Genomic DNA, 41315 nt, shown 5'->3' with positions numbered 1-41315 from the left:
GCACCATGTTGATGCTCTCCAGGAAGATCGCGTTGCGGTTCTTCTGGTAGTTGCCGAAGACCTCGGCATCCGACATCAGGCCGCCCGGGCTGATGCCCATGATGAAGCGGCCCTTGAGGATGTGATCGAGCATCGACACCTGCGCGGCGATGGCCGCCGGATGGCCATTGGGCATGTTGATGGTGCCCGTGCCCAGCACGATGTCCTTGGTCTCGTGGGCCAGGGAGGCCAGGAACATCAGGCTGGAGGTGACGTTCTCGGCAATGTCGGTGACGTGCTCGCCGACGAAGCCCTCCACGTAGCCCAGGCGGTCGGCCAGCAGGAAGGCTTCGCGGTCTTCGGCCAGCGTTTGCGTTGCGTTGCGCCCCGGGGGGTGCAGCGGCATCATGAACATGCCGAGTTTCATCATGCGTTCTCCTGGGGATCGTTGGAGGCCAGTGCGGCCGGACTGCGGCCACCGAGCCGTTGCGACAGCCGGGCCGCGCACTGCCGCAGCCCGCGCACCAGCGGCGAGGCTTCATCGAGATCCAGCCGCTGCGCGCTGCCGATGGCGGTGAGCGCCAGCACCATGGCCCCCGACTGGTCGAACACCGGCACGCTGGCGGCACTGATGCTGGTGCCATAGAGATCGGAGAAGGCATCGGTGCCCACCAGGCGGACGATGCCGTTGGCGCGGATCAGCGCCAGCTGCTCCGCCAGTTGCGCATTGGGCAGGCCCTCGCCCACCGGAGCGCCCTCGGCGATCTCCGCATCGATGAAGGGCGCGGTGGTTTCGCGTGGCAGCCAGGCGGCGAAGGCAAGCCCGGTGCCGGACGTCAGCACCGGCAGCACGAGCCCCGTGCGCAGGTTGTCGCTCACCGGCTCGCTGGACTCTTCCCAGCGCACGATGGTCGGCCCCTTGTTGCCCCACACGCCCAGGCCGAGCGTCTCGTCGAGTTCGTCCGAGAGATCGACCAGCGCGCGCGTGGCAAGCCGCACCGCCTGCAGACGCGCGATGTTGGCCACCGCGGTCGGTTCGCCCAGGTCGTGCGGCTGCGCGACCAGGTAGCGCCCGCTGCCGAACACCAGCGGCTGCCGCCCGGTGCGCTCGATGCGATCGACCTGCCCGAGAAAGACGACGTGGTCGCCCCCGGGGAAGCTGTCCATGCGGCGGCACTCCAGATACGCGGCGCAGCCCTCGATCAGGGGCACGCCGCCCAGCCCCGGTACCGTGGGGCAGCCGGCGAACTTGTCGCTGCTGCCGCGGGCAAAGCGGTTCGAGACCTCCACCTGGTCGTCGGCCAGGATGTTCACCACGAAGCGCTCGGCAACGCGAAACACCGGATGGCTGGGCGCGGTGAGCGACTGGCTCCACAGGATCAGCGGCGGGTCGAGCGAGACCGAGCTGAAGGAATTGGCCGTCAGGCCATGCGGCCGGCCTTGCTCGTCGAGCGTCGTGATCACCGTCACGCCGGTCACGAACGCGCCGAGCACCTGTCGCAGCGCGCGGGCATCGAATCCGGGGTCGCTGGTGGCCATGAATCAGCCCGCAGAAGGCGCTAAAACTTCAGCTTGAGAAGCTTCGCCGCATTCCCGCCCGCGATCAGCTCGCGGTCGGCCTTGGGCAGGCGCTTGACCTGCGCGATCAGGCCCAGCGGGTCTTCCTCGCCCATGTCGTAGGGGTAGTCGGTGCCCAGCACCACGTGGTCGGCGCCGAAGCGGTCGATCAGGTGCTTCAACATCAGCGGGTCGAAGGTGATGCTGTCGAAGTAGAACTTCTCCAGGTACTTCGAAGGCGGCCGCTTGATCACGGTGCGGCAGTCGGGCCGCGCGCGCCACGCGTGGTCCATGCGCGCCCAGTAGTGGGCCACGAAGCCGCCGCCGTGCGCCACCACGATCTTCAGCTTGGGATGCCGCGCCATCACGCCGTCGAAGATCAGGTGCGACACCGCCACCGTCGACTCCAGCGGATTGCCGATCACGTTGTTGAAGTAGTGGTGCGTGAGCCGGTCCGCCTGGGTGTAGCCCAGGGGATGCATGAAGATCACGATGCCCAGCTCCTCGCAGCGGGCGAAGAACTTTTCCAGCCCCAGCTCGGGATCGGTGAGGTTCTTGCCATTGACGTTGGTGCAGATCTCCACGCCGCGCAGGCCCAGGTTCTTCACCGCGTAATCGAGCTCGCGCACGGCGAGCTCCGCATTCTGCAGCGGCACCGAGCCGAGGCCGACGAAGCGGTCGGGCGTGTCGGCCACGATCTTGGCGATGCCCTCGTTCACCTGGCGCGCGAGTTCGGCGCCATAGTCGGCTTCGGTGAAGTAGAAGAAGTGGTAGGGCGCGGGGCAGACCGCCTGCACGTCGACGCCCATGCGGTCCATGTCCTTCAGGCGCTGGTCCACGCCGGTGAGCTTGACCGCGCGCGTCTTCATCTGCTTGACGTTGGTCTCGCGCGTGAGATCGTCGGCGAAGATCACCGTGGGGTCGTACTGCGCCGCATTGAGGTGCGCCGTCTTGGCGTTCACCTCGGGGTTGAGATAGTGGCAATGGAGGTCGACCACCTTGGTCTTGCCGCTGCGACTGCGCGCGATCGTCTTGGTGGCCGTGGCACGCGCGACGGGCGCCGCCTTCAGGTGGGCGGAGCGGCGTGCGCCGTGCTGGTGAAGCGGATCGGTGCAGTCGGGGGAACAGGTGTAGAACAAGGCGTCTCCTACGTTATTGTTGATCCGATGATAACTACGGGCCCCGGGGCGGCGTCAATGGGGGTTCGCCACCCGGGCCACCGCCTCGAGCAGCGCGCGGATGGTGTCGGCCTCGATGCGGCGCGTGATGAAGACCAGGCGCGTGCCCTGGTCGTCGCTCGGCCAGCGGTCCAGCGGCACGGGCGGGTGGAAGATGTGCTGCACGCCTTGCACCACCACCGGGCGGCCGTCGACGTTGACGATGCCCTTGACGCGCAGCAGGTCGGGCCCGCGCAGCGTGGCGAGCAACTCCAGCGCAGACGAGAAGCTGCTCCAGCTGAACGGCTCCTCGAAGCGCATCGAGAGCGTGCGGATGGAAGCGTCGTGCAAGGGCGAGCGGCGCCCTAGCCGCGCCTGCCCGCCCGAGCCCTCGCCTTGCAGCGGCTCGCCGAGGAAACGCAGCGTCGCCGTGCCGGCGCGCGCGCTCGCGAGCCCCAGGTTCGTGAGCTGTGCCGGATCGACCTCGCCGTCGACCAGCAGCGAGACGGCCGCGCCGGGGTTGATCTCCGCAACGGCCTGCCGCAATTCCTCGACCTGCGCCGGTGTCGCCAGGTCGCTCTTGGTGATGAACACGCGGTCGGCCAGCGCGATCTGCTTGGCCGGCTCGGCATGCGCTTGCAACTGGCCGGCGCCATTCACGGCATCGACCAGCGTCACCACGCCGTCGAGGCGGAAGTGCGCGGCAATCAGCGTGTCGCTGGCCAGCGTCTGCACGACCGGTGCGGGATCGGCCAGGCCCGTGGTCTCGATGATGACGCGGTCGAAGTCGGCGATCTCGCCCACGCGGCGGCGCGCGAACAGGTCGCGCAAGGTCTCCTGCAGGTCCGTGCGCACCGAGCAGCAGATGCAGCCGTTGGCCAGCAGTGCGATGTTCTCGGAGGACATCGCCACGATGTCGTGATCGATGCCGATCTCGCCGACCTCGTTGATCACCACCGCCACCCGGTCCATGCCGGGGTGGCGCAGCAGCCTGGCGACCAGCGTCGTCTTGCCGGCCCCGAGGAAGCCGGTGATCAGCGTCACCGGCAGCTTGCCGGCGAGCGGGTCGCGTTCGGCGGTCACCACGCCGGCCTCGAAGGCGCTGCGCCACCGATTTGCGGGATCGCTGGTGGGTCAGAAATTTGAACGCGGAAGTCGCAGAAGACAACGGCCAAACACGCAGAACAACAGCTGCCATGAGGCGTAGATGACATCTTCTTGTGAAGCATTTCTGCGTGTTCGGTTTTCCTTCTGCGACTTCTGCGTTCAAAGATGCCGCAAACGCCGCACCCCCGATTTCGGCGCAGAGTCTCAGATGTTCAACTCCAGGATGTACAGCCCGCCGGTGAAGCGGTCGACCGTGTAGACGATGCGACGCTCGTCGACGTACACGTCATTGAGCTGGACGGCGCCCGCCGGCGAGAGCTTGGGCGCGCCCGGCACGAAGTACGCGATCTCTTCCACGCGGTAGGGATTGCTGGTGTCGTACACCCGCACGCCGGCGTTGAAGAAGGTGCCGATCACGATCGTGTCCGAGCGGAAGGAGGCCGGCCCCGGCAGGTTCTCGTGCATGTTGTGCGCGCCGAAGCGGCCACCGCGCTTGGCAAACGCCTCGAAGGGCGGCGCCGGGAAGGTGCCGATCGGCACCGGGTTCTGCTCGTTGCGCGCATCGATCATCCACACCAGCTTGGGCCAGTCGGCGCCCTCGTCCAGCACGCACTCGTCGCTCACCACCCAGAGATTGCGCTCGAACAGCGGCAGCACCGTGTGGGTGAAGCCGTTGAAGGGCGGCGAGGGATTCCAGTGCGACACCACCTTGATGTTCGAGGGATCGGCGATATCGAGCACGAAGGCGCCGCCGTCGATGTAGCCCACGTACGCGCGGTCCGGCCGCTCGGGGAACACGTTGGTGTTGTGGGCGCGAAAGCCCATGTCGAATTTCTTCGCCAGCCGCTGCGGTGCGGGGGCCTCGTCGCCTTCGCGCGTGCCCGGGTACCACCAGCGGCCGGTCTCCACCGGCCTGGCCGGATTCGACACGTCGAGGATGCGATAGAACTGGTCGTCCAGCGGATTGCGCGGCTGGAAGTCGGCCGCGCCGGCCGCCATGTGGATGGTCTTGCCGTCGACGAACCACAGCGCATGCACGCCGCGCGAGTGCGGGCCCGAGCAGTCGAAATGCGAGATCAGCTTCGGCCGTTCCGGCGTGCTGACGTCGAACAGGTCGACGCCCGCCGGCGTGATGCCGACGGTGCTGGCCTGGTAGGCCACGGCCAGCGTGTCGCCCACCAGGTCGAGCGAGTTGGAGCGCAGCTTCATGTGCGGCAGCTCGGTCTGCACGACCAGCTTCGGGTTGCGCGGATCGGTGACGTCGACGCCGGAGAAGTTCTTGGGCGCGGCCTCGTGCGCCAGCCACAGGATGCGGCGGCCGTCGTGCGTCACCTGCATCGCCATGCCTTCGCCCAGGCCACCGTAGCCGGCCAGCTCGTGCTGCGCGAGCAGCTTCATGTTCAGCGACAGTGTCTGGTCGGCGCGCGCGGCAGAGGTGGTGTGGAACATGGGGAAAGTACGGGAGTGCTTGTTTAGCAAACGATAATAGATTGGATCGGGACGCGGCGCCACGCGGTGTTTTCCCGGGCGGGCAGCACGCGTCACCGCCAAAGGAGCGACCCGATGAATCTCCACCTGCCCTCGCGCCGGCACGTGCAGCAGTGCCTGTTCGCGCTCGCTGGCGCCTGCGCCGTACCCCTGGCCGTGCACGCGCAGGCCTTCCCCAACCGGCCGGTCCACCTCGTCGTCACCTACCCGGCCGGGGGCAGCTCGGACCTGATGGCGCGCATCATGGGCGAGAAGCTGCAGCAGCTCTGGGGCCAGCCGGTGATCATCGACAACAAGCCCGGCGCGGCCGGCTCCATCGGCATGGAGTACGCGGCGCGGCAGGCCGCCGACGGCTACAGCTTCGTGGTGGGCAACCTCGGCCCGGTGGCGGTGAACCCGCTGATCACCAAGGTGCCGTACAACATGGAAAAGGACTTCCTGCCGGTGGCGCTGACGGCCACGGGCGCGAACATCCTGGTCGTCAACGCCAACTCGCCGTACCGGAACCTGCACGACATCCTGGCCGCTGCGCGCGCCAAGCCGGGCACCATCAGCTTCGGCACCAGCGGCCCCGGCAGCATGGCGCACCTGGGCGGCGAGATGATCATGCGCGAGGGCAAGGTCAAGATGAACGGCATCAACTACAAGGGCGGCGGCCAGGCCGTGAACGACCTCGTGGCCGGCCACATCGACCTGATGGTGGCCGACCCGCTGCCGGTCTCGCAATTCATCAAGACCAAGCGGCTGCGGCCGATTGCCATGACGGGCGGTGTGCGATCGAAGACCTTCCCCGAGATCCCCACTTTCGCCGAGGCGGGCTTGCCGGGGCTGGTGGCGGAAAACTGGTGGGGCGTGTTCCTGCCGGCGGGCGCGCCCAAGGCCATCGTCGACAGCTACCATAGCGCCCTCGTGAAGGTGATGACCGATCCCGACCTGAAGGCGAAGTTCGCCGACCTCGGGGTCGAGGCGCAGGCCAGCACGCAGGAGGAGTTCCGCGCGTTCCTCGCCGCGGAGATCTCCAGGTACGCCCGCCTGGTCGCCGACAACGGCATCAAGGGCGAGTGAGCACACAGCACATCGGAATGCCATCCAGCAGGACCCCCAAGCGGCCCCCGACTTCGCCCGCGCGCGCCACGCCCAAGCTGCGGCTCGCGCCCGGCGACCGCGAACGCCAGATCCTCGAGGGCGCGATCGCCTATTTCTCCGAGGTCGGCTTTTCGGGCCAGACCCGAGAACTGGCCAAGCGCCTGGGCATCACCCAGCCGCTGCTCTATCGCTATTTCCCCAACAAGCAGGCGCTGGTCGAACGCGTCTACCAGACGGTGTTCGAGGGCCGCTGGAATCCCTCATGGATCCCGCTGCTGCAGGACCGCTCCACGCCCTTGCGCGAGCGGCTGGTGGAGTTCTATCGCCAGTACGCCGCGGCGACCTACCGGCCCGAGTGGATCCGCATCTACATGTACGCGGGCCTGTCGGACCCGGTGCTGAATCGCCGCTACATCCAGCTCGTTCGCAAGCAGCTGATGCCGGTGTACTGCCGCGAGGTGCGGCATGCCTGCGGGCTGCCCGACAGCGACACCGAGGTGGTCGAGGAGGAGATCGAGTTCGTGTGGAACCTGCACGGCGGCGTCTTCTACATGGCCATGCGCGAGCACGTGTACAAGACCAAGATCAACGTCGATTTCCTGACGCAGGTCGGCTTCGCGGTCGACAACTTCCTGGCCGGTGCCAGGACCATCTACCCGCAGCTGCTGGCGCGCTTCGCGCCCGAGGCTTTGGGTCGCCCGCCGGTGCCGCGCGCTGCGGCCCGGCGCTGACACGAAAGATCACACACCATGGCACAGAGACAGGGCAAGCAGGCGAAGGCAAGCGCGGTGGGCGTGATCGGCCTGGGCATCATGGGTTCGGCCATGTCGGCGAACCTGGCGAAGGCGGGCTTCGCGGTGTTCGGCTACGACCCCGTCGCGAAAGCGCGCGCGGCGTTGACCAAGGCCGGCGGCACCGCCTGCGAGAGCGTTGCCGAAGTCGCCCGTAACGCGCGCTTCCTGGTGCTGTCGCTGCCCAGCGAGGAGGCGCTCGATCAGGTGTGCGAAGAACTCGCTCGCGCACGCCCCAAGGGGCTGATCGCCGCCGAGACCAGCACGCTGCCCGAGTCGGCGAAGACCCGCGCCTTCGAGCGCCTGGCCAAGGCCAACATCACGCTGCTCGATTGCCCGCTCTCCGGCACCGGCGCGCAGGCGGTCAATCGCGACCTCGCGGTCTACGCCAGCGGCGATTCGGCGGCGATAGCGGCGTTCGCGCCGGTGTTCGAGGGCTTTGCCCGCGCACGCTACGACGTCGGCGGCTTCGGCAACGGCACACGCATGAAGCTGGTGGCCAACCTGCTCGTTGCGATCCACAACCTGTCGACGGCGGAGGCGATCCTGATGGGCGCGCGCTCCGGGCTCGATCCGGCCCTGGTGGTGAAGGTGGTGGCCGACGGCGCCGGCGGCTCGCGCATGTTCCAGGTGCGCGGCCCGGTGATGGTGGACCGCTCCTGGGACAAGGCGACCATGAAGGTGTCGACCTGGCAGAAGGACATGCGCCTGATCAACGACATGCTGCAGAAGACCGACACGCCCGCGCCCCTGTTCGCCGCCTGCATGCCGATCTACAACGCGGCGATGGCGCTGGGGCACGGTGGCGACGACACGGCCGCGGTGTACTCCGTGCTGGAGCACATGATGGGCGTCGCGCCGGCGAAGAAGAAGCCGCGAGAGAGCAGGCGCAGCTGAATGCGGACAACCGGACGCAGAAGACGCAAAGGTTTCGCAAAAGACGCAAAAAGGACAAGGAAAACCTTGAAGTTTTCTTTTGCGACTTCTGCGCAGTTTTTGCGTCTTCTGCGTCCGGATCTTCGGGTGTCCGGATGCCCGGCTGCCCTCAGCCGCTGACCAGCCCCGCTGCGGCCACCCCGGCGCGGCAGATTTCCTCGTCCTGGTCGCCGGTGCCGCCGCTGGCGCCCACCGCGCCGAGCACCTGGCCCTGCGCGTTCTTGATCACCACGGCGCCCGGTTGCGGCAGAAACTTGCCTTCGGAAGTCGCGGCCAGGGCGACGAAGAAATTCGGATTGTCCTTGGCGCGTTCGGCCAGCGTGCGGCTCGACACGCCCATGCCCACCGCGCCCCACGCCTTGGCGCGCGCGATGTCGAAGCGGAACATGCTCGCCCCGTCCTCGCTGGCAAAGGCCTTGAGGTGGCCGGAGCCATCGAGCACGGCCACGCCCATCGGCTGGAAGCCGGCGGCTTGCGATTTCTTCAGCGCCTCGCTGATGATCAGGTTGGCTTGTTCGAGGGTGAGCGTCTGCATGCGGGTTCCTTGCGGAGTCAGGGGGAATAAGCGGCCAGCAGGACCTGCGCCGCGTCGATGGTGAATTCGTCGCGCTCGAGCCGCTGCGTGACCTCCGGCGCATCCATGCGGCAGAACTCGGCGACCTCGCCGTCCTGGTTGCGCGGCTCCACGCCCGCGGGCAGCGTGCAGGTGAACCAGTCCAGCCATTCGACCACGTAGCCATGCGCGACATCGGCGGGCCGCTGCGTGCGCACGCGGCCGCCATGCCGCAGGTCGCGCACTTGCGCGAGCCGCAGGCCGGCCTCCTCCCAGGTCTCGCGGGCGAGCGCCTGCTCCAGCGTATCGCTCGCGGGGATCGCGCCGCCGACCAGGGTGTCCCAGAGGCCGGGGTCGGTGGGCTTGTCGAGGGCGCGCCGTTGCACCCAGTGGCGGCCGTCCTCGGCGACGGCGGCAAGGTGCACTGCATCGGTCGCGACGCCCAGTACGCGCGTGGCCGCGCGTTCGACGGCGCCGAGCATCCGGCCAGCCTCGTCGCGCACGGCCAGCAGTTCGTCGCGCCACACATGGCAGAGGTCGCGTTCCCGCAGGGCGGCGGCGACGGCAGCCAGCGTGGCCGAGAGATCGTCGCCGTGCAGTCGCCAGCCAAGTTCGCCCTGCCGCTGGTGCGGCAGCAGCGCCCAGCCGGCCAGCCCGGAGCGCTCGACGAGTTCAGGTTCGACCGAACCGATGCAGCCGGCGCCCCACCACAGTGGGACCCGCGGGCGCAGCGGCGGCCGCACGGCCCGCTGGCCGTGATGCGCCTGCCAGGACAGCGCAGGGCGCAGCAGCGTCACAGGGTCAGGATCGAGCAGCCCGTGGTCTTGCGCGCTTCCAGCGCCTGGTGCGCCGCGCGCACCTGCGCCAGCGGGAAGGTCTGGTCGATGCGGATCTGCACCTTGCCGCTGGTGACGGCGGCGAACAGGTCGTCGGCCATTTCCTGGTTGGCCTCGCGGGTGGCGATGTGGGTGAACAGCGTCTGGCGCGTCACGAACAGCGATCCCTTGGCGCCCAGGATGCCGGGCGCGAAGGGCTGCACCGGGCCCGACGAATTGCCGAAGCTGGCCATCAGGCCGAAGGGCTGCAGGCAATCGAGCGACTTGTCCCAGGTGTCCTTGCCGACCGAGTCGTACACCACCTTGACGCCCTTGCCGCCGGTGATCTCCTTGACGCGTTCCTTGAAGTCGTCCTTGCTGTAGTTCACCATGAACTCGGCGCCCAGGGACCTGGCCAGCGCGCACTTCTCGTCGCTGCCGGCCGTGCCGATCAGGCGCAGCCCGAGGGCCTTGGCCCACTGCACCGCGATCAGGCCGACGCCACCGGCGGCCGCGTGGAACAGCACGAAGTCACCGGCCTTCAGGCCGCCTTGGGGCAGCGTGCGCTTGAGCAGGTATTGCGCGGTGAGGCCCTTGAGCATCATGGCCGCACCGGTCTCGAAGCTGATCGCATCCGGCAGCTTGCAGACATTGCGCGCGGGCATCACGCGCTGCTCGGAATAGGAGCCGGGCGGATTGCTGGCATAGGCCGCGCGGTCGCCCACCTTGAGGTGCGTGACGCCGGCGTCGACCGCCTCAACGATGCCCGAGCCTTCCATGCCGAGGTTGAGCGGCATCGGCATCGGGTACAGGCCGCTGCGCTGGTAGACGTCGATGAAGTTCAGGCCGATGGCCTTGTGCCGGATCCGGATCTCGCCGGGGCCGGGTTCGCCCACCTGCACGTCGACCAGTTCCATCTGCTCGGGGCCGCCATGCTGGCGGATCTGGACCGCTTTGCTCACATGAGTCTCCTTGTCGCTGCGCAAGGCGCGCATCGTGCCACGAATCCGCCGGCGCCGCCTCAGCGGCTGCCAGTGCGGCTCGGCTAAAGTGCGCGGCTGCCATGCACCAGCGCCTGACCTATTCCACCGTGCTCATGCTCACCTTGCCACCGCTGTTGTGGGCCGGCAATGCGGTGGTCGGCCGGATGGTGGCGCCGCTGGTGCCGCCGCTGACGCTGAACTTCCTGCGCTGGGCGCTGGCGTTCGTGCTGCTGCTGCCCTTTGCCTGGTCGCTGCTGCGTGCGGAGAGTCCGCTGTGGCCGCGCTTTCCGCGCTTCGCGGTGCTGGGCCTGCTGGGGGTGGGCTGCTACAACGCGTTCCAGTACCTGGCACTGAAGACCTCGACGCCCATCAACGTGACGCTGGTCGGCTCGAGCATCCCCGCATTCATGCTTGGTCTGGGCGCGCTGTTTTTCCACCAGCGCATCACGCGGCGGCAGGTGCTGGGTGCGGTACTGTCGATTGCCGGCGTGCTGCTGGTGCTCGCGCGCGGCGAACTGCAGCACCTCGGACAGGTGCGCTTCGTGAGGGGCGATCTGTACATGCTGGTCGCCACGTGCTCGTGGGCGCTCTATAGCTGGCTGCTCGCGCGGCCGGGCGACCCGCCGGAGATCCGCTCGAACTGGGCCGGTTTCCTGATGGCGCAGATGGTGCCGGGCCTGTTGTGGTCGGGCCTGTTCGCCGCCACCGAGACCGTGGTGGGGCGGCAATCCATTCAATGGGGCTGGCCGCTGGCGGCGGCACTGGCCTTCGTCGCCACCGGTCCGGCGCTGCTTGCCTATCGCTTGTGGGGCGTGGGCGTGCAACGCGTCGGCCCCAACATCGCGGGCTTCTTCTCCAACCTCACGCCGCTGTTCGCGGCGCTGTTCTCGGCGGCGTTCCTGGGCGAGGCGCCGCATGCGTACCACGCGCTGGCGTTTGCGCTGATCGTGGGCGGGATCGTGGTGTCGTCGCGGCGCAATTGAGGGAAGACGCATCCGGGGTGAAGGGATGATCCTGGGCCTGAAAAAGGTCTTGATTTCCGCACGACGCGCGACCGGGGCGGCAAAGCCGCATGCGGGCGGGCTGCGACGCGTCTTTGCTTCCAGTGCCGTGATGGCGCAGCCACGGGCAGACGCGGTTGCCCGTACCTGACGCGTTCGGCGGCTCACTGAACGCCACCCCGCGGGCCCGCACCGCGCAGCGTCTTGCGCGACCGCCCTGCTACTCGACTACCCCGCATGGATTGCGGGTCAAGCCCGCAATGACATCCAAAAGCTCGCAATGTGCCCAACGCGCGCATGACCTCCGGGAGTCCAATGCGTTCAAAGGCCCGCGATGACATCCAGATCGTCAGTAAGTGCCCGGGTATGCCCCGCCGTCGATCAGCACGTTCTGTCCCGTGATGTAGCTGGCCTGCGCGCTGCACAGGAAGGCGCAGGCGGTGCCGAATTCGTCGGGGGTGCCGAAGCGCTTGGCGGGGATCCCGTTCATGCGCTGCTGGCGCAGTTCCTCGACGGTCTTGCCGGTCTTCTTCGCGCTGCCTTCCATCGTGATCTTGATGCGGTCGGTATCGAACACACCCGGCAGCAGGTTGTTGATGGTGACGTTGGCCGAGGCCAGCTTCGACGTGCGCGCCACCCCCGCGACGAAGCCGGTCAGCCCGCTGCGCGCACCATTCGACAGCCCCAGGACGTCGATCGGCGACTTGACGGAGCTGGAGGTGATGTTGACGATGCGCCCGAAGCCGCGGGCGGCCATGCCGTCCACCGTCGCCTTGATCAGTTCGATCGGCGTCAACATGTTGGCGTCCACCGCCTTGATCCAGGCATCGCGGTCCCAGTCGCGGAAGTCACCGGGCGGCGGGCCGCCGGCATTGGTGACGACGATGTCGAAGTCCTTGCGGAAGGCAAAGACCTTGGCGCGGCCTTCGGGTGTGGTGATGTCGGCGGGGATCGCTTCCACCTGCGTGCCCTGCGGCACGCCGGCGTCCGCCCGCAGCCGCTCGGCCGTTGCCTGCAGCGCCTCGGCGCCCCGCGCCACGATGACCACGTGCGCCCCCTCGCGCGCGAGCGCCTGCGCACAGCCGAAGCCCAGTCCCTTGCTGGCGCCGCACACCAGCGCCCACTTGCCCGTGATTCCCAGGTTCATACATGCCCGCCTTGGTTTGAAATGAGCCACGAATGATACGCATCGCGCCGGTGGCCTTCGCGTTCGTCGTCGTGCTGGCCAGCGCCGCCTTGGCCGATGAAGCGGCTGCCACGCGTCGCGCCACGCAAGTGCGCGACGCGCCAGCCGAGAGCGGTGGCAGCATCGCCTCGCTGCCACCGCAAGCGGGCGTCACGCGCACCGGCGAGCGGCGCGGTCCCTGGGTGCAGGTGCGCACGGCCAGCGGCGTGACCGGCTGGGTCCACCTGTTCGACCTCGGCCCCGCCGCTGCGACCGGGACCGCGACCGCGACGCAGGGCGCCAGCGCCATCGGTGATGCCTTGCGCGGCGTCACGAGCCTGTTGGTTGGCGGTCGCCCGGCGCAGGCCGGCACCACCGCCGGCATTCGCGGGCTCGAAGCCCAGGACCTGGCGCGGTCCCAACCCAATCCCTACGAGGTCACGCAGATGGAAAAGCTGCGGCAAGGCGATGGGGAGGCCCGCAACTTTGCCGTGGCAGCCGGCCTGCACGCCGTGGCGGTTGCGCCCCTGCCCGCCCCGGTGCCTCTCGTGCCCGCGCCGGGTGGCGCACCCGGCCAGCCGCAGTTGCCGTGAAAAAGCAGCTCTGCGTCCTCGCATGGGCCGCCGCCGGCCTGTGGCCCTGCGCGCAGGCGCAGGATCCCGCGCGTGCTCTCGGCGAGCTGCTGCGCCAGATCAAGCCCGGCACGCAATCCGCACCGGCCACGACGCGCCTGCCTGCCGCCAACGAGCTGCTGCAACTGCTGTCCGAATCGCTCGAGCGGGTCGACCAGCCGAAGGAAATCGAGATCGGCCGGCAGCTCGCCGCGGTGCTGCTGGGCAGCAAGCTGCTGCATCGCGACCTCGCGCTGCAGACGTACGTCAACCGGCTGGGCCGCTGGATTTCGCTGCAATCGTCGCGGCCGCAACTGCCCTGGACTTTTGCGGTGCTCGACGATCCAGGCTTCAATGCCTTTGCCGCGCCAGGCGGCTATGTGTTCGTCACCCAGGGGCTGGTGCAGCGCGTCGACGAGGCGGAGCTGGCCGGCATCCTGGCGCAAGAGATCACGCACGTCACCGCCCGGCACCACCTGCAGGCGCTCGCTGCCAAGGCCCGCTCCGGCATGCTCACGCGCCTGCTCGCGGCGCAGGTGCGCCCGAACAACGCGGCGGCCGCCACGATCTCGGCGCAGGTGCTGGCGCTGGGCCGGGATCTGTACGCGAGCGGCCTGGGCCAGGCCGACGAGTTCGAGGCCGATCGCGAAGGCGTGACCCTGGCGGCACGCGCCGGCTTCGACCCCTATGGCCTGCCTTCGGTGCTGCAGCAATTGCGCGCCGCGGCACCGGACAACCCGCTGTTCACGCTGACGCTCGGGACGCACCCGCCGCCGCAGCAGCGGCTGGACCAGTTGGAAGCGGCGATGGGATCGCGGCTCGATGCGCTCTCGGGACAGGCCAGCGTTGCGATCGCGCAGCGCCTGCGCATGCATTGACGCTCGCGTCGTGCGTTGGCAAAGCCAGCCACCGTGAATTAGCGTGCCACACGCGTGAACACGAAGATTCCCGCGATCACCAATACCGTCCCCGCCGCCACGAAAGCGGTGAACGGCTCACCGAGCAGCCACACGCCCAGCAGGATCGTCGAGACCGGACCGACCATGCCGGTCTGCGCCGTCACCGACGCGCCCACCCGCTCGATGGCCATCATTACCAGCAGCACCGGCACGGCGGTGCACACCACCGCATTCAGCAGCGACAGCCAGATCACCTCCGGCGCCACCGTGAACGCGCTCGCAATCGGGCGCAGCAGCACGAACTGCGCGATGCACAGCACGCAGGCAACGCTGGTGGCCAAGCCCACCAGGCGCAGCGAGCCAAGCCGCTTGACCATTTCGCCGCTGTAGACCAGGTACACCGCATAGCTCACGGCGCTGGCGAACACCAGCAGCGCACCCAGCACCACGTTGCTGCCCTCGATGCGCAGCTCGTGCCCGAACACCAGCAGCACGCCCGCATAGCTGATCGCCATGCCGACCCCTTGCCGCCTGCTCCACGACTTGCGATACAGCAGCCATCCCAGCAGCAGCACCAGCGTCGGATTGAGATAGAGGATCAGCCGCTCGAGCGAGGCCGTGACGTACTGCAGCCCCAGGAAGTCGAGGAAGCTCGCGAGGTAATAGCCGCTGGTGCCGAGGCCCAGCACGCCAAGCCACTCGCTGCGCGTGAGCGCCGGCTTGCCGCGGCTGGCCCACCACGCCATCGCCACGAAGATCGGCAGCGCGAACAGCATGCGAAGCATGATCACCGTCACTGCGTCCACGCCATGGCGGTAGGCCAGCTTGACGATGATCGCCTTGCCGCTGAAGGTCATCGCTCCGGCCAGTGCGAGCAGCACGCCGGACAGCGGGGCGCCGGTGCGTTCAGTGCCCGAGAAGCCTGGCATGCAGACGGCGCAGGGAGAGCCATACGGCCAGCGCCACCACGGGGATGGCGCAGGCGGCGGTGCCCTCGGCGGTGAAGGGCCAGCCGATCGCGTGCGCGCCCTTGGCAAGGTAGCTCACGAGACCGACGATGTAGTAGGTGATGGCCGCGACCGACAGGCCTTCGACGGTGGCCTGCAGCTTCAATTGCAGGTCCTGCCGCCGGTTCATGGTGGCCAGCAGCTCCTGGCTGCTTTGCTGCTGCTCGATCTCCACGCGCGTGCGCAGCAGGTTGCTGATGCGCGAGACGCGCTGCGACAGCGCATCCTGCCGCCGCACCGACCACGCGCAGGTGGCGCGCGCGGGCGAGAGCCGGCGGTCGATGAATTCGCCCAGCGACTGCAGGCCGGGCAGCTTGGCTTCCTTGATGTCCTGCAGCCTCTGGTCGATCAGTTCGAAGTAGGCCGCGCTGGCGGAGAAGCGCGAGTGCGTCGCCGCGTAATGGCTCTCTACCTGGCCGGCCAGGCGCGTGAGGCGATCCAGCAACTGCGGCTCCTCGTCGCGGCCGGCCACGCGGATCGCCTCCGCGAGCGCCGCGAGTTCTTCCTCGGCGACGCCCAGCAGCGCCGACGACTCGCGCGCGGCCGGCAGGCCCAGGAGGGCGGCCATGCGATAGGTGTCGATCTCCAGCAGCCGCTGCACCAGCCGGCCGAGGCGGCGCGGCGACAGGTCACCGGCCAGCAGCACCATGCGCGAGCAGCCGTCGGCATGCAGCGCGAAGTCGGTGTAGACGGTGCCGTGCGCGTCGGCGACGGTGGCGCCTACCAGCGTGTCTTCATGCAGCAGCGCGCGCGCCAGCACCGCAGGGGGCAACTCGCGCCCGGGCAGCACCCACACGTGCAGCGCGGCCAGGCAGCGTCCCGGCAAGGCTGCCAGCCACTCTTGCGGCACGGCCGCAAGCGCGGTGGGTGGCTCCTGCTGCCCGAAGCCCTCGGCGGGAAACGGACGCGAGAAGGTCCAGCTCACGAATTCGGTGTGCAGCTCCCAGCGGATACGAAAGCCCGCCAGCTCCAGGCGGATGTGCGTGCCCTGCGCATCGGGCAGCGGCAGGTGGTGGTCGCGCAGCAGCGCGGCGAGGTGCGCGCGGCTGGCCTCGCGCTCGGCGGCGTCGCCCGCCATGACGATGTGCGACAGCGCCAGCGGCGCGGCCATGGCCTCGGGCGGACGCGCATGGATTTCGTTGTGCAGCGCCACCCGGAGCGGGTGCGCATGGGGCTGGACCATGCGCCGATTGTGGCGGAAAGCAGCAGGGTGGCCGCGCTGCGCGCCCTCTCATGCGGCGATGGCCGCCTTCAGTAATCGGCCGAGTGACCGCCGTAGAGACCCCAGTCCAGCAGCAGCCAGCGCCACTTCTGCACGCCGTGGAAGGGCCGCGCGTGCCCCGTGGTGTCGTGCACCGCGCGGCCGTGGTCCATCGCGAGCGTGATGCTGCGGGGCGTGTCGGCGCTGCCCGGGCAGATCCAGTTGCGGCCGTCGGTGATGCGGCATTCGCCGAAGCGGCCCGAGGGCTCGGGCTCGCGCGGCCGCCAGAACAGCACCTCGCTGCGCAGGCGCAGCGCGCGGAAGCGATAGCGGTCGGATGCCACCAGCTTCCCGGTGCAGCGATCCCCCTCCCAGACGCCGCCCTGGCAGGCGACGGTGTAGATGGTGCGCTCCCCTTGCACCGTGATGAAGTCCGTGAACCACCCCCACGCGACGAGCAGCAGCGCCACCACGAGGAAGGCGGCAGGGGTCGAAACCAGGAGGCTGCGGGTACGTAGGGTCATGATGCGTGCGGGGTCCAACGAAAACGGCCCCAGCGGGGCCGTATCCAATTGTATGCACAGGGCGATCAGTCTTCGACGAAAGCTTCCTGCCGCTTGGCCTTGATCGAAGGCAAGGCCACGATCACCACCAGCAGCACCGCCGCCGCCAGCAGGCCGGCCGAGAGCGGCCGCGTGACCAGCACGCCCCAGTCGCCCCGCGACAGCAGCAGGGCCCGCCGCAGGTTCTCCTCCATCATCGGCCCGAGGATGAAGCCAAGCAGCAGCGGCGCCGGTTCCATGCCCAGCTTGATGAAGCCGTAGCCCACCACGCCGAAGATCGCGACCATCCAGATGTCGAACACGTTGTTGTTCGTGGAGTAGACGCCGATGGCGCAGAACAGCACGATCGACGGAAACAGCCAGCGATAGGGCACGGTCAGCAGCTTGATCCACATGCCGATCAGGGGCAGGTTGAGGACCACCAGCATCGCGTTGCCGATCCACATCGAGGCGATCAGGCCCCAGAACAGTTCCGGGTTGCCGGTCATCACCTGCGGGCCGGGCTGGATGTTGTGGATGGTCATCGCACCCACCATCAGCGCCATCACCGCGTTGGGCGGGATGCCCAGCGTCAGCAGCGGGATGAAGGAGGTCTGCGCGCCGGCGTTGTTGGCCGACTCGGGCGCCGCCACGCCGCGGATGTTGCCCTTGCCGAAGGGCACTTCGCCCGGGCGCAGCCTGGTCTTCTTCTCCACGGTGTAGGCCGCGAAGGCCGCCAGCAGCGCACCGCCACCGGGCAGGATGCCGAGCGCGGAGCCGAGGGCGGTGCCGCGCAGCACCGCGGGAATCATGTTGCGGAAGTCCTCCTTGGTGGGGAACAGGCCCGTCACCTTGGCGGTGAAGACCTCGCGGTGTTCGTCGCTCTGGCCCAGGTTGGAGATGATCTCGCCGTAGCCGAACACGCCCATCGCGATGGTGATGAAGCCGATGCCGTCGGTGAGTTCGGGGATGTCGAAGGAAAAGCGCGCCACGCCGGAGTTCACGTCCGTGCCCACGATTCCCAGCAGCAGGCCCAGCACGATCATGCCGATCGCCTTGATCAGCGAACCCGAGGCCAGCACCACGGCGCCTATCAGCCCCAGCACCATCAGCGAGAAGTATTCGGCCGGACCGAACTTGAAGGCGACCTCGGTCAGCGGCGCGGCAAACGCGGCCAGGATCAGCGTGCCGACGCAGCCGGCGAAGAACGATCCCAGGCCCGCGGCCGCCAGGGCCGGCCCGGCCCGGCCCTGCCTTGCCATCTGGTAGCCATCGATCACCGTCACCACCGAGGACGATTCCCCCGGCAGGTTGACCAGGATGGCGGTGGTGGAGCCGCCGTACTGCGCGCCGTAGTAGATGCCCGCCAGCATGATCAGAGCCGACACCGGAGGCAGCGCATACGTGGCGGGCAGCAGCATGGCGATGGTCGCCACCGGGCCGATGCCGGGGAGCACGCCGATCAGCGTGCCGAGCAGGCAGCCGATGAAGGCGTACATCAGGTTGATCGGCGTGAAGGCGACGCCAAAGCCGATCGAGAGATTGCTGATCAGGTCCATGCTCTTTCTTTCCTTGCTCTCAGCTGCCGACGAAGCTGGGCCACACCGGGAACTGCAACTTCAGCAGGACGATGAAGGCCAGGTAGCTGCCCACCGCAAGCGCGACGGCGAGGATCGCCACTTCCTTCAACTTGAATTCCTTGCCGGCGAGGGCGGCGATGAAGGTCAGGGCGAAGATCGCGAGGACCAGCCCCATCGCGGGAATGCCGAACTTCGGCAGGCCCCCCAGCAGCACCCCGAACACGACGTTGGCGCCGATGATGAACAGCAGCGGCTTCCACGCGGCGCCGCCGATCTTCTCGCCGTCCTCGGTCTCGACCACCAGCGCCTGGAAGGTGACGAACAAGCCGATGGCGGTGAGCAGCACGCCGAGCATCAGCGGGAAATAGCCGGGGCCCATGCGGTCGCTCCGGCCGACCGTGTAGCTGGTGGCTCCCCACGCGAACGCGATGCCGGCGGCCATGAAGATGAGCCCCGAGAAGAAGTCCTTCTGGCTCTTGATTTTCAATGCGGTCTCCTGGGACGGAAGCTGGAATCGGCGGATTGTGCGGGAACAACCCGGCCGTATCGATGTGGCTTCCACCTACACCCGATCACCCGACCAGAGCCTGACTTCGGAGATCTTTTTTTAATCGAGCGGTGGAGTCGCGCTCAAGACCTCTTCCACCGTCGTATGTCCTTCCGCCACCCGCAGTGCCCCGGCCAGCCGCAGCGGACGCATGCCATCCGTCATGGCCTGGCGCCGCAGCGGGGCCATCGCCGGCTCGCGGGTGACCTGCTCCTTGAATGGCTCGCTGATGGTGAGCAGCTCGTACAAACCCATGCGCCCGAGGAAGCCGGTCATGCGGCAGTCGACGCAGCCCACCGGCCGATAGGGCTGCCAGGTGCCGCTGATCTTCCAGGGCTTGACCACCTCGTCCAGGGCGGCGCGCGCGGTTTCGGCGTCGGGCTCCTTGCATTGGCGGCACAGCGTGCGCACCAGGCGCTGGGCCAGCACGCCAATCACCGTGGCGTTGATCAGGTAGGCCGGCACGCCCAGCTCCATCAGGCGGGTGATGGCGGAGGGGGCGTCGTTGGTGTGCAGCGTGGAGAACACCAAGTGGCCGGTCAGTGCCGCCTGCACTGCCATCTCCGCGGTGGCGAGGTCGCGGATTTCCCCGACCATGATGATGTCGGGGTCCTGCCGCATCAGCGCGCGCAGGCCCTCGGCGAAACCGAAATCGAGCTGCACCTGCACCTGCGTCTGGTTGAAGGCCGGCTCGATCATTTCGATCGGGTCTTCGACGGTGCTGACGTTCACCTCCTCCGTCGCGATGCGCTTGAGCGTGGAATACAGCGTCGTCGTCTTGCCGGAGCCGGTCGGCCCGGTGACCAGCACGATCCCGTAGGGCCGCTTGACCAGCGCTTCCCAGCGTTGCGCGTCATGGGGCGAGAAGCCCAATGCGTCGAGGTCCTTCACCGCCGTGTCGGGATCGAAGATCCGCATCACCATCTTCTCGCCGAAGGCGGTGGGCAATGTCGACAGGCGCATCTCGACCTCGTCGCCGCGCGGATTGCGGGTCTTGATGCGGCCGTCCTGCGGCCGGCGTTTCTCCACCACGTCCATGCGACCGAGCAGCTTGATGCGCGCTGTCATGGCGGTGAGCACCGTGATGGGCATCTGGTAGACCGGATGCAGCACGCCGTCGATGCGAAAGCGGATCACCCCCTGCTCGCGCCGCGGCTCCAGGTGGATGTCGCTCGCGCGCTGGTCGAAGGCGTATTGCCAAAGCCAGTCGACCACCTGCACCACGCCCTGGTCGTTGGCATCGAGCTGCTTGTTGCTGCGGCCCAGTTCGACCAGCTGTTCGAAGCTGGCGGCGCTGCTGTTGCCGCCGGACTTCTGGGCGGCGCGGACCGACTTGGCCAGGGCGAAGAATTCGGCGGTGTAGCGGTGGATGTCCTGCGGGTTGGAGACCACGCGCCGCACGCTGCGCTTGGCCTGCCGCTCGACTTCGTCCATCCAGTCGCCCACGAAGGGCTCGGCGGTCGCGACCACCACCTCGCTGGCCGTCACCTGCACGGGCAGCACGCGATGGCGCTCGGCATAGGCCGCGCTCATGGTGTCGGCGACCTTGGCCACGTCCACCTTCAGCGGGTCGATGCGCAGGTAGTCCATGCCGGCCCGGGCGGCCAGGTATTGCGTGAGGGCCTCGATGTCGAGCGGCTTGCCGTCGGAGGCACGGGTCATGGCGACGGCCGCGAGGCGCACCAGCGGATGCTGCGCACTCTCTGCCTGCGCGCAACGGGCGATCGTGCGGCGCGCCTCCTCGGGCGAAATGACCCCGTCCTCGCTGAGCCACTCCACCAGCTGCCGCCAATGCAGCGGACCGCGGGGCACCGTACGGGCGGAAATCTTGGGTTGGGCGCTCATGGGGGCATGGTACTCAAGACGGGGAGAGCGCAAGGCGGAGAAGCAGAACGTCCGGATTCAGCCAGCCAGCTTCAAGCCCCGCAACCACTTGCGCGCCGGCAGGCCCCATTTCGATTCGATCACCGCCGCGCGTTCGGCCAGTTCGCCGCGCAGCGGGTGCACGGGCTCGCGCAACGCAAGCACCACCGTGTTGCCTTCGCGCGTGGGACGGAAGGCCCACACGGCATCGGCACCGAAGGCGATCCTGATGCGCGCCAGGCTGCGCTCGTAACTCGAGGAGCGGCCGAACAGGTTGACCGTCATGCAGCCGTCTTCGGTCAGCAGGCTGCGGCAATCGCGGTAGAAGGCTTCGCTGTCCAGGACCGGCGCGGCCGCCTCGTGGTCGTACAGGTCCACCTGCAGCGCATCCACCTGCTCGCGCCAGTGCTCGTGCGCGACCACCTCTTGCGCGTCGCCCAGGATCACCGAGAGGCGGCTGTCGTCCTTGGGCAGCTTGAACCAGATGCGGCACGCCGCCACCACCTGCGGATTGAGCTCGATGGCCGTGGTCTTCATCCGCAGCTTGCGATGGCAGAACTTGGTCAGCGTGCCAGCACCGAGTCCGAGTTGCATGGCGTGGCGGCGACTCACGGTCTGCGGCTGCATGAACAGCAGCCAGGCCATCATGCGCTGCACGTATTCGAGCTCGATCTCGAACGGCGCATCCAGGCGCATCGAGCCCTGGATCCATTCGGTGCCGAGGTGCAGGTAGCGGATGTCGCCGTGGTCGGAGAAATTGACTTCGGGAAGCGAGGGGGCGGCGGCTTTCACTCGTGCGGATTATCCCTGTGTGCAGTGCGCGCTTCGGGACCAGCACATCTTGGCGAGACTGACGGCCTGGCGGCCGCCGCGCCGCTTGCCGTGACGCAGTTCACGGTGGGCTGCGGGCGAGACGCGCCACTCGTTACAGAATGTTTGTCATGCTCATCCTTACCCGCGGCCGTCCATGACCGAGTACTTGCCGGAATCGTCCTGGTCGGAGTCGGCGCATTCCTCCAGCCACGACTTCTGGGAATCCACGCGTCCCGCGCCCTTCCAGGAACAGCGGCTGACGCGGCCTTCGAGTCGCGCGCAGCGGCGGCCCGCGGCGGCGCTGGCCGCGGACGTGAACGAACTGCTGGAATCGATGGCGCGCAAGCGCGTGCCGCGCCTGGACGGCGTGCGCGCCCGGCTGGCACAGGCGCGCGCCGGGCTGCGGCTGGAAGCCATCGAGGATGCCGTGCACACGATGCACGCCAGCACCACGGCACTGGACTTCCTGGGCAGCCGCAGCGGCCAGACGGCGGCGGAATTCGTGCGCCAGGGCCAGGCGCTGCTCGGGGCCTCCACGGCCTTGCGCCACCTGGGCGCGGCCTTCGTGCAGCGGCACGACACCGAAGCGCCGGTGACGCGCCTGGTGTGGATCGACCTGGCCCTGGAATCGGGGTCCCTGCAAAAGCGCGTGCGCCAGGCCGCGCGCTGGCTGGCCGAAATGGACCAGGACCTGGTCACCCGCCGCCGCGCGGCGAGCTCCGAACTCGCCGCACGTGCGATCGAGGAGCTCGCCCGGCACGCCCAGGCGATGCACACGCGCGTGCAGGGCGTGCACCGCCTGTGCAGCCACGCCCGCTCGGTGCACCTGGTCTGCGAGCAGCTGGGCGAGCAGCGCACCGCGCTGTGCACCACCCTGCAGGACAAGATCGGCCCCGCGAGCTGGCGCCTCGAGCAGGAACTGCGGCCGCTGCTGGAAGTCGGCGGCTACCGCGCGCTGGTGCCCACCGAACTGATGGCCGCCATCGACGCACGGCACGAACTGCAGGTGGTGCTGACGCAGGCCGGCGCACAGATCATCCGCTTGCAGGAAGGCGACGGCGAACTGGCCACGCAGCTCTCGTGGATGGAGCACAAGGCGCGCACCATCGCCTGATCGCAGGCTGACCAGAACCCTGCGCGGCAGACTTGGGAGCCCGCGCAGACTCCTAGGCCAGCAGGGCGGCGAGTCGCGGCAGCGCCGCGCAGGCATTGGCCATGGTGGCGGCGGCCAGCGCCTGCGGCGCGATGCCGCGCAGGCCGGCGAGCACGGACCCCATGCGCGGCAGCTCGCCCGGTTCGTTGCGCCCTTGCGGCGCTCCGGCCGCACGCTGTTCGGCCGTCATGTAAAGCCAGTGCGGCGGAATGTCGGGCGCATCGGTCTCGAGCACCAGCGCCGACAAGGGCAGCTCGCCCGCCAGCCGCCGGATCTGCAGCGATCGCTCGTACGTGACCGTGCCGCCGAAGCCGAGCCGCAAGCCCAGGCGCACGAACTCGCCGGCCTGTTGCGCACTGCCATTGAAGGCGTGGGCGATACCGCCGACGCCGGCGCGGCGCAGATGCTTGAGCAGCTGGTCGGCCGAGCGCCGCACGTGCAGCAGCACCGGCAGGCCGTGCCGCCGCGCCAGGGCGAGTTGCTCGCGATAGAAGTGCTCCTGGCGCGCGGCATCCAGTCCCGGCACGAAGTAGTCCAGCCCGATCTCGCCCACCGCGACCAGGCGCGGGTCGTCACGCTGCGCTCGCAATGCATGGTCGAGCGTCACCAGGTCCTCGTCGCCCGCCGTCGCCGTGCACAGCGGATGGATACCGAGCGCATAACTGTCCCCGAATCGGTGCGCAAGCGCCCGCACCGATTCGAAGTTGCCGGGCGCCACCGCCGGCAGCACGCAATGCACCACGCCGGCGGCCAGTGCGCGCTCGCGCACGGCGGCCACGTCGCCGGCAAACTCGCTCGCATCCAGGTGGCAGTGCGTATCTATCCACTTCACGCGGTGCATGATGCCGCAAGCCGTGCAGACCCCGGAAAACCGTGATACCGTGTTGTTCATCGCCAGGGCTGCATCGGCGTGGCCCCAGGCTCCCTCCCCCGGAACAGCCAAGGATTACGGATGCGCAGGCCCGCCCTTTACAGCTCCAGCCGCCCTGCCCGCATCGCGGCGCCGACGGCCCCGGAGGCGCCCACCTCCTCCCCCGATACCGTCGCCGCGCAAGCCGCTGCGCCGCCGCTCAGGAAGCGCCTGGCCGCCGCCGGCCCGCGCTTGCAGTGGATGGCGATCGTGCTGCTCGGATTTGCGCTGGCCGCCAGCCTGGCCCTGCACCCATCGCAGCGGCGGCTCACGCAGGAAGACATCAACGCCGCCGTCCTCAAGACGATGGAGACCAAGGTGATGCCGTCCGAGTACGCCCGCGCGTACGAGAACGTGCGGCCGTCGGTCGTGCGCGTCATCAGCTACGTGAAGAAAAGCCGCCTGCGCGAAGAAGACCAGAAGCTGCTGGCCAAGATGCCCAGGGGCGCCAAGCCCAAGCCGCTGGGCCCGGCGCCCAGCGACCCCGCGGGCGACGGTGATGGCGACGAGGTCGAGAACGGCGTCGGCACCGGCGTCGTCATCGTCGACAAGGGCGTGATCCTCACCAACCTGCACGTGGTCAACGGCGCGGACCGCGTCAAGGTCATCTTCTTCGACGGGCTCGAGGCGCAGGCCACCATCACCGGCGTGCAGGCGGAAAACGACATGGCGGTGCTGCAGGCCAGCAAGATCCCCGACGACCTGATCGCCGCCACCATGCGCTCCACCAACGACCTCGCCCCGGGCGACAAGGTGATGGCGGTGGGCTTCCCCTTCGGGATCGGCCCCTCGGCCTCGGCCGGCGTGGTCTCCGGGCTGGGGCGCGTGTTCCGCTCGCCCGAGGGCAAGACGGAAATGAAGAACCTGATCCAGTTCGACGCGGCGGCCAACCCGGGCAACTCCGGCGGGCCGCTGGTCACCATGGACGGCGAGGTGGTGGGCATCGTCACCGCGATCCTCAATCCGACCTCCGCCCGCACCTTCATCGGCATCGGCTTTGCCGTGCCGATCGAGAACGCCGCCTCGGCCGCCGGCCTGCCGCCGTTCTGAACTTCCACCCACGCCAGAGGATCCACTCGCTCCCATGGACAACACCAGCCGCACCGACAGCGCCACGGCGCAACTGATGGAACAGATTCTTTATGAGGTCAAGCGCGTCGTCGTGGGGCAGGACCGCTTCCTCGAACGCGTGATGGTCGCCATGCTGGCGCAGGGCCACCTGCTGGTCGAGGGCGTGCCCGGCCTGGCCAAGACGCTGACGGTGAAGACGCTGGCCAACACCATGCGCGGGCTGTTCAAGCGCATCCAGTTCACGCCCGACCTGGTGCCCGCCGACCTGGTCGGCACGCGCGTGTACAACCAGCGCACCGGCGAGTTCGGCACCTCGCTCGGCCCGGTATTCGCCAACCTGCTGCTGGCCGACGAAATCAACCGCGCCCCGGCCAAGGTGCAGAGCGCGCTGCTCGAGGTGATGCAGGAGCGCCAGGTCACCATCGCCGGCGAGACGCACAAGGTGCCCAGTCCCTTCCTCGTGATGGCTACGCAGAACCCGATCGAGACCGAGGGCACCTATCCGCTACCCGAGGCGCAGGTCGACCGTTTCATGATGAAGGTGCTGGTCGACTATCCCACCGACGAAGAGGAATTCGTCATCGTCCAGCGCGTCACCGGCCCGGCAGTGGATGTCAGCTCCGTGGCCACCACCGAGCAACTGGCCGCGCTGCAGCGCGAGTGCCGCGAGATCTATGTCGATCCTTCGCTGGTGCAGTACGCGGTCAAGCTGGTCTCGGCCACGCGCACGCCGGAGCGCCACGGCCTGAAGGAACTGGGCCGCTTCATCACCTACGGCGCGAGTCCGCGCGCGACGATCAACCTGGTCGAAGGCGCGCGCGCCCTGGCCATGCTGCGCGGCCGCGGCTACGCGCTGCCCGAGGACATGGCCGACCTGGTGCCCGACGTGCTGCGCCACCGGGTGGTGCTCTCGTACGAGGCGCTGTCCGAAGGCATGAGCTCGGATGCCGTGGTGCAGAAGATCATGGCCAAGATCCCCGCGCCCGCAAAGCCGCTCGAACATGAAAAGCTGGTGGCTTAAACGCGGACAAAACGCGGCATCTGCCGATGCCGCGGACTCCGGCGGTGGGGCGCCTCGCGGCGCCGCATCGGGAACTGCATCGGGGATTCCCGCGCATCACGCGGAGCAGGTGCTGCGGCGCCTCGAATGGAAAGTGATCCGCCGGCTGGACGGACTCTTGCAGGGCGACTACCGCACGCTGCTGCGCGGGGCCGGGCTCGACCTGGCCGACCTGCGCGAATACCAGTTGCACGACGACGTGCGCCACATCGACTGGAACGTCACCGCGCGCATGCAGTCGCCCTACGTGCGTGTGTTCACCGAAGACCGCGAGATGTCGGCCTGGTTCCTGCTGGACCTGAGCCCCTCGGTCGACTTCGGTTCGGGCGAACTGCGCAAGCGCCACGTCTCGGCCGAATTCGTCGCCGTGCTGGCGCGCCTGCTCACCAGCCACGGCAACCGCGTCGGTGCGATGCTTTACGGGGCCGGCGTTGACACCGTGATTCCTACCCGCAGCGGCCGCCGCCACGTGCTGCATCTGCTGCACAGCATGCTCGATCACGCCGACAGCGCCGAAAGCGGGACGACCCGCCTGCAGGACCTGTTGGCCTCGGCGGCCAGCCTGATCAAGCGCCGCTCCACCGTCTTCGTGGTCTCCGACTTCATCAGCGAGCCGGGCTGGGAAAAGCCGCTGGCGCAGCTGGCGCAGCGCCACGAGGTCGTGGCCGTGCGCGTGCTGGACCCGCTGGAGCTGGAGCTGCCCGACCTCGGCCTGCTGACGATGCGCGATGCCGAGACCGGCGAGCAACTGGTGGTCGACACGCATGACGCGGGCTTTCGCAAGCGCTTCGCCCGCATCGCCGCGCAGCGGGAGGCGGAACTGCGCGCCGCCCTGGTCAAGTGCGCGGTCGATGCCCTGGAGCTGTCCACCGACGCCGACCTCGTGGACGCGATCGTGCGCTTCGTCGACATGCGCAAGCGCCGCAGCCAACTGACTTCCGGCGGCCTGCCCGCGCACCTGCGGCACGCCGCCTGACCCGGAGAGCCTCATGCAATTCCTCTGGCCGCAATTCCTCTGGCTGCTGCTCGCCCTGCCGCTGCTGGTGGGGCTGTACGTGCTGCTGTTGCGCCGCAAGAAGAAGATGGCGGTGCGCTATGCCTCGCTCTCGATTGTCAGGGAGGCGATGGGTGCCGGCCAGCAGGTGCGGCGGCACATTCCCCCGGTGCTGTTCCTGCTGGCGCTGGCCACGCTGATCCTCGCGGCTTCGCGGCCGGTGGCCGTGGTGACGCTGCCGTCGAACCAGCAGACCATCATCCTCGCGATGGACGTCTCCGGCAGCATGCGGGCGGCCGACGTCCTGCCGAACCGCCTGGTCGCGGCGCAGAACGCCGCCAAGTCCTTCATCGCGGAACTGCCGCGGCACGTGAGGGTGGGCATCGTCGCCTTTGCCGGCTCGGCGCAGGTGGCGCAACTGCCCACCACGAATCACGAGGACCTGGTCACGGCCATCGACCGCTTCCAGCTGCAGCGCGCCACGGCGACGGGCAATGCGATCGTGATCTCGCTGGCCACCCTGTTCCCCGATGCCGGCATCGATCTCGAAACCATGCAGCAGGGACGCGAGCGCCCCCGCGGCCTCTCCCTGGACGCGGACCGCAAGCCCAAGCAGGAGTTCACGCCGGTGGCACCGGGCTCCTTTCCCTCGGCCGCCATCATCATGCTGACCGACGGGCAGCGCACCACGGGCGTCGACCCGCTCGACGCGGCCAAGATGGCGGCGGACCGCGGCGTGCGCGTCTACACGGTGGGCATAGGCACGGTGGATGGGGAGACCATCGGCTTCGAAGGCTGGTCGATGCGCGTGCGGCTGGACGAAGAAACCCTGAAGGCGATCGCGCAGAAGACCTCGGCCGAATACTTCTACGCCGGCACCGCGCAGGACCTGAAGAAGGTCTACGAGACCCTCAGCTCCAAGCTTACCGTCGAGAAGAAGGAAACCGAGATCTCCGCCCTGTTCGCGATGGCCGCGGCGGCGCTGGTGCTCCTCTCGGCGGGCCTGTCGCTGGTGTGGTTCAACCGGATCCTGTGAGCGGGTCTCTCAACGTGCCGGCGCCGGCGCCAGTGACGGCACGTTGATGATGATCGGCTGCTGCGCCGCGGCCCCAGTCACTGGCTTGAGCGCGTTGCTCATCGCCATGAACAGCCCACCGAAACCGATGAACAAGCCGATGACCGTGGCGATGATCCATCTCTGGCCGTCGGCGCGGCTCTCCGCAATGTCCGCGCGAACTTCCGCGAGGCCGCTCCTCAGCTCACCGCGCAGATCGGCAATTTCGCCCTTCAGCTCGCCGCGCACTAGCGCGAGGTCCGCCTTCGTCGCGAGTGTCGGCAGGATGGCTTCGAGAGCCTGCAGGCGAGCTTCCATGATCGGATGATAGGTTGCGGCAGGTTGCGCCGGCAACCCGCCAGGGCCGCTAACTCGGCAGCGGCACCAGTTCCCCGGTCGCCGGCACCCGTTGCGCCGAGCCCTCCAGGTGTCCCAGCGTGAGCCGCAGCATCCGCCCGCAGCGCGCCGCCAACTGCTCGTCGTGCGTCACCATCACGAAGGCCGTGCCGCGCTCGCGCGCAAGCTGCAGCATCAGCGCGAACACGCCATCGGCCGTGGCGCGATCGAGGTTGCCCGTGGGCTCGTCGGCGAGCACGCAGGCCGGGTGCGCCACCAGCGCCCGCGCGATCGCCACGCGCTGGCGCTCGCCGCCCGAGAGCTCCGAAGGCCGATGCGACATGCGGTCCTTGAGACCCACCGCGGTGAGCATCTCCGCGGCCGCCTGGTTCATCTTCTCCGCCGGCTCCCGCCGTATGCGCAAGGGCATGCCGACGTTGTCCAGAGCGCTGAATTCCGGCAGCAGGTGATGGAACTGGTAGACGAAGCCCAGATGCTGATTGCGCAGCCGCCCCTGCGCCGTGGCATCGAGCCTGGCGAGGTCCTGCCCCATCAACTGCACCGCCCCCGTGGTCGGCGCGTCGAGTCCGCCCAGCACGTGCAGCAGCGTGCTCTTGCCGGAGCCGGACGCGCCGACGATGGCCAGCGTCTCGCCAGCGCGTATTTCGATGTCGACGCCGCGCAGCACCTCGACGTCGAGGCCGCCCTCGCTGAAGCGCTTGGTCAGGCCTTGCCCGGACAACACGATGCCGGTGTACGGGTCACTCATAGCGCAGCGCCTCCGCGGGATTGACGCGGCTGGCGCGCCAGCTCGGATAGAGCGTGGCGACGAAGGCCAGCACCAGCGAGATCAAGGCGATGGGGATCACGTCGGAGGATTGCGGATCGCTCGGCATGCGGCTGATCAGGTAGATGTCCTTGGGCAGGAAATTCGCATGAAGCGCGTGTTCCAGGGCCGGCACGATCACATCGATGTTGACGGCAATGAGCAGGCCCCCCATCAGCCCCGCCAGCGTGCCGATCACGCCGATGGCCGCGCCCTGCACGACGAAGATGCCCATGATGCTGGCCGGGCTCGCGCCCAGCGTGCGCAGGATGGCGATGTCGGCGCGCTTGTCGGTGACCGTCATCACCAGCGTGCTCACCAGGTTGAAGGCGGCCACGGCGACGATCAGCGTGAGGATGATGAACATCATCCGCTTTTCCAGCTGCACGGCGGAGAACCAGGTGCGGTTCTGGCGCGTCCAGTCGCGGATCAGGAAGTCGCCCGTGAGCTGCGTGCCCAGCTGCGCCGCCACCTCGGGGGCGCGATTCAGGTCGCGCAGTTTCAGCCGCACGCCATTGGGCCCTTCGAGCCGGAAGATGCGCTCCGCGTCGTCGATGTGCAGCAGCACCAGGCCGCTGTCGTATTCGAAGTGGCCCGAGTCGAAGGTGCCCACCACCGTCATCTGCTTCAGGCGCGGCACCACGCCGGCCGGCGTGACCTGCCCGCCCGGCGCGATCAGCGTGACGGCATCGCCCTCGCGCACACCCAGGTTGCGCGCGAGCTCCACCCCCAGCACGATCCCGAACTGCCCCGGCACCAGCTTGTTCAGCGCGCCCTGCGAAGTGGCGGCGACGTCCGTCACCTGCGATTCCAGCTTGGGGTCGATGCCGCGCACCATGGCCCCCCGCATGTCCTCGCCGCGTGCCAGCAGCGACTGCGTCGCCACGAAGGGCGCGGCACCCACCACCTCGGGGTTGCGCCGCACCTCCTGCAGGGTGCGGTTCACGTCCGGCAGCACGCCGCCGCCGGGGCCGTACACCTCGATGTGCGAGACCACCGCCAGCATGCGGTCGCGCACTTCCTTCTGGAAGCCGTTCATGACCGACAGCACGATGATCAGCGCCGCGACGCCCAGGGCGATCCCGAGCATCGAGACGCCGGAAATGAAGGAGATGAAGCCGTTGCGCCGCGTGGAGCGGCCGGCGCGGGTGTAGCGCCAACCCAGCACGAGCTCGTAAGGAAGGGCCATCGTGCTGGTTCAGTGAAGGTTTGCCATCGGCGGGCATTGTGGCATCGCCGACAATACGGCTGTGTCAGACGGTGTCCACTTGCTCGTTCCCATGGCGGCCTGCGCGCAGCCGGCCTGCGCCGAGGCGGTGCGCGGCCTCCAATTGCCCCAGCTGCAGCGGCTGCTCAGGCGGCTGGCTGTCGAGCACACCGATACCGGTGAGGCCGGCAGCCTGTCGCCGCCGCATGAACGGGCGCTGGCCCGGGCGTGGGGCCTGCAGCCGGCCGACGGCCTGGTGCCGCTGGCCGCCCTGCAGGTGCAGCAATCGGGCGGCGATCCCGGCGAGGCAGGGTGGGCCTGGATCACGCCGGCGCACCTGCTGGTAGGCCGCGATCACATCGACCTGGCGCCACCGAAAGAGCTGCAGCTCGAGGCCGCGGATTCGCGCGCCTTGCTGGCCGCGCTGCAGCCCTGGTTCGCGGAGGACGGCATCACCCTCACCTATGATGCGCCCCTGCGCTGGCTGGCGCGCGGTGACCTCTTCCGCACGCTGCCCACCGCCTCGCTCGACCGCGTGATCGGGCGGACCATCGACCGCTGGATGCCCGCCGGCGAGGCCGGCCGGCCGCTGCGCCGGCTGCAACAGGAAATGCAGATGCTCCTCTATACCCTGCCGCTGAACGACGCGCGCCAGCGCGGCGGCCTGCTGCCGGTCAACTCCTTCTGGGCCAGCGCCAGCGGCGCCTTGCCGCCCGGCCCGCGCCCCACGGCGCCCGCAAGCCTGCAGGTGACGCCTTACCTCCGCGAGGCGGCGCTGGCCGGCGACTGGCGCGGCTGGGCCGCGGCCTGGCAGGAACTGGATACGCGCGATTGCGTGCGCCTGCTGGCTGCAATCGATGCGGGCCAGGCAGTGCGCCTCACGCTGTGCGGCGAGGCCGGATCGCGCACCTGGTCATCGCGGGCCGCCGGTGCCTGGCAGCGCATCACAGCGTGGCTGGGCGCGCCCACGCCTGCCAGCCTGCTGGAGGGCCTGTGAAGATCGTTCCCCGCGACGTCCCGCCGCGGGCCGCCTGGGCCCTCGAGCAGGCCGGCATCCACCCGCTGCTGGCGCGCCTGTACGCCGCCCGCGGTGTACTGGGCACGGACGAACTGGACAACGCCCTGGGGCGCCTGCTGCCGCCGGCCACGCTCAAGGGCGCGACCGAAGCGGCGCGCCTGCTGGCCGACGCCATTGCCGCGGACCGCAAGCTGTGCATCGTGGCCGACTACGACTGCGACGGCGCCACCGCCTGCGCCGTCGCCTTGCGCGGCCTGCGGCTGCTGGGCGCACGCCACGTCGGCTACCTGGTACCGGATCGCGTGATCGACGGCTACGGCCTCACGCGCCCCATCGCCCAGCGGGTGAAGGCCCAGGGCGCGGACGTACTGATCACGGTGGACAACGGCGTCGCGAGCCTCGACGGGGTGGCCGCCGCGCGCGAACTCGGGCTCGACGTGATCGTGACCGACCACCACCTGCCCGGCGAGTTGCTGCCGCAGGACGCGCTGATCGTCAATCCCAACCAGCCGGGTTGCGGCTTCGAGAGCAAGTCCATCGCCGGCGTCGGCGTGATGTTCTACGTGCTGCTGGCGCTGCGCGCCGAACTGCGCGCGCGCGGCGCCTTCGACGAGCGCACGCAGCCCAAGCTGGATGCACTGCTGCCCATCGTGGCACTGGGCACAGTGGCCGACGTGGTCAAGCTCGATGCCAACAACCGCCGGCTGGTGGCACAGGGCCTCAAGCGGGTGCGCGCGGGCGCGCTGCCCTGCGGCCTCGCCGCGCTCTTCACCATCTCCGGGCGGCGCGCCGACGTGGCGACCACCTTCGATTTCGGCTTCGCACTGGGACCGCGCATCAATGCGGCGGGCCGGCTGGCCGACATGACCCTGGGCATCGAGCTGCTGTTGACCGACGACGCCGCGCGGGCCGACGAACTGGCGCGCACCCTCGACGGAATCAACCGCGACCGGCGCGAAATCGAAGGCGACATGCGCGAGCAGGCGCTGGCCCTGGTGGAGTCGCTGTTCGACGAGAGCGAGGAGCCGCCGCCGGCCCTGTGCGTGTTCGACCCGGACTTCCACGAAGGCGTGGTCGGCATCGTCGCCTCCCGTCTCAAGGACAAGTTGCATCGGCCCACCTTCGTGTTCGCCGCCAGCCAGGCGCCGGGCAAGGAGCACGAGCTGAAGGGATCGGGCCGCTCCATCCCCGGCTTCCACTTGCGCGATGCGCTCGACCTCGTGGCCAAGCGCCATCCGGGCGTGCTGCTGCGCTTTGGCGGCCACGCGATGGCGGCCGGCTGCACCATCGCCGAGGAGCACCTCGAGATTTTCGAGGTGGCACTGGCGCAGGTCGCGCAGGAATGGCTCGATGCCGCCACGCTGCTGCGCCGCCTGCATACCGACGGCCCGTTGGCGCCCGAATACCGCCGCGCCGATCTCGTCGACACGCTGCACCGGGAGGTGTGGGGCCAGGGCTTCGCGCCACCGGTGTTCAGCGAGGAAGTCGAGGTCGTGTCGCAGAAGCTGGTGGGCGAGAAGCACCTCGCCTTGAAGCTGCGTCACCAGGGCCAGCCGGTGGACGCCATCTGGTTCGGCCACACCGAGCCGCTGCCGGCGCGGGTGATGATGGCCTTCCGGCTGGAGGCGGACGAGTGGCAGGGCACGCGGCGCGTGCGCTTCCTGGTCGAAGGGGCGGAGTTCTAGAGCTCGAAGTACGCGAACAGGCGCCTGGCCACGCGCGCGAGTTCCGGGTCGTCGTCGATGGCGCGGGCGCAGGCCAGTTGCGCCATGGCGTAGTCGCGGTCGCCCAGCATCATGTCGGTGGAGACGCAGCGCCCATGGCCCGCCATCAAGAGCGCGAAGCTGGCCAGCTGTTCGATCGGGCAGTAGTGCTCGTTGTCCGGATCGTCGCCGACCGCGAGGAGAGACCCGCCCGCGCCCACGGGGCGTTCGGCCGCCGGGTACGCGTGCAAGGGATTCATGGACGCCTCAGTGGTAGCTGAAACTCACTGGCACCGCCCCAGGCACCGCGGGGGTGCCGGCCGGCGGCGCACCGGCCACGTCGGCCGCTATGCCCATCTGCGAGGCGCAGCTTGCGATCGTCGAACCCGGCACGTACTGCAGGCAATCCGAGAGCGCCATCTGCTGCACCATCACCTCGTTGCGGCGCGCTTCCGCCTTGCGCACCTGGTGGCTGCACACCAGCCAGAAGGCCGCGAGTTGCACGCCCACGACCAGTGCGAGCAACACCCACGGCGTCAGGCTGCGCTCCTGCTCATGCTGCGGTGCCGGATCGACGACGTTGGCGAGGATGGACATGACGGACTTCCTTGGGTGCAGCCATCCTAGGCTTCGCCCCATCGGCCGGCCATCGTGGCAAGCGCGAACTGCTGTAGGACGAAAGCTAAACGGCACAGCTTGCTGCGGACCAACATGATCCAATGGGCGAAGGGGTGAGCGATGCCGCCGCAGCCGCCCTTCGTCGCGCCGCCCGCGTCGATGGCCAGTGCTGCACGCGCCTGTTGCGCGGCGACCACCCTGGCCGCCGCCAGTCTTGCGAAGCGAGCGCACACGTGTCGCCGCTTCTGCGCGACCCTCGCGTCCTGCGCGCTCAGGCCTTGGGCAAGGTCACGCCCTGCTGGCCCTGGTACTTGCCGCCGCGGTCCTTGTAGCTGACCTCGCATTCCTCGTCGCTCTCGAAGAACAGCACCTGCGCGCAACCTTCGCCCGCATAGATCTTGGCGGGCAGCGGCGTGGTGTTGGAGAACTCCAGCGTCACGTAGCCTTCCCACTCAGGCTCGAAAGGCGTGACGTTGACGATGATCCCGCAGCGCGCATAGGTGCTCTTGCCCAGGCAGATGGTCAGCACGTTGCGCGGGATGCGGAAGTACTCCAGCGTGCGGGCCAGCGCGAAGCTGTTGGGAGGGATGATGCACACGTCTTCGTGAAAATCGACGAAGCTCTTTTCGTCGAAGTTCTTCGGGTCCACCACCGTGCTGTGGATGTTGGTGAAGACCTTGAATTCGGGCGCGCAGCGAATGTCGTAGCCGTAGCTGGAGGTGCCGTAGCTGATGACGCGCCGACCTTCGACCTCACGCACCTGCCCCGGCTCGAAGGGCTCGATCAGCCCGTGCTGTTGCGCCATGGCGCGTATCCACTTGTCGCTCTTGATGGTCATCGGGGTCCTCTGCGGGGGATTCTAGGGCGACGCGCGGGGCGCCCCCCGTCGGGTTGCCACGCGCCGCCTCCCACCCCGCCACAAGGCACCAAAGTTCCTGCCGAAAGCTCCCTATGGGCCCTGTCACCGGCAGGCCGCGAGAGTACTGTGCACCAGGGCCTCGTGTACAACTTTCGATGTCATTCCCTGCCTCAGCTGGCATTGGGAGGAAGACGAAGCCACGCGGGAGTCCACCGCAAGGGGAACTCCCACCGGAGATCGCTGGCATAGGGCCGGCGATCTACCTTCAAGCACCCACACTGGAGAGAACGAAATGAAAGTCAAGACCAACGTCCGTGCCGGCGCCGGCGGTAGTGCCAGCGCCCCTGGCCAGAAGCAGACCAGCAAGAGCAGCATCGTGCAACTGCTGTACACGTACATCCCCGCAATCAGCCGCTGCGTCGGGATCTAGCCCTGCGCTCGGGTGGGGCTCTCACCGGCTCCACCCCGATCGCGGATCACTCGCAGGAACCGCGCCGCATTTCTGTCGTGCGCACGTGGGAAAAGTCCGGCCACTGGGGCACTACTCCCCCGAAGGTGGGCTCTCTGACCCCCCACATTCGGGCCCGGCCTGGCCCTCATCGTTCTGCTGCCGGCACCACCACCGGATGGAACGAAGGTGCTCCGTCGCGAATTTGCGTGCAAAGTGGAGACGCTTCACGCATATAAGACGCAGTTGGTACATTCCTGTTGCATTTAGAACCAAGGGCTTCCATCTAGGCACACGTGATGCTCGTCACCGGACGGGCTGGTGGTTTGCCGAATGCCGACTTGCAGGGGCTGGGTGACGCAATTCCGATCAGCTTTTTTCGGCGTCGCAAACATCCCCCCGAGGAGGCATCATGAAATCCGTTCGCTCCGTGCACTACAGGCGCGGAGAGCCAGCCACATGGCTGTGGCTCGCCTTGCTGGTCCTGTCGTGTCTGTTCGCCAATCCGGCATTCGCAAGACGCATCAATGGCGGACTCGGCGGTGGCGTCCTGGTGCCGCCCGGCGAGGCACCGGTGCCCGTCCCCACTCAGTTCGATCTCACCGGCTACATCGAATCGGCCACGGTGGATCCCACGTTCGGCCGCTGTCCCAATCTCCCGGTCAAGGATCCGCGCCTCGCCGGCGGCACGGTCACCCTCAACGGGCAACTGATCGTCGTGCCCTGCAATACCGTGCTGCAGATGCCCGCGTTCGCAACGTCGTGGGCTGACTTCTTCACGTCCGCGCCCAAGGACATCACGCCGCCCGGAACGAGCGGCCTGGCGCTGAGCGATCCGTTCGCCGCGGGTGCACCGGGCTTGCTGGATACGCCCTGGGTCGATCCTTCGCGCACGGCCACCAGCTACAACGCTGCGCTGCCCGCGACCGAGATCCACGTGGTCGGCAACGTGGTCAACGGCGACTACATCGCCGGCCTGATCTTCGTGTCGCAGCATTCGCTCAACGCCGGCCAGGGCGTGATCAGCTGCATCGACTACGCCACCGGCGAAATGCAGGTCGGCGGCGCGCTGCAGCCCGTGGGCGCGGCGTGCCCGCCGCTCGTGGCAGGCGTCACCCGCGTGCGCATGAACGACCCCGTGGGCCGCTTCGGCATCATCCACGGCCAGCCCGGCGATCCCGCAGCGGACGTCTGGGAACCTGGCTTCGACAAGCGCTTCACCGCCGACACGGACAATCCCACGATGCACTCCGCACTGGGCTATCCGGTGTGCATTCCCTCGGTGAACCCGGTCAACCCGATCATCAACCCGGTCACGGGTGCGACGATCACCCCCGGCATCGACCCCGCTTGCCCGCTGTACAACCGGCCGATCTCGCCGAACTGCCGGTCCTTCGATCCGCTGACGCTGCTGCCCGCCTTCACGCCCAACCCGCCCGGCACCTACTGCTCCACCTGGGTGATGGACATGCCCGGCGCGCACGCGGCTGACGGCGTCTCGACCGATCCGAACGTCTCGGCGCCGCTGGTCATCGGCGACACCATCGGGTTCCACGGAACGATGAAGGCCGATGGCAACGGCCCGTACATCTCCGCGCACACCATCGAAGCGAACCTGGGCATCTATACCCAGCCGCACACGCAGCCGTCATACACCTTCATCGAATCGCTGCTCGTAGGCACCGGTGGCGGCACCGTCGGCGGCATCGCCGTCGAATCGACGCTGCGCCTGGCGTGGGTGGGTTGGGCGTCGGACCCCACCGAGCTGGTCGACTTCTACGCCGTGCACCAGGACCCGCTCACCGGCAGCGAAAGCGACTTCTTCCTCGGCACGTTCGATCCCTGCTGCACGCCGCTGGGACGCTTCCGCTCGCCGGTGAACAACCTTGGCGTGTTCGGCGACCCGACGCGCAACTACCGCGCGGTCAGCCGCACCATGTGCGAGCCCCCTGGCATCAACGCTGCGAACACGCCCCAGTTGCAGACCCGCTGCATGATGGCGCCGCCCGTCACGCCGGATCCGGTCGCCATGCAAGCGACCGTCACTCGGAACGCCAACGGACTCACGGTCGGCAAGTACTTCCTGCCGAACTTCGAGTACATCTTTGGCGAGAACCTGTCGCTCGGCGGACCGATCATTCCGGCCAACCTGCAGGACATGCCGTTCCTGTTCTGCGGCTCCGGTCCCCTGGACGGGCCTGGCACGCTGTCGCCCGTCGTCGGCCAACTGGATCCGGCCCCCTGGGCCCTGCCGATGGCCGACCCGACTTTCCACACTTCGCTGTGCCCACAGGCCACGGCCGTCGGCGTCGCACCCGGCGTGCCGTTGACCCCGCCAGTCCAGCCGGTCGCCCCGGTCATCAATGCACTGGCCTCGGCGGGCTCCGTCATCGCCGACGGACTGCCGCACGTGGTGACGCTCACCGTGACGGCCACCAACCCCAACACGCCGGCCACGGACATGTTGTACTCGTGGCGGACGACCGCTGCGGGCGTCCAGTTCTCGTGCGGCACCTGCCTGCCCACCACGGGAGTCTCGCCGGTCTCCGTCACGGCCACGATCACCACGACCAGCACCACCCCGATCCTCATCACTTCGGCGGTGTCCAACGGTGTCTTGCCGACAGCGATCGCGAACATCACGTTCACGCCCGCTGTGGTGAACACCAAGCCGCCGATCGTCACGAAGACGAGTGGCACGCAGTCAGGCTCGCTCGTGACGCTGAACGCGACGGCCAAGGCCAACAACGGCCTGAGCCCGGTCACGATCAGCTTCCGCCAGACGGGTGGCCCGTCGGTGGGCATCGCACTGCAGCCGACCAGTGGAACGCCTCCGAACCAGACAGGTGTGGCGACGGTCACGGTGCCGGTGAGCCCTTCGCCGGCGACGTTCAGCTTCGTGGCTGTCGTGACAGATCCGGCCAACGGACTGCAGACCACCAGCGGCACGATCACGGTGAAGAGCCCGGCCGTCCTGTCCGACTTCGTGACGATCACGGCAGTGACCTACCGCCCGATCGTGAGCCGCGTCGGGGCACCCGCTGACCTCGGCAAGTTGAACATCACCGCGAGTTCGAACGAGACCGACATCAACGCGCTGCCCGCGGGCATGACGATGAACGCGATCCTGGTGAACAACACCCTGCCTGCCAACGTGCCTGGCAGCACGGCGCTGCCGATCACGGTGCCGCTGAAGTACACCGCCGCCGATGTGCCGAATGCGCCGGCTCCGCTGTGCGGACCGACCGCATGCTGGGTTGGCAACGCGACGGGCCTGATCCAGGACACGTCGCAGGTTCCTGCCGTGCTGGTGGCGCCGACCACGGTGACGGTGAAGTCCAGCCTGGGCGGGGCGGCAAGCGTCTCGCAAGGCAACGCGGTATTCACGATCCGCTGAGGCAGCAGACAACGTGAGAGGCCCCTGCGGCCCTGCCCTCACCGGCAGGCCGCAGGGGCCTCTGCTTTTGCGCGAGCGCAACCAGGGAAGCAGGCGTACAGGGATGCGCGCCTGGGCCCTGCCGGGGGCTCAGGCTCGCCTCAGCACCCGGGAAGAACAAGCAGCGGCTCCACGCTCCGCAATGCGCTCTGCAAGGTGCCTGAAATCACTCTCGCGAACCGGGAGTGTTCGATCTGCATACGGGCCGGCTGACAGCAACAGTGAAGGTTGGCAAGCGGGCGGACGCCATCCTGCAAGTTCAGAATCGTCCAGACGGTGCGGACAGCACCCGCCGCGCGGACAGTGGCCGCCGATTTCGCGCTGCACGAGTTGTACACGCCGACCGCGGACTTCCAGCCGGAGTCGGCCGAGGCGGTCCAGGCAGCGCTCCACCGGCCCGAAGCCGTTCCGGGCACCTTCCGGTTCCGGTGATCCGACGGCGCCAGCCCTGATCCCCTCAGCGCGGCACCAAAGTTCCTGCCGAATGCACCACGTGGGCCATGGCGGCGCCGCGCGATACGGGTACTGTGCGGTCAGGTCTTGTTAGAACTTTTGAACTCCGCACCTGCATCCAAGTAACCCGGTTAACTTACCGGACCCGAGGTTCAGGGACGAGGCTGGAAGGAGGACGAGATCAGGCCGGTGCACCCTGACGGGGACTCCGGCCGGTATCGCCGGCATTGGGCCGGTGATGCACCACCGAACGACCACACCGGAGAAGCCAAATGAAAGTCAAGACCAATGTCCGCGCTGGCGCGGGCGCGAAGCAGGCCAGCAAGAGCAGCATCAGCAACATCGTGGTGACGTACATCGCCGGCATCAGCCGCTGCGTCGGTATCTGACCGACCTCTTCGGGCTGGGGCATTCACCTGCTCCAGCCCGACAGGGCTTCCCCGCGCACAGCAGGCGTCCTGCGCGTGGAGCGCGCGTTCCATACCGCGCGATTGGCACGGCGATCTGCCGATTCGGCTCGCATGCCCAAAGTGCCCCATAGCACTTCCCTTACGCCCCCTCCTTCGCATTTCAACGTCGCTGCTTCCGGCCGCTGGCTGGCGCGTCTTGCGCACCTCTCCCCGTCGTTTCTCCTCGATGGCCGTCGCTGCCTGGCTTCGCGCGCAAGGTCGTGCGGCAGGACGCAGGAGTGGGTGTGAACGGGGGAACCGGTGGGTGACTACAACCCCCGAAGGTGGGCCATGCATGCCCCACATCCCGCGCGGTGTCCCCTTCAACAGGTCTCATTCTCGCAGTGCTACCAGCAGAACCAATATGTTCTCGAACGCAGTTCTCTGCCAGCTGGGGGCGCTACCCACATTTAGCAACTAGTAGCTAGTTCCCAACCGCAACTAATACGAATGATCTAAACATGGCACAGGTGATGCTCCATGACCCACGGCTGGAGGTTTGCCGACGTCCACTTGCAGGGGCCAAGCAAAGCAACCGGATCAGCCTTGTTCAAGGCATAGCAACCATTCCTCTCGAGGGGGCATCATGAAGCTCGCTAGTTCAGTTCACCACAAGTACGGAGGGGGTACAGCCACATGGCTGTGGCTCCTCCTGCTAGTCATGTCATGTCTGTTTGCCAATCCGGCATTTGCGCGCCGGATCAATGGCGGTCTCGGCGGTGGCGTGCTGGTGCCGCCAGGCGAGGCACCGATCCCGGTGCCGCCGCAGTTCGATCTCACCGGCTACATCGAGTCGGCCACGGTGGATCCCACCTTCGCCCGCTGCCCCAACCTGCCGGTCAAGGATGCACGGCTGGCCGGTGGCACGGTCACCCTCAACGGCCAGCTGATCATCGTGCCTTGCAACACGATCCTGCAGATGCCTGCCCTCGCGATCTCGTGGGCTGACTTCTTCACCCAGGCGCCCAAGGACAGCACCCCCCTCGGAACCAGCGGCCTGTCGCTGAGCGACCCCTTCGCCGTTGGCGCGCCGGGCGTGCTCACCACGCCCTGGGTCGATCCCTCGCGCACGGTCACCAGCTACAACGCTGCCTTGCCCGCGACCGAGATCCACGTGGTCGGCAACGTGATCAACGGCGAGAACATCGCCGGCCTGATCTTCGTTTCGCAGCAGTCGCTCAATGCCGGCCAAGGCATGATCAGCTGCATCGACTACGCCACCGGCGAAATGCAGGTCGGCGGCCCGCTGCAGCCCGTGGGCGCGGCGTGCCCGCCGCTCGTGGCAGGCGTCACCCGCGTGCGCATGAACGACCCCGTGGGCCGCTTCGGCATCATCCACGGCCAGGTTGGCGACCCGAACGTGGACGTCGGTGAACCCGGCTTCGACGGTCGTTTCACCGCCGACACGGACAATCCCACGATGCACTCCGCACTGGGTTATCCGGTCTGCATTCCGTCGGTGAACCCGGTCAACCCGATCATCAACCCGGTCACGGGTGCGACGATCACCCCCGGCATCGACCCCGCTTGCCCGCTGTACAACCGGCCGATCTCGCCGAACTGCAAGTCCTTCGATCCGCTGACGCTGCTGCCGACGTTCACGCCGAATCCTGCCGGCACGTACTGCACCACGTTTGTGATGGACGCGGCCGGTGCGCGCGCCGTTGACGGCGTGTCCACCGACCCGAACCTGTCCGCTCCCCTGGTCGTCGGCGACACCATCGGCTTCCACGGAACGATGAAAGCCGATGCCAACGGGCCGTACATCTCGGCGCACACGATCGAGGCCAACGTGGGCATCTATACGCTGCCGCACACGCAGCCTTCGTATGTGTTCGTCGAGTCCCTCCTCGTGGGCACCGGTGGTGGCACCGTCGGCGGCATCGCCGTCGAGTCCACGCTGCGCCTGGCGTGGGTGGGCTTCTCCACCGACCCGACGGAGCTGGTCGACTTCTATGCCGTGCACCAGGACCCGGTGAGCGGCAGTGAAAGCGACTTCTTCCTCGGCACCTTCGACCCGTGCTGCGTGCCCCTGGGAC

The 41315-nt window shown here is 68.3% G+C and carries 41 protein-coding genes; 17 read left to right on the top strand and 24 right to left on the bottom strand.

Going from position 1 to position 41315, the window contains the following annotated elements; translation table 11 throughout:
* The 5 genes from JWP60_RS12340 to JWP60_RS12320 all read right to left on the bottom strand — a co-directional run.
* A partial coding sequence (locus tag JWP60_RS12340) for an LLM class flavin-dependent oxidoreductase (protein WP_299791341.1) occupies positions 1-409 on the bottom strand: 409 nt, incomplete at its 3' end.
* Positions 406-1518: a flavin reductase gene (locus tag JWP60_RS12335; protein WP_299791338.1), complete on the bottom strand. Its 1113-nt coding sequence runs from the start codon at positions 1516-1518 to the stop codon at positions 406-408. The genes JWP60_RS12340 and JWP60_RS12335, both read right to left, overlap by 4 nt.
* A gap of 20 nt (positions 1519-1538) precedes the next feature.
* Positions 1539-2675: an amidohydrolase family protein gene (locus JWP60_RS12330; protein ID WP_299791335.1), complete on the bottom strand. Its 1137-nt coding sequence runs from the start codon at positions 2673-2675 to the stop codon at positions 1539-1541.
* A gap of 54 nt (positions 2676-2729) precedes the next feature.
* Positions 2730-3776: a GTP-binding protein gene (locus JWP60_RS12325; protein ID WP_299791333.1), complete on the bottom strand. Its 1047-nt coding sequence runs from the start codon at positions 3774-3776 to the stop codon at positions 2730-2732.
* Positions 3777-4004: 228 nt separating this feature from the next.
* Positions 4005-5249 carry a hypothetical protein gene (locus JWP60_RS12320; RefSeq protein WP_299791330.1) on the bottom strand — a complete coding sequence of 415 codons (1245 nt, stop codon included), beginning with the start codon at positions 5247-5249 and terminating at the stop codon, positions 4005-4007.
* Positions 5250-5363: 114 nt separating this feature from the next.
* Here JWP60_RS12320 and JWP60_RS12315 point away from each other — a divergent pair, with 114 nt between their 5' ends.
* Genes JWP60_RS12315 through JWP60_RS12305 form a run of 3 tightly spaced genes read left to right on the top strand, consistent with a single transcriptional unit; the run spans position 5364 to position 8062 of the window.
* Entirely contained in the window at positions 5364-6353 is a 990-nt protein-coding gene (locus JWP60_RS12315) for a tripartite tricarboxylate transporter substrate binding protein (RefSeq protein ID WP_299791327.1), read from the top strand.
* 17 nt (positions 6354-6370) lie between these two features.
* The gene (locus tag JWP60_RS12310; RefSeq protein WP_299791324.1) at positions 6371-7105 is read left to right on the top strand and encodes a TetR/AcrR family transcriptional regulator; all 735 of its coding nucleotides are present in this window, start codon (positions 6371-6373) and stop codon (positions 7103-7105) included.
* Between the two features lie 18 nt (positions 7106-7123).
* Positions 7124-8062 carry an NAD(P)-dependent oxidoreductase gene (locus JWP60_RS12305; RefSeq protein ID WP_299791321.1) on the top strand — a complete coding sequence of 313 codons (939 nt, stop codon included), beginning with the start codon at positions 7124-7126 and terminating at the stop codon, positions 8060-8062.
* Positions 8063-8210: 148 nt separating this feature from the next.
* Here JWP60_RS12305 and JWP60_RS12300 read toward each other — a convergent pair whose 3' ends face one another.
* The 3 genes from JWP60_RS12300 to JWP60_RS12290 are packed head-to-tail and all read right to left on the bottom strand — an operon-like array spanning position 8211 to position 10431.
* Positions 8211-8636 carry a heme-binding protein gene (locus JWP60_RS12300; protein ID WP_299791318.1) on the bottom strand — a complete coding sequence of 142 codons (426 nt, stop codon included), beginning with the start codon at positions 8634-8636 and terminating at the stop codon, positions 8211-8213.
* Positions 8637-8653: 17 nt separating this feature from the next.
* Positions 8654-9451 (bottom strand): NUDIX domain-containing protein, encoded by a 798-nt coding sequence (locus JWP60_RS12295; protein ID WP_299791313.1) that lies wholly within the window; start codon positions 9449-9451, stop codon positions 8654-8656.
* Entirely contained in the window at positions 9448-10431 is a 984-nt protein-coding gene (locus JWP60_RS12290; protein ID WP_299791310.1) for a quinone oxidoreductase, read from the bottom strand. The genes JWP60_RS12295 and JWP60_RS12290 overlap by 4 nt, the downstream gene beginning before the upstream one ends.
* Positions 10432-10532: 101 nt before the next feature.
* Here JWP60_RS12290 and JWP60_RS12285 point away from each other — a divergent pair, with 101 nt between their 5' ends.
* Positions 10533-11435 (top strand): DMT family transporter, encoded by a 903-nt coding sequence (locus JWP60_RS12285; protein ID WP_299791307.1) that lies wholly within the window; start codon positions 10533-10535, stop codon positions 11433-11435.
* A gap of 367 nt (positions 11436-11802) precedes the next feature.
* On the opposite strand, the gene JWP60_RS12280 is transcribed toward JWP60_RS12285, so the two are convergent.
* A complete protein-coding gene (locus tag JWP60_RS12280) occupies positions 11803-12600 on the bottom strand; it encodes an SDR family oxidoreductase (RefSeq protein WP_299791304.1) in 798 nt (265 codons plus the stop codon).
* 32 nt (positions 12601-12632) lie between these two features.
* On the opposite strand from JWP60_RS12280, the gene JWP60_RS12275 reads away from it, so the two are divergent.
* Together JWP60_RS12275 and JWP60_RS12270 are read left to right on the top strand one after the other, a co-directional pair.
* On the top strand, positions 12633-13211 hold the full coding sequence (locus JWP60_RS12275; RefSeq protein WP_299791301.1) for an SH3 domain-containing protein: 579 nt from the start codon (positions 12633-12635) through the stop codon (positions 13209-13211).
* Positions 13208-14107, top strand: a complete 900-nt coding sequence (locus tag JWP60_RS12270; RefSeq protein WP_299791298.1) for a M48 family metalloprotease — start codon at positions 13208-13210, stop codon at positions 14105-14107. The genes JWP60_RS12275 and JWP60_RS12270 overlap by 4 nt, the downstream gene beginning before the upstream one ends.
* Positions 14108-14145: 38 nt before the next feature.
* Here the strand turns inward: JWP60_RS12270 and JWP60_RS12265 are convergent, their stop codons facing one another.
* The 7 genes from JWP60_RS12265 to JWP60_RS12235 all read right to left on the bottom strand — a co-directional run bounded on the left by JWP60_RS12265 (position 14146) and on the right by JWP60_RS12235 (position 21660).
* On the bottom strand, positions 14146-15057 hold the full coding sequence (locus JWP60_RS12265; protein ID WP_299791295.1) for a DMT family transporter: 912 nt from the start codon (positions 15055-15057) through the stop codon (positions 14146-14148).
* Positions 15035-16318: a DUF3422 domain-containing protein gene (locus JWP60_RS12260; protein WP_299791292.1), complete on the bottom strand. Its 1284-nt coding sequence runs from the start codon at positions 16316-16318 to the stop codon at positions 15035-15037. Before JWP60_RS12260 ends, JWP60_RS12265 begins: the two co-directional genes overlap by 23 nt.
* Positions 16319-16386: 68 nt before the next feature.
* Positions 16387-16860, bottom strand: a complete 474-nt coding sequence (locus JWP60_RS12255; RefSeq protein WP_299791289.1) for a hypothetical protein — start codon at positions 16858-16860, stop codon at positions 16387-16389.
* A 65-nt stretch (positions 16861-16925) separates the two neighbouring features.
* Complete coding sequence (locus JWP60_RS12250; protein WP_299791286.1) at positions 16926-18437, bottom strand: tripartite tricarboxylate transporter permease; 1512 nt, start codon at positions 18435-18437, stop codon at positions 16926-16928.
* A 19-nt stretch (positions 18438-18456) separates the two neighbouring features.
* On the bottom strand, positions 18457-18945 hold the full coding sequence (locus JWP60_RS12245; protein ID WP_299791284.1) for a tripartite tricarboxylate transporter TctB family protein: 489 nt from the start codon (positions 18943-18945) through the stop codon (positions 18457-18459).
* A 120-nt stretch (positions 18946-19065) separates the two neighbouring features.
* The gene (locus tag JWP60_RS12240) at positions 19066-20850 is read right to left on the bottom strand and encodes a type II/IV secretion system protein (protein ID WP_299791282.1); all 1785 of its coding nucleotides are present in this window, start codon (positions 20848-20850) and stop codon (positions 19066-19068) included.
* 57 nt (positions 20851-20907) lie between these two features.
* A complete protein-coding gene (locus tag JWP60_RS12235; RefSeq protein ID WP_299791280.1) occupies positions 20908-21660 on the bottom strand; it encodes a spermidine synthase in 753 nt (250 codons plus the stop codon).
* 175 nt (positions 21661-21835) lie between these two features.
* Between JWP60_RS12235 and JWP60_RS12230 the strand changes: the two genes are divergently transcribed.
* Positions 21836-22795: a hypothetical protein gene (locus JWP60_RS12230; protein WP_299791277.1), complete on the top strand. Its 960-nt coding sequence runs from the start codon at positions 21836-21838 to the stop codon at positions 22793-22795.
* A 52-nt stretch (positions 22796-22847) separates the two neighbouring features.
* Here JWP60_RS12230 and JWP60_RS12225 read toward each other — a convergent pair whose 3' ends face one another.
* Positions 22848-23675, bottom strand: a complete 828-nt coding sequence (locus JWP60_RS12225) for a TatD family hydrolase (RefSeq protein ID WP_299791344.1) — start codon at positions 23673-23675, stop codon at positions 22848-22850.
* 111 nt (positions 23676-23786) lie between these two features.
* Between JWP60_RS12225 and JWP60_RS12220 the strand changes: the two genes are divergently transcribed.
* From JWP60_RS12220 to JWP60_RS12205, 4 genes are read left to right on the top strand one after another with little or no spacing between them, the layout of a single operon-like run.
* Positions 23787-24794 (top strand): trypsin-like peptidase domain-containing protein, encoded by a 1008-nt coding sequence (locus JWP60_RS12220; protein ID WP_299791274.1) that lies wholly within the window; start codon positions 23787-23789, stop codon positions 24792-24794.
* A gap of 34 nt (positions 24795-24828) precedes the next feature.
* A complete protein-coding gene (locus tag JWP60_RS12215; RefSeq protein WP_299791271.1) occupies positions 24829-25836 on the top strand; it encodes a MoxR family ATPase in 1008 nt (335 codons plus the stop codon).
* Positions 25817-26851: a DUF58 domain-containing protein gene (locus JWP60_RS12210; RefSeq protein WP_299791268.1), complete on the top strand. Its 1035-nt coding sequence runs from the start codon at positions 25817-25819 to the stop codon at positions 26849-26851. The genes JWP60_RS12215 and JWP60_RS12210 overlap by 20 nt, the downstream gene beginning before the upstream one ends.
* 13 nt (positions 26852-26864) lie before the next feature.
* Positions 26865-27905: a VWA domain-containing protein gene (locus JWP60_RS12205; protein WP_299791265.1), complete on the top strand. Its 1041-nt coding sequence runs from the start codon at positions 26865-26867 to the stop codon at positions 27903-27905.
* 9 nt (positions 27906-27914) lie between these two features.
* Here the strand turns inward: JWP60_RS12205 and JWP60_RS12200 are convergent, their stop codons facing one another.
* From JWP60_RS12200 to JWP60_RS12190, 3 genes are read right to left on the bottom strand one after another with little or no spacing between them, the layout of a single operon-like run.
* Entirely contained in the window at positions 27915-28241 is a 327-nt protein-coding gene (locus tag JWP60_RS12200; protein ID WP_299791261.1) for a hypothetical protein, read from the bottom strand.
* A 49-nt stretch (positions 28242-28290) separates the two neighbouring features.
* Positions 28291-29028, bottom strand: coding sequence for a lipoprotein-releasing ABC transporter ATP-binding protein LolD (gene lolD, locus JWP60_RS12195; protein ID WP_299791258.1), 738 nt, complete (start codon positions 29026-29028; stop codon positions 28291-28293).
* Positions 29021-30274, bottom strand: coding sequence for a lipoprotein-releasing ABC transporter permease subunit (locus JWP60_RS12190; protein WP_299791255.1), 1254 nt, complete (start codon positions 30272-30274; stop codon positions 29021-29023). The genes lolD and JWP60_RS12190 overlap by 8 nt, the downstream gene beginning before the upstream one ends.
* 79 nt (positions 30275-30353) lie before the next feature.
* On the opposite strand from JWP60_RS12190, the gene JWP60_RS12185 reads away from it, so the two are divergent.
* Together JWP60_RS12185 and recJ are read left to right on the top strand one after the other, a co-directional pair.
* Complete coding sequence (locus tag JWP60_RS12185; protein ID WP_299791252.1) at positions 30354-31289, top strand: phosphoglycerate mutase; 936 nt, start codon at positions 30354-30356, stop codon at positions 31287-31289.
* The gene (gene recJ / locus JWP60_RS12180; protein WP_299791249.1) at positions 31286-32995 is read left to right on the top strand and encodes a single-stranded-DNA-specific exonuclease RecJ; all 1710 of its coding nucleotides are present in this window, start codon (positions 31286-31288) and stop codon (positions 32993-32995) included. Before JWP60_RS12185 ends, recJ begins: the two co-directional genes overlap by 4 nt.
* Here the strand turns inward: recJ and JWP60_RS12175 are convergent.
* The 4 genes from JWP60_RS12175 to dcd form a co-directional block, all read right to left on the bottom strand.
* A complete protein-coding gene (locus tag JWP60_RS12175; protein ID WP_299791246.1) occupies positions 32992-33273 on the bottom strand; it encodes a hypothetical protein in 282 nt (93 codons plus the stop codon). The two genes, recJ and JWP60_RS12175, sit on opposite strands and share 4 nt — an antisense overlap.
* Before the next feature lie 7 nt (positions 33274-33280).
* On the bottom strand, positions 33281-33610 hold the full coding sequence (locus tag JWP60_RS12170; RefSeq protein WP_299791243.1) for a hypothetical protein: 330 nt from the start codon (positions 33608-33610) through the stop codon (positions 33281-33283).
* A 26-nt stretch (positions 33611-33636) separates the two neighbouring features.
* Positions 33637-33828 carry a hypothetical protein gene (locus JWP60_RS12165; protein ID WP_299791240.1) on the bottom strand — a complete coding sequence of 64 codons (192 nt, stop codon included), beginning with the start codon at positions 33826-33828 and terminating at the stop codon, positions 33637-33639.
* Between the two features lie 74 nt (positions 33829-33902).
* Positions 33903-34469 carry a dCTP deaminase gene (gene dcd / locus JWP60_RS12160; RefSeq protein WP_299791237.1) on the bottom strand — a complete coding sequence of 189 codons (567 nt, stop codon included), beginning with the start codon at positions 34467-34469 and terminating at the stop codon, positions 33903-33905.
* A gap of 313 nt (positions 34470-34782) precedes the next feature.
* Between dcd and JWP60_RS12155 the strand changes: the two genes are divergently transcribed.
* The 4 genes from JWP60_RS12155 to JWP60_RS12140 form a co-directional block, all read left to right on the top strand.
* Positions 34783-34920 (top strand): hypothetical protein, encoded by a 138-nt coding sequence (locus JWP60_RS12155; RefSeq protein ID WP_299791234.1) that lies wholly within the window; start codon positions 34783-34785, stop codon positions 34918-34920.
* A 430-nt stretch (positions 34921-35350) separates the two neighbouring features.
* Entirely contained in the window at positions 35351-38335 is a 2985-nt protein-coding gene (locus JWP60_RS12150) for a hypothetical protein (protein ID WP_299791231.1), read from the top strand.
* 315 nt (positions 38336-38650) lie between these two features.
* A complete protein-coding gene (locus JWP60_RS12145; RefSeq protein ID WP_299791228.1) occupies positions 38651-38806 on the top strand; it encodes a hypothetical protein in 156 nt (51 codons plus the stop codon).
* 1131 nt (positions 38807-39937) lie between these two features.
* The coding region (locus JWP60_RS12140) for a hypothetical protein (protein WP_299791225.1) at positions 39938-41315 on the top strand (1378 nt) is incomplete at its 3' end.

This window comes from Ramlibacter sp. (assembly GCF_028291745.1).
Lineage (GTDB): Bacteria > Pseudomonadota > Gammaproteobacteria > Burkholderiales > Burkholderiaceae_C > Ramlibacter.
The sequence above is the reverse complement of the archived record's forward strand: the minus strand, read 5'-3'. Positions and strand labels throughout refer to the sequence as shown.

What these genes read in the sequence shown, in the direction of transcription:
- JWP60_RS12335 (WP_299791338.1), bottom strand. Translation starts at nt 1,518, where the DNA reads ATGGCCACCAGCGACCCCGGATTCGATGCCCGCGCGCTGCGACAGGTG.
- JWP60_RS12320 (WP_299791330.1), bottom strand. Translation starts at nt 5,249, where the DNA reads ATGTTCCACACCACCTCTGCCGCGCGCGCCGACCAGACACTGTCGCTG.
- JWP60_RS12315 (WP_299791327.1), top strand. Translation starts at nt 5,364, where the DNA reads ATGAATCTCCACCTGCCCTCGCGCCGGCACGTGCAGCAGTGCCTGTTC.
- JWP60_RS12310 (WP_299791324.1), top strand. Translation starts at nt 6,371, where the DNA reads ATGCCATCCAGCAGGACCCCCAAGCGGCCCCCGACTTCGCCCGCGCGC.
- JWP60_RS12305 (WP_299791321.1), top strand. Translation starts at nt 7,124, where the DNA reads ATGGCACAGAGACAGGGCAAGCAGGCGAAGGCAAGCGCGGTGGGCGTG.
- JWP60_RS12300 (WP_299791318.1), bottom strand. Translation starts at nt 8,636, where the DNA reads ATGCAGACGCTCACCCTCGAACAAGCCAACCTGATCATCAGCGAGGCG.
- JWP60_RS12285 (WP_299791307.1), top strand. Translation starts at nt 10,533, where the DNA reads ATGCACCAGCGCCTGACCTATTCCACCGTGCTCATGCTCACCTTGCCA.
- JWP60_RS12280 (WP_299791304.1), bottom strand. Translation starts at nt 12,600, where the DNA reads ATGAACCTGGGAATCACGGGCAAGTGGGCGCTGGTGTGCGGCGCCAGC.
- JWP60_RS12275 (WP_299791301.1), top strand. Translation starts at nt 12,633, where the DNA reads ATGATACGCATCGCGCCGGTGGCCTTCGCGTTCGTCGTCGTGCTGGCC.
- JWP60_RS12265 (WP_299791295.1), bottom strand. Translation starts at nt 15,057, where the DNA reads ATGCCAGGCTTCTCGGGCACTGAACGCACCGGCGCCCCGCTGTCCGGC.
- JWP60_RS12260 (WP_299791292.1), bottom strand. Translation starts at nt 16,318, where the DNA reads ATGGTCCAGCCCCATGCGCACCCGCTCCGGGTGGCGCTGCACAACGAA.
- JWP60_RS12255 (WP_299791289.1), bottom strand. Translation starts at nt 16,860, where the DNA reads ATGACCCTACGTACCCGCAGCCTCCTGGTTTCGACCCCTGCCGCCTTC.
- JWP60_RS12250 (WP_299791286.1), bottom strand. Translation starts at nt 18,437, where the DNA reads ATGGACCTGATCAGCAATCTCTCGATCGGCTTTGGCGTCGCCTTCACG.
- JWP60_RS12240 (WP_299791282.1), bottom strand. Translation starts at nt 20,850, where the DNA reads ATGAGCGCCCAACCCAAGATTTCCGCCCGTACGGTGCCCCGCGGTCCG.
- JWP60_RS12230 (WP_299791277.1), top strand. Translation starts at nt 21,836, where the DNA reads ATGACCGAGTACTTGCCGGAATCGTCCTGGTCGGAGTCGGCGCATTCC.
- JWP60_RS12225 (WP_299791344.1), bottom strand. Translation starts at nt 23,675, where the DNA reads ATGCACCGCGTGAAGTGGATAGATACGCACTGCCACCTGGATGCGAGC.
- JWP60_RS12220 (WP_299791274.1), top strand. Translation starts at nt 23,787, where the DNA reads ATGCGCAGGCCCGCCCTTTACAGCTCCAGCCGCCCTGCCCGCATCGCG.
- JWP60_RS12215 (WP_299791271.1), top strand. Translation starts at nt 24,829, where the DNA reads ATGGACAACACCAGCCGCACCGACAGCGCCACGGCGCAACTGATGGAA.
- JWP60_RS12210 (WP_299791268.1), top strand. Translation starts at nt 25,817, where the DNA reads ATGAAAAGCTGGTGGCTTAAACGCGGACAAAACGCGGCATCTGCCGAT.
- JWP60_RS12205 (WP_299791265.1), top strand. Translation starts at nt 26,865, where the DNA reads ATGCAATTCCTCTGGCCGCAATTCCTCTGGCTGCTGCTCGCCCTGCCG.
- JWP60_RS12200 (WP_299791261.1), bottom strand. Translation starts at nt 28,241, where the DNA reads ATGGAAGCTCGCCTGCAGGCTCTCGAAGCCATCCTGCCGACACTCGCG.
- lolD (WP_299791258.1), bottom strand. Translation starts at nt 29,028, where the DNA reads ATGAGTGACCCGTACACCGGCATCGTGTTGTCCGGGCAAGGCCTGACC.
- JWP60_RS12190 (WP_299791255.1), bottom strand. Translation starts at nt 30,274, where the DNA reads ATGGCCCTTCCTTACGAGCTCGTGCTGGGTTGGCGCTACACCCGCGCC.
- JWP60_RS12175 (WP_299791246.1), bottom strand. Translation starts at nt 33,273, where the DNA reads ATGAATCCCTTGCACGCGTACCCGGCGGCCGAACGCCCCGTGGGCGCG.
- JWP60_RS12170 (WP_299791243.1), bottom strand. Translation starts at nt 33,610, where the DNA reads ATGTCCATCCTCGCCAACGTCGTCGATCCGGCACCGCAGCATGAGCAG.
- dcd (WP_299791237.1), bottom strand. Translation starts at nt 34,469, where the DNA reads ATGACCATCAAGAGCGACAAGTGGATACGCGCCATGGCGCAACAGCAC.
- JWP60_RS12155 (WP_299791234.1), top strand. Translation starts at nt 34,783, where the DNA reads ATGAAAGTCAAGACCAACGTCCGTGCCGGCGCCGGCGGTAGTGCCAGC.
- JWP60_RS12150 (WP_299791231.1), top strand. Translation starts at nt 35,351, where the DNA reads ATGAAATCCGTTCGCTCCGTGCACTACAGGCGCGGAGAGCCAGCCACA.